48 protein-coding genes and 1 pseudogene are annotated in these 57,671 nt (G+C 72.5%); 21 read left to right on the top strand and 28 right to left on the bottom strand.

The genetic code is table 11. The annotated features are described in order from the left end of the window. Positions 1-51: 51 nt before the first annotated feature. From IEZ03_RS23760 to nagA, 4 genes are read right to left on the bottom strand one after another with little or no spacing between them, the layout of a single operon-like run. On the bottom strand, positions 52-501 hold the full coding sequence (locus IEZ03_RS23760) for a PTS sugar transporter subunit IIA (RefSeq protein WP_184880890.1): 450 nt from the start codon (positions 499-501) through the stop codon (positions 52-54). A gap of 17 nt (positions 502-518) precedes the next feature. Then, positions 519-752, bottom strand: a complete 234-nt coding sequence (locus tag IEZ03_RS23755; protein WP_184880889.1) for a PTS sugar transporter subunit IIB — start codon at positions 750-752, stop codon at positions 519-521. A gap of 50 nt (positions 753-802) precedes the next feature. Next, positions 803-1,843: an SIS domain-containing protein gene (locus tag IEZ03_RS23750; RefSeq protein ID WP_229808519.1), complete on the bottom strand. Its 1,041-nt coding sequence runs from the start codon at positions 1,841-1,843 to the stop codon at positions 803-805. Then, on the bottom strand, positions 1,840-3,000 hold the full coding sequence (gene nagA / locus IEZ03_RS23745; protein WP_184880887.1) for an N-acetylglucosamine-6-phosphate deacetylase: 1,161 nt from the start codon (positions 2,998-3,000) through the stop codon (positions 1,840-1,842). Before nagA ends, IEZ03_RS23750 begins: the two co-directional genes overlap by 4 nt. Positions 3,001-3,474: 474 nt before the next feature. On the opposite strand from nagA, the gene IEZ03_RS23740 reads away from it, so the two are divergent. The 3 genes from IEZ03_RS23740 (at position 3,475) to IEZ03_RS23730 (ending at position 6,392) form a co-directional block, all read left to right on the top strand. Then, complete coding sequence (locus tag IEZ03_RS23740) at positions 3,475-4,215, top strand: GntR family transcriptional regulator (protein WP_132046761.1); 741 nt, start codon at positions 3,475-3,477, stop codon at positions 4,213-4,215. A gap of 25 nt (positions 4,216-4,240) precedes the next feature. After that, positions 4,241-5,623: a PTS transporter subunit EIIC gene (locus tag IEZ03_RS23735; protein ID WP_184880885.1), complete on the top strand. Its 1,383-nt coding sequence runs from the start codon at positions 4,241-4,243 to the stop codon at positions 5,621-5,623. A 274-nt stretch (positions 5,624-5,897) separates the two neighbouring features. Then, a complete protein-coding gene (locus tag IEZ03_RS23730; RefSeq protein WP_184880883.1) occupies positions 5,898-6,392 on the top strand; it encodes an Rv3235 family protein in 495 nt (164 codons plus the stop codon). Positions 6,393-6,475: 83 nt separating this feature from the next. On the opposite strand, the gene secA is transcribed toward IEZ03_RS23730, so the two are convergent. Beyond that, positions 6,476-9,349: a preprotein translocase subunit SecA gene (secA, locus tag IEZ03_RS23725; RefSeq protein WP_184880881.1), complete on the bottom strand. Its 2,874-nt coding sequence runs from the start codon at positions 9,347-9,349 to the stop codon at positions 6,476-6,478. 182 nt (positions 9,350-9,531) lie between these two features. On the opposite strand from secA, the gene IEZ03_RS23720 reads away from it, so the two are divergent. Beyond that, complete coding sequence (locus tag IEZ03_RS23720) at positions 9,532-9,870, top strand: HGxxPAAW family protein (protein ID WP_184880879.1); 339 nt, start codon at positions 9,532-9,534, stop codon at positions 9,868-9,870. A 92-nt stretch (positions 9,871-9,962) separates the two neighbouring features. On the opposite strand, the gene IEZ03_RS23715 is transcribed toward IEZ03_RS23720, so the two are convergent. From IEZ03_RS23715 to mtrA, 7 genes are all read right to left on the bottom strand, one after another. Next, positions 9,963-11,174, bottom strand: coding sequence for a winged helix-turn-helix domain-containing protein (locus IEZ03_RS23715; RefSeq protein ID WP_229808518.1), 1,212 nt, complete (start codon positions 11,172-11,174; stop codon positions 9,963-9,965). 76 nt (positions 11,175-11,250) lie between these two features. Beyond that, positions 11,251-12,033, bottom strand: a complete 783-nt coding sequence (locus tag IEZ03_RS23710; RefSeq protein ID WP_132046751.1) for a response regulator — start codon at positions 12,031-12,033, stop codon at positions 11,251-11,253. A gap of 368 nt (positions 12,034-12,401) precedes the next feature. Beyond that, positions 12,402-13,046, bottom strand: a complete 645-nt coding sequence (hpf, locus tag IEZ03_RS23705; protein WP_184880877.1) for a ribosome hibernation-promoting factor, HPF/YfiA family — start codon at positions 13,044-13,046, stop codon at positions 12,402-12,404. Positions 13,047-13,823: 777 nt separating this feature from the next. After that, entirely contained in the window at positions 13,824-14,528 is a 705-nt protein-coding gene (locus IEZ03_RS23700; RefSeq protein WP_184880875.1) for a ComF family protein, read from the bottom strand. A gap of 76 nt (positions 14,529-14,604) precedes the next feature. Then, the gene (locus IEZ03_RS23695) at positions 14,605-16,386 is read right to left on the bottom strand and encodes an LpqB family beta-propeller domain-containing protein (protein WP_184880873.1); all 1,782 of its coding nucleotides are present in this window, start codon (positions 16,384-16,386) and stop codon (positions 14,605-14,607) included. Then, positions 16,383-18,008, bottom strand: a complete 1,626-nt coding sequence (gene mtrB, locus IEZ03_RS23690; RefSeq protein WP_184890360.1) for an MtrAB system histidine kinase MtrB — start codon at positions 18,006-18,008, stop codon at positions 16,383-16,385. Before mtrB ends, IEZ03_RS23695 begins: the two co-directional genes overlap by 4 nt. Positions 18,009-18,237: 229 nt before the next feature. Next, on the bottom strand, positions 18,238-18,915 hold the full coding sequence (mtrA, locus tag IEZ03_RS23685; protein ID WP_131954228.1) for an MtrAB system response regulator MtrA: 678 nt from the start codon (positions 18,913-18,915) through the stop codon (positions 18,238-18,240). A gap of 481 nt (positions 18,916-19,396) precedes the next feature. On the opposite strand from mtrA, the gene IEZ03_RS23680 reads away from it, so the two are divergent. From IEZ03_RS23680 to IEZ03_RS23660, 5 genes are read left to right on the top strand one after another with little or no spacing between them, the layout of a single operon-like run. Next, a complete protein-coding gene (locus IEZ03_RS23680; RefSeq protein ID WP_184880869.1) occupies positions 19,397-20,479 on the top strand; it encodes a glycerophosphoryl diester phosphodiesterase membrane domain-containing protein in 1,083 nt (360 codons plus the stop codon). Continuing rightward, entirely contained in the window at positions 20,476-21,183 is a 708-nt protein-coding gene (locus IEZ03_RS23675) for a DUF4129 domain-containing protein (RefSeq protein ID WP_229808516.1), read from the top strand. The genes IEZ03_RS23680 and IEZ03_RS23675 overlap by 4 nt, the downstream gene beginning before the upstream one ends. Further along, entirely contained in the window at positions 21,177-22,442 is a 1,266-nt protein-coding gene (locus IEZ03_RS23670; protein ID WP_184880867.1) for a DUF4350 domain-containing protein, read from the top strand. Before IEZ03_RS23675 ends, IEZ03_RS23670 begins: the two co-directional genes overlap by 7 nt. A 50-nt stretch (positions 22,443-22,492) precedes the next feature. Beyond that, the gene (locus tag IEZ03_RS23665) at positions 22,493-23,485 is read left to right on the top strand and encodes an AAA family ATPase (protein ID WP_246487765.1); all 993 of its coding nucleotides are present in this window, start codon (positions 22,493-22,495) and stop codon (positions 23,483-23,485) included. Beyond that, entirely contained in the window at positions 23,485-24,777 is a 1,293-nt protein-coding gene (locus IEZ03_RS23660) for a DUF58 domain-containing protein (protein WP_184880863.1), read from the top strand. Before IEZ03_RS23665 ends, IEZ03_RS23660 begins: the two co-directional genes overlap by 1 nt. Positions 24,778-24,799: 22 nt before the next feature. On the opposite strand, the gene IEZ03_RS23655 is transcribed toward IEZ03_RS23660, so the two are convergent. After that, entirely contained in the window at positions 24,800-25,795 is a 996-nt protein-coding gene (locus tag IEZ03_RS23655) for a stage II sporulation protein M (protein ID WP_184880861.1), read from the bottom strand. Between the two features lie 90 nt (positions 25,796-25,885). On the opposite strand from IEZ03_RS23655, the gene IEZ03_RS23650 reads away from it, so the two are divergent. Further along, positions 25,886-26,995 carry an RDD family protein gene (locus IEZ03_RS23650; RefSeq protein ID WP_184880859.1) on the top strand — a complete coding sequence of 370 codons (1,110 nt, stop codon included), beginning with the start codon at positions 25,886-25,888 and terminating at the stop codon, positions 26,993-26,995. Between the two features lie 19 nt (positions 26,996-27,014). Here the strand turns inward: IEZ03_RS23650 and IEZ03_RS23645 are convergent, their stop codons facing one another. The 4 genes and pseudogenes from IEZ03_RS23645 to IEZ03_RS23630 all read right to left on the bottom strand — a co-directional run bounded on the left by IEZ03_RS23645 (position 27,015) and on the right by IEZ03_RS23630 (position 31,789). Then, a complete protein-coding gene (locus IEZ03_RS23645) occupies positions 27,015-27,794 on the bottom strand; it encodes an enoyl-CoA hydratase/isomerase family protein (protein WP_221480570.1) in 780 nt (259 codons plus the stop codon). Positions 27,795-27,960: 166 nt separating this feature from the next. Continuing rightward, positions 27,961-29,106, bottom strand: coding sequence for an acetyl-CoA C-acetyltransferase (locus IEZ03_RS23640; RefSeq protein WP_132048852.1), 1,146 nt, complete (start codon positions 29,104-29,106; stop codon positions 27,961-27,963). A gap of 124 nt (positions 29,107-29,230) precedes the next feature. After that, positions 29,231-31,273 (bottom strand): annotated as a pseudogene (locus IEZ03_RS23635) (MFS transporter); the annotation flags it as partial. Positions 31,274-31,387: 114 nt separating this feature from the next. After that, entirely contained in the window at positions 31,388-31,789 is a 402-nt protein-coding gene (locus IEZ03_RS23630) for a hypothetical protein (RefSeq protein WP_229808515.1), read from the bottom strand. 94 nt (positions 31,790-31,883) lie between these two features. Here IEZ03_RS23630 and IEZ03_RS23625 point away from each other — a divergent pair, with 94 nt between their 5' ends. Both IEZ03_RS23625 and IEZ03_RS23620 read left to right on the top strand, forming a co-directional pair. Next, entirely contained in the window at positions 31,884-32,057 is a 174-nt protein-coding gene (locus IEZ03_RS23625; RefSeq protein ID WP_165966135.1) for a hypothetical protein, read from the top strand. A 229-nt stretch (positions 32,058-32,286) separates the two neighbouring features. Then, positions 32,287-33,123 (top strand): class I SAM-dependent methyltransferase, encoded by an 837-nt coding sequence (locus tag IEZ03_RS23620; RefSeq protein WP_184880854.1) that lies wholly within the window; start codon positions 32,287-32,289, stop codon positions 33,121-33,123. 49 nt (positions 33,124-33,172) lie between these two features. On the opposite strand, the gene IEZ03_RS23615 is transcribed toward IEZ03_RS23620, so the two are convergent. Both IEZ03_RS23615 and IEZ03_RS23610 read right to left on the bottom strand, forming a co-directional pair. Then, a complete protein-coding gene (locus tag IEZ03_RS23615) occupies positions 33,173-35,515 on the bottom strand; it encodes an ATP-binding SpoIIE family protein phosphatase (protein ID WP_184880846.1) in 2,343 nt (780 codons plus the stop codon). A gap of 213 nt (positions 35,516-35,728) precedes the next feature. Then, the gene (locus IEZ03_RS23610; protein ID WP_184880845.1) at positions 35,729-36,430 is read right to left on the bottom strand and encodes an iron-dependent transcriptional repressor DtxR; all 702 of its coding nucleotides are present in this window, start codon (positions 36,428-36,430) and stop codon (positions 35,729-35,731) included. A 99-nt stretch (positions 36,431-36,529) separates the two neighbouring features. Here IEZ03_RS23610 and IEZ03_RS23605 point away from each other — a divergent pair, with 99 nt between their 5' ends. Continuing rightward, positions 36,530-37,234 (top strand): UdgX family uracil-DNA binding protein, encoded by a 705-nt coding sequence (locus tag IEZ03_RS23605; RefSeq protein ID WP_184880844.1) that lies wholly within the window; start codon positions 36,530-36,532, stop codon positions 37,232-37,234. Positions 37,235-37,247: 13 nt separating this feature from the next. On the opposite strand, the gene IEZ03_RS23600 is transcribed toward IEZ03_RS23605, so the two are convergent. After that, complete coding sequence (locus tag IEZ03_RS23600) at positions 37,248-38,483, bottom strand: MFS transporter (protein ID WP_184880843.1); 1,236 nt, start codon at positions 38,481-38,483, stop codon at positions 37,248-37,250. 131 nt (positions 38,484-38,614) lie between these two features. Next, positions 38,615-39,358 (bottom strand): pyridoxamine 5'-phosphate oxidase, encoded by a 744-nt coding sequence (gene pdxH, locus IEZ03_RS23595; protein WP_184880842.1) that lies wholly within the window; start codon positions 39,356-39,358, stop codon positions 38,615-38,617. Between the two features lie 126 nt (positions 39,359-39,484). Between pdxH and IEZ03_RS23590 the strand changes: the two genes are divergently transcribed. Then, on the top strand, positions 39,485-40,591 hold the full coding sequence (locus tag IEZ03_RS23590) for a citrate synthase 2 (protein WP_184880841.1): 1,107 nt from the start codon (positions 39,485-39,487) through the stop codon (positions 40,589-40,591). A gap of 163 nt (positions 40,592-40,754) precedes the next feature. Here the strand turns inward: IEZ03_RS23590 and IEZ03_RS23585 are convergent, their stop codons facing one another. Then, entirely contained in the window at positions 40,755-43,610 is a 2,856-nt protein-coding gene (locus tag IEZ03_RS23585; protein ID WP_184880839.1) for an ABC transporter substrate-binding protein, read from the bottom strand. A gap of 165 nt (positions 43,611-43,775) precedes the next feature. Here IEZ03_RS23585 and IEZ03_RS23580 point away from each other — a divergent pair, with 165 nt between their 5' ends. Together IEZ03_RS23580 and serC are read left to right on the top strand one after the other, a co-directional pair. Next, positions 43,776-44,132 carry a hypothetical protein gene (locus IEZ03_RS23580; protein WP_184880837.1) on the top strand — a complete coding sequence of 119 codons (357 nt, stop codon included), beginning with the start codon at positions 43,776-43,778 and terminating at the stop codon, positions 44,130-44,132. A 10-nt stretch (positions 44,133-44,142) separates the two neighbouring features. Then, positions 44,143-45,279 carry a phosphoserine transaminase gene (gene serC, locus IEZ03_RS23575; protein ID WP_184880836.1) on the top strand — a complete coding sequence of 379 codons (1,137 nt, stop codon included), beginning with the start codon at positions 44,143-44,145 and terminating at the stop codon, positions 45,277-45,279. A 9-nt stretch (positions 45,280-45,288) separates the two neighbouring features. Here the strand turns inward: serC and IEZ03_RS23570 are convergent, their stop codons facing one another. Next, complete coding sequence (locus tag IEZ03_RS23570; protein ID WP_184880834.1) at positions 45,289-46,206, bottom strand: class II glutamine amidotransferase; 918 nt, start codon at positions 46,204-46,206, stop codon at positions 45,289-45,291. Positions 46,207-46,222: 16 nt separating this feature from the next. Here IEZ03_RS23570 and IEZ03_RS23565 point away from each other — a divergent pair, with 16 nt between their 5' ends. The 3 genes from IEZ03_RS23565 to IEZ03_RS23555 all read left to right on the top strand — a co-directional run bounded on the left by IEZ03_RS23565 (position 46,223) and on the right by IEZ03_RS23555 (position 49,800). Beyond that, a complete protein-coding gene (locus IEZ03_RS23565) occupies positions 46,223-46,375 on the top strand; it encodes a hypothetical protein (protein WP_165966267.1) in 153 nt (50 codons plus the stop codon). Positions 46,376-46,443: 68 nt separating this feature from the next. Continuing rightward, positions 46,444-47,496, top strand: a complete 1,053-nt coding sequence (locus IEZ03_RS23560; RefSeq protein WP_184880832.1) for a hypothetical protein — start codon at positions 46,444-46,446, stop codon at positions 47,494-47,496. A gap of 156 nt (positions 47,497-47,652) precedes the next feature. Beyond that, the gene (locus IEZ03_RS23555; RefSeq protein WP_184880830.1) at positions 47,653-49,800 is read left to right on the top strand and encodes a hypothetical protein; all 2,148 of its coding nucleotides are present in this window, start codon (positions 47,653-47,655) and stop codon (positions 49,798-49,800) included. Here the strand turns inward: IEZ03_RS23555 and thpR are convergent. The 3 genes from thpR to IEZ03_RS23540 form a co-directional block, all read right to left on the bottom strand. Continuing rightward, positions 49,737-50,360, bottom strand: a complete 624-nt coding sequence (thpR, locus tag IEZ03_RS23550) for an RNA 2',3'-cyclic phosphodiesterase (protein ID WP_184880828.1) — start codon at positions 50,358-50,360, stop codon at positions 49,737-49,739. The two genes, IEZ03_RS23555 and thpR, sit on opposite strands and share 64 nt — an antisense overlap. 105 nt (positions 50,361-50,465) lie before the next feature. Then, the gene (locus tag IEZ03_RS23545) at positions 50,466-51,704 is read right to left on the bottom strand and encodes an MFS transporter (RefSeq protein WP_184890356.1); all 1,239 of its coding nucleotides are present in this window, start codon (positions 51,702-51,704) and stop codon (positions 50,466-50,468) included. Positions 51,705-52,174: 470 nt separating this feature from the next. Then, entirely contained in the window at positions 52,175-52,645 is a 471-nt protein-coding gene (locus tag IEZ03_RS23540) for a MarR family winged helix-turn-helix transcriptional regulator (protein ID WP_184880826.1), read from the bottom strand. A gap of 90 nt (positions 52,646-52,735) precedes the next feature. Between IEZ03_RS23540 and IEZ03_RS23535 the strand changes: the two genes are divergently transcribed. Then, the gene (locus IEZ03_RS23535; protein ID WP_184880824.1) at positions 52,736-52,996 is read left to right on the top strand and encodes a DUF2530 domain-containing protein; all 261 of its coding nucleotides are present in this window, start codon (positions 52,736-52,738) and stop codon (positions 52,994-52,996) included. Here the strand turns inward: IEZ03_RS23535 and IEZ03_RS23530 are convergent. Then, a complete protein-coding gene (locus tag IEZ03_RS23530) occupies positions 52,993-56,025 on the bottom strand; it encodes a sacsin N-terminal ATP-binding-like domain-containing protein (RefSeq protein WP_184880822.1) in 3,033 nt (1,010 codons plus the stop codon). The genes IEZ03_RS23535 and IEZ03_RS23530 overlap by 4 nt on opposite strands. Before the next feature lie 16 nt (positions 56,026-56,041). After that, positions 56,042-56,884, bottom strand: coding sequence for a DUF3027 domain-containing protein (locus IEZ03_RS23525; protein ID WP_184880820.1), 843 nt, complete (start codon positions 56,882-56,884; stop codon positions 56,042-56,044). A 185-nt stretch (positions 56,885-57,069) separates the two neighbouring features. On the opposite strand from IEZ03_RS23525, the gene IEZ03_RS23520 reads away from it, so the two are divergent. Continuing rightward, the coding region (locus IEZ03_RS23520) for an MFS transporter (RefSeq protein ID WP_506269203.1) at positions 57,070-57,671 on the top strand (602 nt) is incomplete at its 3' end.

Raw genomic sequence — 57,671 nt, 5'->3', positions numbered from 1 at the left:
ATCGCGTCAGTTCCAATCGCGTCAGTTCCAATCGCGTCAGTTCCAATCGCGTCAGCTCCATGTGAACAGTTCGTCGCCCGTGGACACCTCGCCCGACTCCACGACGTCCGCCAGGGCGTCGGCGCCGGCGTCCAGCGCCACGACCGCGCAGATCGGCGAGCGTCCGCCCGCCTCGATCACGGCCGGGTTCCAGCCGACGACCGGCTGCCCGGCGGTGACCTCGTCGCCCTCGGTGACGAGGAGCTCGAAGCCCTCGCCCTTCAGCTTGACGGTGTCGATGCCGAGGTGGACGAGGACGCCGTGGCCCTCGCCGTCCACGACCACGTAGGCGTGCGGGTGCAGCTTGACGATCTTCCCGGTGACGGGGGCGATGGCGTGGCCGGGACCCCGCTCGGGGTCGACGGCCGTGCCCGGGCCGACCATGGCCTGGGCGAACACCGGGTCCGGGACGCCGGCCAGGCCGACGACCCGGCCGGCGACCGGTGACATGACTCGGGTCATGGGAGGGACCCCCTGGGTCAGTCGAGGATGTCCTCGATGTCGGTGGCGATGGTGTCGGCCTCGGGGCCCACGACGACCTGCACGACGCTGCCGCTGCGCATGACGCCGTGCGCGCCCGCCTTCTTCAGCGCGGCCTCGTCGACCTTGCCCGCGTCGTTGACCTCGGTGCGCAGCCGGGTCGCGCACGGTTCGATCTCGATGATGTTGTCGGCACCGCCCAGCGCGGCGACGATGGCCTCGGCCTTGTCCATGTTCTTCTCCTAGTCGGGGTCGGCCCCGGGGCCGCGACGGATGTCGAAGCTCAGTTTGTCTGGGTCACCTTGTTCAGGCCACGGGGGACGTCGGGATCGAGGCCGAGCCGGCGCGCCAGGTTCTCCACCATGATCTGGCCCGGGACGATGAGGCCGAGCGGCGAGGTCCACTCCGGCAGCGCCGGGCCGGGCAGCGCGGCCGAGCACGCCGCCGCCAGGAGGGGGCCGCCGCCGACGCCGTACGCGCGGGCGCCCGCGCCCTCGACCCGTTCGGCCAGCGCGATCGTGCCGGCGAGCGTGGGACCGGAGTCGGCGGCCACCAGCAGCGCGGGGGTCTGCTCGTCCACGACGGCGATCGGGCCGTGCAGCAGGTCGGCGTACGACAGGCCCATGGCGTGCAGGTAGCACGCCTCTTTGATCTTCAGCGCGAGCTCCAGCGCGGTGCCGAACGCGATGCCGCGCCCGGAGACCACCGCGCCGGGGACCGCCGCCAGCGCCTCCACGATCTCCGGCAGCGCGGGGGACGCCTCGGTGCGGGCGATCACCCGGGCCACCTCGTCCGGGACGCGGCGCAGGTCGTCGGCGGGCACGGCCGCGCCGAGCCCCAGCCCGAGCACCGACAGCGCGGCGAGCTGGGTGGTGTAGGTCTTGGTCGCCGGGACGGCGATCTCGTCGCCCGCCAGCGTGATCAGCGCGACCTCGGCGGACTCGGCGAGCGGCGAGCCGGCGCCGTTGGTGACCGCGACGGTCCGCGCGCCGCAGGCCGCGGCCCAGGCGAGCGACTCGACGATCTCCTCGGTCTTGCCGGACTGGCTGATCGCCACGGCCAGCACGCCGGCCAGGTCCAGCCTGCGCCGGTAGGCGGTCGCGATCGACGGCGCGGCGAGCGTCGCCAGCCGCCCGGTGTGCGACTCGACCAGGTAGCGCCCGTACACCGCGGCGTTGTCGGACGAGCCGCGGGCGATGAACAGCACCTGCCGCGTCTCGGCGGCCAGCGCCGCGAGCTCGGGGAGGCGGGGCAGCAGCGCGCCGATCGTCCGGGCGAGCGCGTCCGGCTGCTCGCCGATCTCGGCGCGCATCTGACTGGTCATGATCCCTCTCCGAAGACTCTCGCCCCGCCGACCCAGGTGGCGCGGGCCCGGTGGTCCGGGCCCAGCCAGACGAGGTCGGCCGCGGCGCCCGGCGCGATCCGGCCGAGGTCGGGGCGGCCGGCCAGGTCGGCCGGGACGCGGGTCGCGGCGTCGACCGCCGCCTCGATACCGGTGCCGACGGCGACCGCGTTGCCGACCGCCTCGTCCAGCCGGAGGCCGGAGCCCGCGATCGTGCCGTCGGCGCGCAGCGGCGGGCCGTGCTCGGGCATCGTGATGGGCTCGCCGGCGAGGTCGTAGGTGCCGGGCGGCATCCCGGCGGCCGCGGCGGCGTCGGTGACGAGCACGGTCCGTCCCGGCGCGGCGCGGAACACCAGCGCGGCGATCTCCGGCGCGACGTGGTGCAGGTCGAGGATCAGGCCGGGGCTCAGCCGGTCGTCGATGAGCGCCTGCACGGCCACGCCGGGGTCGCGGTGGTGGACGCCGGTCTGCGCGTTGAAGATGTGGGTGACCTTGCGGGCGCCCGCGTCGGCCGCGGCGCGGACCTGCGCGGCGGTCGCGTCGCTGTGCCCGACGCTGACGAGGACCCCCGCCTCGGTCAGGGTGCGGATCGCCGCCAGGGCGCCGTTCCGCTCGGGTGCGAGCGTGACCAGCTTGACCAGGCCCGTCTCCAGCAGCTCCGCGATCGCCTCGGGCGCCGGATCGGTCAGGTGGAGCGGGTTGTGCGCGCCTTTGCGCTTCTCCGAGAGGAACGGGCCCTCCAGGTGGACGCCGAGGACGCGCGTCCCCGCGGGCAGGCCGGGCAGGATGTCGCGGGTGCGGCGGAGCGCCGCGGCCTGGGTCTCGACCGGGGCGGTGATGAAGGTCGGCATGAACGCGGTCACGCCGGTCTCGGGCAGGCGGGAGACGACGGTGTGCCAGCCGGCCTCGTCGGCGTCCACCATGTCGTGACCGAAGTAGCCGTTCACCTGGAGGTCGACCAGGCCGGGCGCCAGCAGGCCGTCGGTCAGCTCGACGCCGGGGGCGCCGGGCGGGGGGCCTTCCCCGGCTTCGGCGATCACGCCGTCCACCACGCGGACGAATCCCGGGGAGAGCACGCGGGTAGGAGCGCCCTCGGGGGTAATGATCATGTTGGTGGCCGTGATCAGTAGTGATGTCATGGCTCCGCGCACTCTCCGCGACACGACGAATCGCTGGTCATTCCGTCCGGTCTCACTGGTCTAGTCCGGACTAGACCAGTACGTACCATACTCCACGGATCGAAGGAGGCCGCAAGATGTCGGACGCGACGATTCCGGCGTCGGGCCGGGGAGCGTTCCACGCCGCCGGGCGGCGCACGCCCGCGGGGGGCGGCCTCCGATATGACGGCGGGCCAGCGGATTCCGCCACCGTGCCGGGAAACGGACGGGACGTCCGGAAGTCGGTGCTGACCTGGGAGTTCCTGGGGCAAGGCGGTCGTCGGTGGCGTGATCCGGTCGTTACGAATTCGTGCATTGACATGTCTTTCGATCCTGTGGTCTAGTCCGGCCTAGACCAGTACAAACCCCCGAAGACCCTCCGAAGCTACAAACAACCTCATACCCGTCAGAACCTGCGAATCCCATCGATCCGGCCCGCGGCCGTCGAGGACCCTCGTGACGACCATCGATCCGCACAGTCCCGTGCCGAAGTACTTCCAGCTCCGCGCGATCCTGCTCGACCTGATCGAGACCGCGGAACTGCCCGTCGACGCCCCGATCCCGTCGGAGCGCGAGTTGTGCGCCAGGTACGAGCTGTCCCGCATGACCGTCCGGCAGGGGGTCGACCAGCTCGTCTCCGAAGGCCGCCTCTACCGCGTCCCGGGCAAGGGCACGTTCGTCGCCCGCCCCAAGATCGAGATGCCGCTCCGGCTCGTCTCCTTCACCGAGGACATGCTGGCCCGCGGCCTGCGTCCCGGCGCGATCGACCTGGACCGGCGGACGGTCCCGGCGGACGCGCGCCTCGCCAGGATCTTCGATGTCGAAGCCGGCACCGATATCCACGTCATCGAACGCCTGCGCACCGCCGACGGCGAGCCCATGGCCGTGGAGCGCTCCCACATCCTGGCCTCGCTCGCCCCCGACCTGCTCGACCGCCGCCTCGCCGACCGCTCGCTCTACGGCGTCCTGGAGGCGGTGTACGGGCTGGTCTTCGACGCGGGCGACCAGACCATCGACGCCAGCCTGGCCGACGCGGCCGAGGCCAGGCACCTGCAGATCCCCAAGGGCAGTGCCGTGCTGTTCCTGCAACGCCGCTCGTACACCGGAGGGGTGTGCGCCGAGCTGGGCGTGTCGACCTACCGGGCGGACCGCTACCAGATCCACACGGCCCTCGGAAACCCCCCGCCGCACTCCTGAAAAACCCCTGAGGAGGGATGTCGCGATGACATCGACGACAGTGGATTCCGCACCACGCCGAGGGTCCAGTGCCCTCGCGGTGCTGCAGCGGATCGGCCGCAGCCTCATGCTGCCGATCGCCGTGCTGCCCGCCGCGGCGCTCCTGCTGCGCTTCGGCCAGGCCGACATGCTCGGCGACGACGGCCTCGGCTGGACCCGCGTCGCCGAGATCGTCGGCGAGGCCGGCAACGCGCTGTTCGCCGCCCTCCCGCTGCTCTTCGCGGTCGGTGTGGCGATCGGCTTCGCCAAGAAGTCCGACGGCTCCACCGCCCTCGCCGCGGTCGTCGGGTACCTGGTCTTCGACCGCGTGTCCAAGATCATGTTCTCGCACACCGAGGAGCTCAAGGGCAACGTCACGATCACCACGGTGACGGACGGGGCCGAAGCCGAGGTCATCAACTGGGGGGCGACGAACCCCACGCAGGTGCTCGGCGGCATCCTCATGGGCCTCACCGCGGCCCTGCTCTACCAGCGCTACTACCGGATCAAGCTGCCGACCTGGCTGGCGTTCTTCGGCGGCCGCCGCTTCGTGCCCATCGTCACCGCCCTCGCCGGCCTCGTGATCGGCATCCTGATCGGCTTCATCTGGCCGATCCTCGGCAGCTGGCTCACCGACTTCGGCGAGTGGATCACCGGGGCGGGCGCGGCGGGCGCCGGCATCTACGGCGTGATCAACCGGCTGCTGCTGCCGTTCGGCCTGCACCACATCCCGAACTCGCTCATCTGGTTCGTGTTCGGCACCTACGAGGGCCCGGACGGCGCCGTCACCGGCGAGATCAACCGCTACCTGGCCGGCGACCCCGACGCGGGCGGCTTCCTCGCCGGGTTCTTCCCCGTGCTGATGTTCGGCCTGCCCGGCGCGGCCCTCGCGATCTGGCGCGCCGCTCCCCCGCACCGGCGTCCCGCGGTCGGCGGCCTCATGGTCTCCGCCGGGCTCACCGCGTTCGTCACCGGCGTCACCGAGCCGATCGAGTTCGCGTTCATGTTCGTCGCGCCCATCCTGTACGGCGTGCACGTCGTGCTCACCGGCATCTCGATGGCGATCCTGGAGGCCGCCGGCGCCCAGCTCGGCTTCGGCTTCTCCGCCGGCCTCATCGACCTGCTGCTGAACGCCCGCAAGGACAACACCGAGGGGCTGTGGCTGATCCTCGGCCTGGGCGTCGTGTACTTCTTCCTGTACTACTTCATCTTCAAGTTCATGATCGAGAAGTTCAACTTCGCGACGCCGGGCCGGGAGCCGGAGGGCGAGGAGTCGACGGCCGTCGACCCCGCCGCCGACCCGGAGATGGCCGGCGCCGCGGCCGCCAAGAAGGACCGCAAGGATCCGGGCGGCGAACCCAAGGAGGCCGAAGCCGCCTCCGACGGCTGATCCCCGGGGCGCCGCGGTCCCCTCATCCCCGCGGCGCCCCCGTCCGGGCCGGTCAGCCCACCGGCCCGCTCCCACGGGTCCCGGACTCCCCGCACGGTCCGGGACCCCGCTCCCAGGCGGGGGGGGGCCCCCCCGGCCGCCCCCCCGCTTCCCATGTCCGGGCGACTCCGGACGCGGGGCCGACCCGCGCGTTACGCCGCGGGCCGCATGCGGCCAGGACGTATTTATCGCGGGCCGCGCGACTCCTGTCTTCATACGAGCCAGGAGGTATCGCATGCGTCCACGTCCAGCCACGTCCTCCGCCGTCCGGTTCATCCGGTACCGCGGCGCGCCGACCCGCGGCGCGCTGGCGCTCCGCCCCGCGGCACCGCCCCCGTCCCGGCCGCCGGGAGCCCGCTCGCCGGGCCTGCGGCTCGTGCGCCCGGCGGACGGGGTCGACGCCGAGGTCCGCGCCGTCGCGGACGCGGCCGTGCGGCTCGTGGTGGAGATCCTCGCGGGGACGCGCCCGGCCGCCCAGCTGTCCCTGGTGGCCGTCCCGCCGGTGTGCCGGGAGATGGCCCGGCACAGCTCCGCGACCCGGCGCGGGGCTCGGATCGTCCCGCCCAAGGTGCTGTCGACCCGGCTGCAGCGCCCCGCCGCCGCCGTCGCCGAGACGACCGCCGTCGTGGTCGTCGCCGGCCGCGTCCACGCCCTGGCCCTCCGCCTCGAACACGCCCGCGGCCGCTGGCGCTGCACGGCCCTGGAAACAACGGCCCAGGGCACCCCCTAGCGGCGCCCCCGATTCATGCTGATGGACGGGTCTGGGCATGCGAAAGCGGCCTCCCGGGATCGGGAGGCCGCTTTCGCAGGGTGCTACTTGTTCTTGTTGCGGGGGTCGCCGTGGCACCGCTTGTACTTCTTGCCCGAGCCGCAGGGGCACGGGTCGTTGCGGTTCACGCCCGCGTACTCGTCCTTGGTCTCCTCGGTGTGGTGCTCGACGCCGCCGTCACCGTCGATGGTCGGGGCCGAGTAGTCCAGCTTCTTCGGACGCGACGGCTTCTCCAGCCCCTTCGCCTTGATGGCGGGGGTCTCGTCGGCCTCGTCCACGTCGTCGGAAGGGACGGCGTCCTCCTCCGCGTCGGTGGCGGGAGCGGACTTGGCGACCGACACGGGCGTCGCGCCGACGGTCGGGGTCTCCGGCTGGTCCTCGACCTCGACCTCGAGGTTGAAGAGGTAGCCGACCGACTCCTCCTTGATGCCGTCGAGCATCGCGTTGAACATGTCGTAGCCCTCGCGCTGGTACTCCACCAGCGGGTCGCGCTGCGCCATGGCCCGCAGGCCGATGCCCTCCTGGAGGTAGTCCATCTCGTAGAGGTGCTCGCGCCACTTGCGGTCCAGGACCGACAGGACGACGCGACGCTCCAGCTCGCGCACGACCTCCGCGCCGAGCTGCTCCTCGCGCTTGTCGTAGGCGGCCTGCGCGTCGTCGCGGATCTTCTCCGCGAGCGTCTCGGCGTCCAGCGCGGAGAGGTCGCCGCCCGCCTCCTTCTCCAGGTCCTCGACCGTGATGGAGATCGGGTAGAGCGCCTTGAACGCCTTCCACAGCTTGTCGAGGTCCCACTCCTCGGCGAAGCCCTCCGAGGTGGCGCCCGCGACGTAGCCCGCGACGACCTCGTCGATCATCCGGCGGACCTGCTCGTGCAGGTCCTCGCCCTCCAGCACCTTGCGGCGCTCGGCGTAGATGACCTTGCGCTGCCGGTTCAGGACCTCGTCGTACTTCAAGACGTTCTTGCGCATCTCGAAGTTCTGCTGCTCGACCTGGCTCTGCGCCGACTTGATCGCGTTGCTGACGATCTTGGACTCGATCGGCACGTCGTCCGGGATGTTCAGCCGGGTCATGATCGACTCGACGCGGGCCGAGTTGAACAGCCGCATCAGGTCGTCCTCCAGCGAGAGGTAGAACCGGGACTCGCCCGGGTCGCCCTGCCGGCCGGACCGTCCGCGCAGCTGGTTGTCGATGCGCCGCGACTCGTGCCGCTCGGTGGCGAGGACGTACAGGCCGCCGGCGTCGACGACCTCCTCGTGCTCGCCCTTCACGGCCTCCTGCGCCTTCTCCAGCGCCTCGGGCCACGCCGCCTCGTACTCGTCGGGCGTCTCCAGCGGGGACAGCCCGCGCTGGTGCAGCTCCAGGTCGGCGCGGAAGTCGGGGTTGCCGCCGAGCATGATGTCGGTGCCGCGGCCCGCCATGTTCGTCGCGACGGTGACGCTGCCCTTGCGGCCCGCCTCCGCGACGATCGTCGACTCCTGCTCGTGGTGCTTGGCGTTCAGCACCTGGTGCGGGATGCCGCGCCGCTTGAGCATCTTGCTCAGCTTCTCGGACTTCTCCACCGACGTGGTGCCGACCAGGACCGGCTGGCCCTTCTCGTGCCGCTCGGCGATGTCGTCGACGACGGCCTCGAACTTGGCCTGCTCGGTCTTGTAGACGACGTCCGCCACGTCCTCGCGGATCATCGGCTTGTTCGTCGGGATCGGCACGACGCCGATCTTGTAGGTCTTGTTGAACTCCGCCGCCTCGGTCTCGGCGGTTCCGGTCATGCCGGACAGCTTGTTGTAGAGGCGGAAGTAGTTCTGCAGGGTGATCGTGGCGAGGGTCTGGTTCTCGTCCTTGATCGCCACGCCTTCCTTGGCCTCGATGGCCTGGTGCATGCCCTCGTTGTAGCGGCGGCCATGCAGGATGCGCCCGGTGAACTCGTCCACGATCAGGACCTCGCCGTTCATGACGACGTAGTCCTTGTCGCGCTTGTACAGCTCCTTGGCCTTCAGCGCGTTGTTCAGGAAGCTGACCAGCGGCGTGTTCACCGAGTCGTAGAGGTTGTCGATGCCGAGCCAGTCCTCGACCTTCTCGACACCGGACTCGGTGATGCCGACCGTGCGCTTCTTCTCGTTGACCTCGTAGTCGCCGGGGCCGTACTCGTCGACCTGGCCGGCGGTGCTGATCAGCTCGGCGCGCTTCAGCCGCGGCGCGATCTTGGCGAACTCCGCGTACCACTTGGAGTTCTGCTCGGCCGGGCCGGAGATGATCAGCGGGGTCCGGGCCTCGTCGATGAGGATCGAGTCGACCTCGTCCACGATGGCGAAGTTGTGGCCGCGCTGGACGCACTCGTCCAGGCTCCACGCCATGTTGTCGCGCAGGTAGTCGAAGCCGAACTCGTTGTTCGTCCCGTAGGTGATGTCGGCGTTGTACGCCGCGCGGCGCTCCTCGGGCGTCATCTGCGCGAGGACGACACCGACCTCCAGGCCCAGGAACTGGTGGATGCGGCCCATCCACTCGGCGTCGCGCTTGGCCAGGTAGTCGTTCACGGTGACGATGTGGACGCCGTCCCCGGAAAGGGCGTTCAGGTAGGCCGGGAGAACGGCGGTCAGGGTCTTGCCCTCACCGGTCTTCATCTCGGCGATGTTGCCGAGATGCAGGGCTGCTCCGCCCATCACCTGGACGTCGAAGTGCCGCTGCCCGAGCACGCGCTTGGCGGCTTCGCGTGCGGTCGCGAACGCCTCCGGCAGCAGGTCGTCCAGGGTCTCGCCGTCGGCGAGGCGCTCCCGGTACTTGTCGGTCAGCTCGCGCAACTCGGCGTCGCTCATCTCGAGGAAGTCCTCCTCGATCGAGTTGACCTGATCCGCGAGCTTCTTGAGCTTGCGCAGGGTTTTTCCCTCGCCCGCACGAAGGATCTTGTCGATGACTGGCGGCACTCTCGAAGGCTCCTTGCAGATCGTGGTTCACCGCTCCAGGCGGCACGCACACCACACGTACGATGCCCATCGTAGGCGAGACCCAGAATGGTCTAGGTCACTCCGCAGCGCAATCCACTGCGCGTCTCGTTTGACGTTCCGGGTCGCGGAGAGGATGACGGCACAGCATGGAGGGAGACGCAATGTCCGGAGAGTCCCACGGGTCGCACGCCGGCCGCCCGGCTTCCTGGGTGGCGGTCACCATCATTTTCATCGGATTCGTCGTGGGTGGCGTCGCGCTCTGCCTGGGCCCGATGTGGATCATGTTCTGGGTCGGCGCCGGCATCATCGTCGCCGGTTTCGCCGTCAGCTGGATGGTCCACCTGTTCTCCGACGTGGTCGTGGACGCCCCCCGGGTCATCCCCGAGATCGTCGACTACTCCGTCTTCGGCACCCGCACCGAGAAGCGCCGCGGCGGCCCCGAGGGCGAGGCCCTGGAAGGCCCTGTGGCGACCGACCCCCAGACATCCCCCCACGGATAACCGCGTTCACGCCGGCGCGGCAACGAATTGATGAGCGCGCCACCGCCCTGTGCGGTGGCGCGCTCATCGTGTTTCGTGATGCGGCTGCGTTCTCAGGTGGACGCGCCGCGCTCGGTCGGAGTCGCGGCTTTTAGGGCGGCTGTAAGTAGGGATTGGGGTAGGTCTGTGCGGTCCACGTGGACGTCGTCGCAGCCGACCCAGGTGGCGGCGCGCCATAGGGCTGTGGCCAGTGCGGCGGCCGAGGCTTCTGCGCGTGCCGGGGTGCGGGTGGCCCACGGTTCCAAAGACGCCTGGCGCGCTATCAGGGTGCGGCCCTCCCGGGCCGGGTCGACGCGTCCGAGGAGGCGGCCGCCGGACAGGAGCGGCATCGCGAAGTAGCCGTGGACCCGCTTGGCCTTGGGGACGTACGCCTCCAAGCGGTGATCGAAGCCGAACACGCGGGACGTACGGGCTCTGTCCCACACGAGGGAGTCGAAGGGCGAGAGCAGCGTGGTGGCGTGCCTGCCGCGCGGCGGGTCGTCCAGCGCCTCGGGGTCGGCCCAGGCCCGCTGGGACCATCCGGCGACCGCGACGGGGACCAGGCCGGTCCCGTCGATCACCCGGTCGACCTGGTCCTGCTTGACGCGGTAGTAGTCGGCGAGGTCCGCGCGGGTCGCCACGCCGAGGGCCCGGCCGGCGCGCGTGACGAGCTCGGTCAGGCAGGCGTCGTCGTCGGGGTCCTGCGCCAGGAGCCCGGATGGGACCGCCCGCTCCGCGAGGTCGTAGACGCGGCGCCAGCCGACGCGCTGAACGCAGACGACCTCGCCGATGTCCAGCAGCCACTCGATGCCGATCTTGTGGTCGCTCCAGTCCCACCAGTCGGCACTGGCCTTGGCTCCGCCGAGTTCCCTGGTGGTGAGCGGGCCGTCCGCCTTCAGGCGCGCCCGGATCTCGTCGCAGACGCCCTCGGGGACCTTGTGCCAGCGCCAGCCGCGGCGCAGGTAGGCGCGGCGCCGGAACCCGAACAGCGGCCAGGTGTCCATGGGCAGGACGGACGCGGCGTGCGCCCAGTACTCGAACGCCCCGGCGGTGCCGTTCGGGCGGCCCCAGTAGGCGTCCTCGATCGCGGTTCGGCGCACCGGGCCGAGACGGGCGTAGGAGACCAGTTCGTGGGACCTCGCCAGGACCGAGATCGTGTCGAGCTGGACGGCGCCGAGCCGTTCCAGCATCGCCGGTACGCCGCCCTTCCGCCGCGCGCCCAGGAACCCCTGGGCGCGCAGTTGGAGCCGCCGTGCCTCGTCCGCGCTGAGCTCTACCTCGACCACGCCGGTGATGCTACGCCACGACACCGACAAAAGCCGATTGCTGGTCGCATCGGACCACTCGGACCACTCGGATCACTCAGGTGATCTCCAGGAGTTTCTCCCGGACGGCGTAGACGACCGCCTCCATCCGGGAGTGGAGCTGGAGCTTCTCCAGGATGTTGCGGACGTGGTTCTTCACCGTGTTCTCGGAGATGAACAGCTCCCGGGCGATCTCCCGGTTGCCGAGGCCGCGGGCGACGAGCCGCAGCACCTCCATCTCGCGCTCGGTGAGGCGGGGCGCGGGGACCTGCTGGGTGCGCTCCTCGCTGCGCTTGGCCAGCGCGGCGAACTCGGTGATGAGCTTGGACGCCATCGACGGGCTGATCAGCGACTGCCCGCCGTGCACGGCGCGGACCGCCTGCGGGACCTCGTCGATGGAGATCTCCTTCAGCAGGTAGCCGCTGGCCCCGGCCTTGATCGCCTCGAAGAGGTCCTCCTCCTCGTCGCTGATGGTCAGCATGACGATCTTCGCGCTGGGCGCGGCGTCCTTGATGGCGGTGCACGCCTCGATGCCGCTGCGGCGCGGCATCCTGATGTCCATCAGCACGACGTCCGGCAGCAGGTCGCCGGCCATCTCGACGGCCTCGTGCCCGTCGCCGCCCTCGCCGATGACCTCGATGTCCTCCTCGCCTTGGAGGACCATCTCCAGACCTCTGCGGAACAGCGCATGGTCGTCGACGATGAGCACGCGGATCGGGTCGGCCGCTCCGGGCCGCGGTGCCGCCTCCCGGGCGGCGGGGGTGGAGCCGGCGCCGCGTTGCCGGCCCCCGGCCTGACGGGGTACCGCCGCGGCGTCGCGAGCCTCGGGATTCTCGCTCACCAGAGTCGCGGCGTGGAGGAGACGCCGCTTCCCCCCTTCACTGTTCAGCGATCTGGATGTACCGGAGGGTTGCTCTCCGACGGGCCGTCCCCGGGAACCTGGGGGTTCCGGGTACGAGCCCAGGGGTTTCAGGTCGGGTGTTCCCGGATGGAACTGCTGTGCGCCCCGGGAGGTTCCCGGGCGGTCCCAGCGGGGTCCGGGCCCCCGCGGGACGTGCCGCCGCGGGGCGGTGGCCCGCGGGCCCCGGACCGGCCGAGCGGCGCTCGCGCCGTACCGGAACCCCCCGCGGCCACCGCGTCCGCGGATCGGCTGGTACGCCTTCGCAGATCATTACATGGTTCGGACGGTGACGTGACGCGAGTGCCGCATCACTCTTCGACGAGCCTGATCACTCCGTAGTCCCAGCCCCTCCTCCGGTATACGACCGAGGGCAGCCCGTTGGCCTTGTCGCGGTACAGGAAAAAGTCGTGGCCGACGAGCTCCATCTCGAAGAGGGCCTGCTCGATGCCCATCGGCTCGGCCTTGTGGAACTTCTCTCGGACGATGAGGGGCCCGTCGCCGTCCATGGGGATGGGGATGAGGTTCTCGTCCTGCGCGGCCCGCGCCGGTTCCGGCTCTTCCTCGGCGGGCTCCGGCGCGGTCTTCACCGGTTCGGGGAGCGATTCGGGGAGCGTCTCCATCGTCGCGAGCTTGGCGCGGCCCTTGCCGCCGTGGCCCTTGCGCCGCTCGGCGTCGCGGCGCAGCCTGGACTCCAGCTTGTCCAAGGCCAGGTCGAGGGCTCCGTAGCGGTCGTCCGCGGCGGCCTCCGCCCGGATCACCGGGCCGCGGGAACGGATGGTGAGCTCGACTCTCTCGCGCTGGTCGGCGAGCCGCGGGTTATGTTCCTCGGACACCTCCACGTCCACGCGGATCACCTTCTGGTTGAGCCGCTCGATCTTCGCCAGTTTGTTGTCGACATGCCGGCGGAACCTGTCATTGACCTCGGTGTGCCGGCCCCTCACGGTGATGTCCACGCGGGCCCCCCTTCTCCCGGTTACGAGTCGACCTGCCCGGGATCCCTGGCGGAACACGCCCCACCCTCGTGATATGCACCATGCGCCGGCCTTTCGGCGCATACGGGAGGGAAGTGCCCTTCGCCCCGGGCCGGCCCCACAGGACGGTGGGTCGCACCCGCCCGGCCGACCTGGTCTTCGTCCCCACATCCGCCTGCTGAGGGGCTCGCGGCGCTCTCGCCACTACTGCCCTTCTCCCTGCTCGGGGGATGTCGGATCCCCCGACGGGGCAGGACTTACCTCTAAGGCGCACCGTGATCGGTCGACGAGAAGTCGCCTTACGTGGGCCGTTTCGCCTGCGCCTGGCATCGGCTTGCCGGACCACCGGTCGTGCTCCTGACGAGCACTGCGGTCCGACGCAACCACGGACCCGGGCGGGTGCCATGTCAGGAACGCTAACCCCTTACGCCACGAATGTCAGGGGGGTGGCCGGAGGAAAAACTCACGGACCGTCATCGGAACCCGCCCGAGCGGGTACCCGCGCCCTTACCCGGCCGCCCCATCACATGCCGTGAACCCCCGTGTGCGCGGCCGTTACGCCCCTCACGCTCGCGCAGGTCAGGTCGGACTGACCCTCCGGTGAGTTTCCCGACTCACTCCTCCCCCAGTGCTGATGTGCCGCAAATAACCCCACACGTCTCCACAAAGCCCCCACCCGACCAACTACCAACCGTAACTACCTGCCCCCTTTTCTCCCCAACGTGAAGAAAGTCACCCCCCTTGCAAGAGCGGGTGGGGTTAGGCGGGGTGGTGGCGGGGGGTGGCTGCGATGGTGGCGGTGCCCAGGAGGTCGGCTCCTGCCTTGCGTAGGGATCGGGCCGCTTCGGCTAGGGAGGCGCCGGTTGTCACGACGTCGTCCACCAGAACTACCGGGCGGCCGGCGATCTGGGTGGGTGAGGTGACGTCTAGTGCCCCTGCCAGGTTGGTGGTGCGTTCCCTTGCCGTCAGCGCGGCCTGGTCGGCCACGCGGCCGCGTTGCCTTAGGGCGTCCACGCAGATCACCGGTACGCCGGTCGTGCGCAGGCGTTGCGCGGCGACGTCCACCAGTCCTCGCAGGGCGTCGTGGCCGCGGCGGCGGGTGGCCAGGCGCCTCGACGGGACCCACACCAGCGACGGCGGATCGTGCCCTCGATGCGCCTCCCGGGTGGTCGGGAGATGGTGGGGAGTCAGGGCGGCCTTGACGGCCGTGGCCAGGGCCTCGCCCAGCGGGGCGGCCAGGGCCGTGCGGCCATGCTCCTTGTAGGCGGCCAGGATCGCTCGTAGCGGGCCCTCGTAGGTGGTGACCGTCCACGGGGGCGGGAGGCCCTCAGGGGCCGTCCTGGCGGGTCTCGCGGGGCCCTGGAGGGGGAGGGCGCACGCGTCGCAGAGGAGGACGGGAGCCAAGCCGCATCCGGCGCAGTGCTCCGGGAGGATCAGGTCGAGCAAGTCCGCAAGGAAGTTCATGCCTCGACGATGCGGCCGCCGGCCGGCGCGCGTCCCGAATTCGGCGACCTGTGGATAACTTCCCGGGCGTGTCGCGTCAGCGGGGGTAGCTGGGGTCCTTGGCCGGTGTGGGGCAGATCCACGGGCTGTAGGAGTTGCTGGGGGACCGCTGGCGGCACACCTGGTCCTTGCCGGACGAGCGGGTGCCGATGAGGATCGGGGCGCCGGGGGCGGCGGCGATCGTCTGGGGCTCGCCCAGGGAACCGACGCCGAGGGACGTGATCGCGCTCCCGCTGATCGGCATCAGGAACGGGAGGGTCTGCGAGTCGCGGTTGGCGCGGCCGAGGACGGCGAGCGTGTTGTAGTCGCGCCAGGCGATGTCGACGGCGTCCTGCAACTCCGAGCTCACGGGCAGGAACGAGCCGACGTCCAGCGAGCCGTCAGGGGCGTGGGCGATGCGGCCGATCTGCACCTGGGGACGGCCGTCGACATGGGCGATGACCGCCGCGCGGACCCCATCGCGGGCGACGCGGAACTCCAGAACCTGACGTCCGCCCAGACCCCAGTGGGCCGCGCGCACAGGCTCCTCCCCACGTCGGCGCACCCAGAGCCAGGATTCGTCCTCCTTGCTCTCCACGACCCACAGGGTGCCGTCACGGCTCCATGAAGGTGCGGTGAATCGGGCTCCCTCCTTGGCGGTCAGCACTACGCGGGTGGCGGGCGTCCCGGTGACGGGGGCGGCGACGAGGAGCTGGGCTTCATCGGCGCTCAGTCCGGCGACCTCCTGGTAGTCGGGGGCGACGGCGGGCCGGGAGAGGCTTCCGGCGGGACCGGTCACGACGGGCTGGGCGCGGTCCTCCTCCAGGGTGCCGATGAAGCCGGACGGGCCGACGACATAGGCGTTCTGGTGGGCCTCGTCGTGCGGGGTGCGCCCGTCGGGCGAGTTGACCTCCCAGGCGTGCACGGGCTGGGTGGAGTCCATGCCGCTGGGGGTGACCGGTTCGCCGTCGATCCGCAACTGCCAGCGCTTGATCTCCGAGAGCTGGCGCATCGTCCAGCTGAGCTGTGCCGACATCCGGTCGAGGTTGCCCGTGCGCGCCTCCTTGGTGAGGTCGACCGTGGCGACCTCGTTGCTGACCTGGACGCGGCGCTTCAGCCGGGTCCCCTCCGGGAAGGCGGTCTGGACGGCGCCCTTGAGCCAGGAGGTCGGGCCGGTCAGCAGCGCGTGGACGAGCTGGGTCGGCAGGGTCTGGCGGTTCACGACCGGCAGGAAGATGCCGTTGGGGACGAGCGTGTGCCGGTCGGGCGCGTAGAAGAACAGGTTGACGGTGCGCATGGCGCGCTCGACGTCGTCCTGAGTGAGCAGGAGGCCCGCCTTCTCACCGCCGGGGAGGCTGGTGATGCGCCAGACGCCCTGCTGGTTCTTGGCGAGCTGGAACGTGGCGTCGAGCGCCTTCGGGGACGCGGTGTACTGGCCGTCGGAACTGATGGTCCCGACTTCCTCCCCGGTGATCCTGACCGTGGCCTGGTCGTCGGTCGCCTTGACGATCTGCGGGTCGGTGATGCGGCTCGCCAGGACGGTCACAGAGGGCCGAAGGCCCGGGTCCCAGGAGTTCTGCTTGCCGAGGTAGAGCCTGGCGACCTTGTGGTTGTCGTCGAAGCTCGCGGACGCGGCGAGGAACCCGGAGACGATCTGTGCCGGGCCCCACTCGGGGCGCGGTTTGACCGGGATCAGCCGGACGTAGGGGTCGTCGACCCGCTCGGCGCGCTCGGCCGACTCACCCGTCACGACCTGCCCGCCGCTCGGGACGTTCGCGCATCCGGCGCCGCCCAGGAGGAGGGCGGCGGCCGCGAGGAGGCGCGCGATCCGGCCGGTCATTCCTGCACCTCCAGTTCCGCGAACAGCGGACGGGCGTCACCGGCCCCAGGAGGGACGAGCGGGAGCGGCGAGCCCCTCAGCTCGGCCCCGGCCACGCGAGGCAGCGAGAGGCGGAACTGGGAGCCCACACCGGGCTCTCCCCACGCCTGCAGCCAGCCGCCGTGGAGCTGCGCGTCCTCGCGGGAGATCGACAGGCCGAGGCCGGTGCCTCCGGTGGTGCGGGCGCGGGCGGGGTCGGCGCGCCAGAAGCGGTCGAAGACCATCTGGCCCTCCCCCGGCTTGAGCCCGACCCCGTGGTCGCGCACGGCGACGGCCACGGCGTCGCGGTCGGCGGCCACGGACACGATGATGTCCTCCCCGTCCCCGTGCTCGACGGCGTTGACGAGGAGGTTGCGCAGGATGCGCTCGACACGGCGGCGGTCGACTTCGGCCATGCACGGCTCGCCGGGCAGTTGCAGCACGACCTTGCTGCCCTTGCGTTCGGCCAGTCCCTGGATGTCCCCCACGACGCGCAGGACGAGGTCGCGCATGTCGAGGGACTCCGCGTCCAGTGTCGCCGCGCCCGCGTCGTGGCGGCTGATCTCCAGAAGGTCTGCCAGGAGCGCCTCGAAACGCTCCAGCTGGCTCTGCAGCAGCTCCGCGGACCTCCCCACGGACGGGTCGCCGAAGCTGTCGCGGTTCTCGTAGAGCATGTCGGCGGCGATCCTGATGGTGGTCAGGGGCGTGCGCAGCTCGTGGGACACGTCGGAGACGAACTGGCGCTGCACCTGGGACAGGTCTTCCAGCTCGCCGATCTTCTCCTGAAGGTTCGCGGCCATCTCGTTGAAGGAGCGGGCGAGGCGCGCCAGGTCGTCCTCACCGCGGACCCTCATGCGCTCTTCCAGCCGTCCCGCGGCGAGCCGTTGCGCCCCCTGCGCGGCCAATCGCACAGGTATGACGACCTGGCGTGTCACCAGTGAGGCGATCGCGGCCAGGAGCAGCACCAGGACGATGCCAACGCCGGCCAGGGATCGCCCCACGTTGGTCAGGGTGCGCTGCTCCTCTTCAAGGGAGAACAGGTAGTACAGCTCGAACTGGCCCGTCCTGCCCCCGACGATGAGGCCACTTTCGGACGGGCGGTCACCCACGTAGGACAGTTCGCCGTAGGTGTAGGCACGAGTTCCCTGGGGAGCGGTCTGCAGCTTCTCCCGAAGCCGCGGCGGGACACTCTCCTGGCGCAGTTCGTTGGTCGTGTACCCGTCGAAGTACTGCTCCGTGGTGTCGCGGATGTAGACCTCGTACAGCCCGGTCGGGCCACTGCGGGACTTCAGCCGGTCGATCGTCGTGTTGAGCCTGCTGTCGTCCCCGGGCGAGTTGCCCAGGTCGCGCTGGACCTGCGCCAGGCCGTCGTCCAACTGGAGGCGCGCCGCCTTGACCTTCGCGTCCATGAGCGCCGACGAGATCTGCTGCATCAGGAACGCGCCCAGGATGGCGACCACGATCGCCGAAATGAACAGCGTGGACGTGACGACACGTACCTGGATCGACCGGCGCCAGCGCGTGTAGCCGCTGCGGACGGCTCCCCGCAGGACGCGCTGGGCGGCGATCAGCCCACGCCGGACGAACCGCTTGGCCCGCTTCATGTCGGCCCTCATGGGAGGTCCGGGAAGCGGCGCGGCCCTGGGAAGCGCGGGTTTCCGCGGGAGTGCTCAACGGTCATCGGCGTGCCACGGGGATACGGCGGGTCGGTGTCGGCGGGTGCTGCGCTAGGGCGTCACGGCAAGTGAGCTACCGGGCCACGCTCTGTCACGATATGTGAGGACATCGTACGCGATGTCAAGGGAAGGAGGAGGTCATCCGGCATCCGGCCGATCAGGCGGGACCGGCCTTGTAGCCGACGCCGCGGACGGTGACGACTATCTCGGGCCGCTCCGGGTCACGTTCGATCTTGGCGCGGAGCCGCTGCACGTGGACGTTCACCAGGCGGGTGTCGGCGGCGTGCCGGTAGCCCCACACCTGCTCCAGCAGGACCTCGCGGGTGAACACCTGCCGGGGCTTGCGGGCCAGCGCCACGAGGAGGTCGAACTCCAGCGGCGTCAGCGGGATGTGCCGGTCGCCGCGCTTGACCGAGTGGCCGGCCACGTCGATGGTGATGTCGCCGATCTGCAGGGTCTCGGGCGCGGGCTCGTCGGTGCGGCGCAGGCGGGCGCGCACGCGCGCCACCAGTTCCTTGGGCTTGAAGGGCTTGACGATGTAGTCGTCGGCGCCCGACTCCAGGCCGAGGACGACGTCCACGGTGTCGCTCTTGGCGGTCAGCATGACGATCGGCACGCCGGACTCGGCGCGGATCTGGCGGCAGACGTCGATGCCGTCCGCGCCCGGAAGCATCAGGTCGAGCAGCACGAGGTCCGGCCGGGTCTCCCGGAACGCCTCGAGCGCCTTGTCGCCGTCGTGGACGAACGAGGGTTCGAAGCCCTCGCCCCTCAGCACGATGCCGAGCATCTCGGCGAGCGCGAGGTCGTCGTCGACGACCAGTACACGTCCTCTCATGGCCCTCATCGTCACAAAGTCGGGGTTCGGTGGAGTGAGTGCTCCGCATCGTCGCCGGGTACGGCGGGTGCCGGACCTCGCCGGACACCGGATGGAAGGTACTCGCAGGCGCGGTGCTCCCGCCCCACCTCGCCAGGGAGAGTTATGCCTTGGCGTGCCAGGTTACCCGCGTTTGTGTCGTCCATGGCTCTCCCGGGTTTCGAGGGGGCGGCAGGGGATTGTAGGGGCGACCGCCGAAACGCGCGCAAGGGGCCGAGGTACAGGCGAGATACGGCGCCCGGCCCTCCAGGTAATACCGCAGACCGACACGCATCGGGCCGGGGACGGCAAACGCGGCACCCCGCCCGTGACAGGATGACGTGACCGGCGGTCGCGGCGGGGCCCGGAACGGGGGTCGCGGGGCGGACGCGCCGGGCAGACCTCCGCCGGGGCGCGGCCCCGCGGGACATCGCAGGACTCGCCAGAGACCGCAGGAGCCGAGATGCCGGGACCGGACGGCCGGGACGACGACGCCGACGCGCTGGACGCGCAGGCCGTCCCGTTCCGCCCGCTGTCCATCTCGGAGATGCTGGACGGGGCGATCGCCGGGATCCGGCGGCGCCCGCGAACGTCACTCGGGCTCGCGGTAGTGATCAGCACGGTCATCCAGGTCACGAGCTCGATCGCCGCGTACTTCTTCATCGGCGACGAGGCCCGGGACGAGCTCACTCCGGAAGTCCTGCTCGAGTCGCTGGGAGCGCAGCTCACCCTCACGGTTCTGGGGCTCATCCTGTCGGCCTACGGGATCCTCCTGCTGTCGGGGCTGCTGGCGCCGATCCTGGGTCGCGAGCTAGTGGGCATGTACATCGCGCCCAGGCAGGCGTGGCGGGACGCCCGTCCGAGACTCGGCAGGCTGGTCGTCACAGCGGCGGCCGTCATGGGGATCTCCCTGGGCGCACTGATCCTGCCGATCGTGCCGTTCCTCCTGCTCCTCTCCGTTGACGCGAACCCCGGGCTCAGCGCGGCGGCGGCCGTGGTGGGCTTCCCCGTCGGCATCGGCCTCATGGTCTGGCTCTACCTCCTGTTCGTCCTTGCCGTCCCAGCGGTCGTTCTGGAGAGGCAGACCGTCGGTGGCGCGCTTCGCCGCGCGGTGACGTTGTCCAAGGGCCGATGGTGGCGGACGTGCGGCACACTTCTGCTGGCCTTGCTCATCACCGTGTTCATGGGCTTCTTCGCACTGCGGATCCCGTTCCTGTTCGTGCAGCTGGTCTTCTTCGGTGACTCCTCTGGCGCCGACTCGACGGTGGCCGCGCTCGCCGTGGACACCCTCGGGCGGATCGTGAGCTGGTCGGTGGTGCTGCCCTTCGACGCCGGCGTGATCGCGTTGCTCTACATGGACCGGCGGATGCGCCGCGAGGGCTTCGACCTGGAACTGCGCAGCAAGGGGTACGCGGCCGCCAGGTCGGCGACACCCCGGGCCCACTCCGCGGCCGCCGAGGACGAGGCCGACCCGGAGGAAGGGTTCATCGAACTGTGGCGGACGGGCCCCGAGCCGGCGCGTCCGGAAACGGGGGCGCATCCGTGACCACCGCATCAACGGCGTCCGCTTTCCTGCCGCTCGACCCGGTCGGCCGCGAAGAGGCCCGCGAGATGGCCCGTCGCGAGCTGGACAAGCAGATCTACCAGCGCGACAGGCCCTCCTGGCTGGAGCGCGTCTGGCAGTCCTTCTCCGAGTGGCTGCAGGATCTGCTCAGCCGGTCACCCGGCCCCGAGACGCAGGGCAGCGGCGGCGGCTGGGTGTCGATCATCGTGATCGTCCTCGTCGTGGCCCTCGCCATCGCGCTGGTGTTCTGGCTGATGCGGGGCCGCCGCAACCCCCGCTCCCGGCGGGACGCCCTGCTGGACGACGAGCCGTCCACCGCGCTCGACCACAGGGACGCGGCGGAACGGCACGCGGCGGCCGGGCAGTGGGCCGAGGCGATCCGGGAGCGGCTCCGCGCGATGGCCCGCGACCTGGAGGAGCGGGCCGTGCTGGCGGCGCGTCCCGGGCGCACCGCCGACGAGCTGGCGGCCGAGGCGGGCGAGGCGCTGCCGGAACTGGCCGGCGACCTGCGCGCCGCGGTGCTGATCTTCGACGACGTCTGGTACGGCGACCGTCCCGGCACCGCCGAGGGGTACGCGCGGGTGAAGGACGTGGACGAGCGGCTGCGGGCCGCGCGGCCGAAGCCGCTGGAGGACGACGACCTCACGCTCGCGGCGGCCGGCGAGGACGGGGGCCCGCGATGGTGACGCAGACGCCGCCGCAGAGCGCGCAGGCCGGGCCGGGCGCCGAGCCGCCGTCGGCGCGGCAGGTCGCGGGGCGCCGCTGGCGGTCGGCCCGCGGCGTGGTCGCGGTGCTCCTCGCGATGGTCGTGATCGCGGTGATCCTGGCGGCGCTGCGGCCGGCGACCTCGGCGGAGGCGCTCGACCCGACGTCGCCGAAGCAGGACGGGAGCCGGGCGCTCGCGGAGATCCTCCGCCAGAACGGCACGCCGGTGCACGTGGCCCGGGACGCGGACGACGCCGTCCGCCAGTCCGCCCCGGGGTCGGTCATGCTCGTCACCCGCACCGAGCGCCTCACCCGGGAGGACCTGACCCGGCTGGCGAGCGCGCAGGTCGATCTGGTGCTCGTGCGGCCCACGTCGTTCGCCCTGGCCGACCTGGCCCCGTGGGTGCGCAAGGACGGCCCGACCTTCGAGGACGCCGACGAGCCCGGCTGCACCATGCAGGCCGCCGCGCTCGCGGGAGCGGTCTCCCTCCACGAGTCGGAGACCTACGAGGTGACGGCCTCCGTCACGGGTGCCGTCACGACGTGCTACAAGACCGAGTTCGGCGGCCCGAGGGTCGTCCAGGTGCGGCACGGAGCCAAGACCGTCACCGTGCTGGGCTCCGCCTCCCCGCTGACGAACCGGCGGCTGACCGAAGAGGGCAACGCGGCCCTCGCCATGAACCTGCTGGGCACGAACACCACCGGCGCGGACACCCCGGGATCGGACGCGCCGGGGTCGGCCACGTCGGTGGTCTGGCTGGTTCCGGACATCCCGACCGAGGGCACGGCGGCCGGGCAGCAGTCGCTCGGCGACCTGCTGCCGTTCGGGGTCAAGCTGTTCATCCTCCAGCTGCTGGTCGCGGTGCTGCTGGTGGCGCTGTGGCGAGGCCGCCGCCTGGGCCCGGTCGTGGCGGAGGCGCTGCCGGTCGTCGTCCGCTCGGCCGAGACGGTCGAGGGGCGCTCCCGCCTCTACCGCGCCGGGCACGCCCGCGACCGGGCCTCCGACGCGCTGCGTTCGGGCGCGCGCGAACGTCTCGTCCCGCTGCTCGGGCTCCCCCGCAGCAGCGCGCAGGATCCGTCCGCCGCGCAGGAGATCGTCACCGCGGTCGCCCACCGCACTCCTTACGACGAGACGTACGTCGGCGCGGCCCTGTACGGTCCTGAACCCTTGGACGACGCGGGCCTCATCGCCCTCAGCGACGTCCTAGACGACCTGGAAAGGCAGGTACGCCAGTCTTGAACCACCCAGTAGAGCTCGGGAAGGACGACGTGCCCGGCGGCGCGGGCGCCTTGAGCGATACTCCGCCGAGCGGGATCTCCGAGGAGACGCGCCGCCAGGGCGAGACGGCCCGCGCGGCGCTCACGGCGCTGCGCGGTGAGGTCGCCAAGACGGTCGTCGGCCAGGACTCCGTGGTGACCGGTCTGGTCATCGCGCTGCTCTGCCGCGGCCACGTCCTGCTGGAGGGCGTCCCAGGTACGGCGAAGACGCTGCTCATCAAGACGCTGTCACGCGCACTCGACCTGGACTTCAAGCGCGTCCAGTTCACCCCTGACCTGATGCCGGGCGACGTGACCGGTTCGCTGGTGTACGACAACAGGACCGCGGAGTTCGAGTTCCGCGAGGGGCCGGTCTTCACCAACCTCCTGCTCGCCGACGAGATCAACCGCACGCCTCCGAAGACGCAGGCCTCCCTCCTGGAGGCCATGGAGGAGCGGCAGGTCTCCGTGGAGGGCACCGCGCGTCCTCTGCCCGACCCGTTCATGGTGTGCGCGACGCAGAACCCGATCGAGTACGAGGGCACCTACCCCCTGCCCGAGGCCCAGCTCGACAGGTTCCTGGTCAAGCTGACCGTGCCCGTTCCCACCCGGGACGAAGAGATCTCCATGCTCCAGCGGCACGCGGCCGGTTTCGACCCGCGCGACCTGTCGGAGGTGCGGCCCGTCGCAGGCGCGAGCGAACTGGCCGCCGGCCGGGCCGCGGTCAGGGCCATCCACCTGGACCCCAAGGTCGCCGCCTACGTCGTCGACCTGTGCCGCGCCACCCGGCAGTCCCCGTCGCTCCAGCTGGGCGTGTCCCCGCGGGGTGCCACGGCGCTGCTCGCGACGTCCCGCGCGTGGGCGTGGCTGTCGGGCCGCGACTACGTGACGCCGGACGACGTGAAGGCGCTGGCCAGGCCCACGCTGCGGCACCGCGTCCAGCTCCGTCCCGAGGCGGAACTGGAGGGCGCGACGGCCGACGGCGTGCTGGAGGGCATCCTCGCCCACGTCCCCGCCCCGCGCTGATGGCGCTGACCGGGCGTCTGGGCCTGCTGGCGCTCCTCGGCGCGCTCGTCCCGCTGTTCGTGCCGAGCTGGTGGACGCTGTTCGCGGTGTGGGGCGCGCTGTTCCTGGGCGTCGTCCTGGACGTCGCCCTGGCCGGGAACGTGCGCGCACTGCGCTTCCACCGCGCGGGCGACAAGAACGTCCGTCTCGGTGAGACGGCCACGGTCTCGCTCATCGTGGAGAACCTCGGCCGGCGGCGTCTCAAGGCGCGCCTGCGGGACGTGTGGCCGCCCAGCGCCGGCGCCACGCCCCGCATGGTCAAAGTGAACGTTCCGGCCGGGGAGCGGCGCCGCGTCGATATGACGTTGACGCCGACACGCCGGGGCGACCGGAAGGCCGTCACCGTCGTGGTCCGCTCTGTCGGACCGCTCGGGCTGGCCGCGCGGCAGCTTTCGCGGCCCGCGCCCTGGACGGTACGCGTCCTGCCGGCGTTTCCGTCGCGCCGCCACCTTCCCGCCAAGCTCGCGCGGTTGCGCGAACTGACCGGCGCCCACGTGGCGCTGATCCGAGGGCAGGGAACCGAGTTCGACTCCCTGCGCGAGTACGTGGACGGCGACGACGTCCGCTCCATCGACTGGCGCGCCACCGCGCGACGCAACGACGTGGTCGTCCGGACGTGGCGTCCCGAACGCGACCGGCGCATCTACCTGGTCCTCGACACCGGCCGCACGTCCGCGGGCCGCGTGGGGGACATCCCCCGCCTCGACTGCTCCATGGACGCCGCGATGCTGCTGGGCGCCCTCGCGTCCCGCGCCGGCGACCGCGTCGACATGCTGGCCTACGACCGGCGGGTCCGCGCCCGCGTCGAGGGCGCCTCCCGCACGGACCTGCTGCCCGCGATGGTGCACGCCTTCGCGCCGCTGGAGCCGGAGCTCATCGAGTGCGACGCGGCCGGGATGGTGTCGACGCTGATGGCGCGGGTCAGGCAGCGGTGCCTGGTCGTCCTGCTCACCGAGCTGAACACCGCCGCGATGGAGGAGGGCCTGCTGCCGCTGCTGCCGCAGCTCACCGCCCGGCACCTGGTCATGATCGCCGCGGTGTCGGATCCGCGGGTCGGGGAGATGGCGGCGGGACGCGGCGACCTCGCGTCCGTGTACGACGCGGCCGCCGCCGAACGCGCCCGCGCCGACCGCCGCCGCCTCACCGCGGAACTGCGCGGCCACGGCGTCGAGGTGGTCGACGCGCCGCCCGACGAGATAGCCCCGGCCCTGGCCGACGCCTACCTCGCCCTCAAGGCCGCAGGGCGCCTGTAAGGCCCGGCGGCTGCGAGGGCGCCTATCCCGCTACCGGGGCCATGTCGGGGCGCAGGTCGGCGTCGCCGGTCTCGCCCTCGCGGACGGCGCGACGGCCGAAGACGATCACGTAGGCGAGGAACGCCACCTCGGCGACCACGCCGATCGCGATGCGCAGCCATGTGACGTGCACCCAGCCGGTGACGAACCCCTCGATGAGGCCGGACACCAGCAGCACCGCGACGAGGCCGATGGCGATGCTCACGGCGGCGCGCCCCTCCTCGGCGAGGGCCTGCCCGCGGCGGCGCGGCCCCGGATCGATGATGGTCCAGCCGAGTTTCAGTCCCCCGGCGCACGCCAGGTAGACGGCGGTGAGTTCGAGCAGGCCGTGCGGGAGGATCAGCCCGAAGAAGACGTCGCCCTTGCCGTAGGCGAACATCAGGCCGCCGATCAGGCCGAGGTTGATCTGGTTCAGCAGCAGCACGTACACGGTGGGGATGCCGAGCAGGATGCCGAATATCAGCGCGACCGCCGACACCCAGGCGTTGTTGACCCACACCTGGAACGCGAACGAGGACGCGGAGTGCTCGGTGTAGTAGTTGGCGAAGTCGTGCTCCACCAGTTCGCGGATCTCGTCCGGCGTCCCCAGGCTCGCCTGCACCTCGGGGCTGTGCACGATCCAGATCGCCAGGGCGAGCGACACCAGGTTGCCGAGGACGGCGCAGCCGAGCCACCACCACCGCGCCCGGTAGGCGACCACCGGGAACGACACCTTCGCGAACCGGGTGACGTCCCGCCAGAGCGGCGCCTGCGCTCCGGCCACCGCGGCCCTGCCGCGCGCCACGAGGGACGACAGCCGGCCCACGAGCTGGGGGTCGGGCGAACTCGACCTGACGACCGACAGGTGCGTCGCCGCCCGCTGGTAGAGCTCGACCAGCTCGTCGGCTTCCGCGCCGGTCAGCCTGCGGCCGCGGTTGATGAGCCATTCAAGGCGCTGCCACTCGGCGTTGTGCGCGGCCACGTAGGCGTCAACGTCCACCCGGGGAGACTAACGTCTTCATCTGTCGAACCGGCAAAATGGACCTGCCTCGGCAATCGCCCGGGCGGTCGGCAACCGGAGGAGCAGGACATGGCCGAACTCGTCACCGGCGAGGCCGTCGCGCTCGACATCCGGGTCGCGCGCCTGGCCAGCCGGGGCTGCGCCATCCTGCTCGACGTGATCTTCCAGCTCGTGATCCTCAACATCGTCGTCTACTTCACGGCGATGACGGCGCTCGTCGCCGACGAGGCGTGGGCGATCGGGCTGACGCTGCTCGCCGTCGTCGCCGTCCTGGTCGGGTACCCGTGCGCGTTCGAGACGCTGACGCGGGGCCGCACGCTGGGCAAGATGGCCGTCGGGCTCCGCGTCGTCTCCGACGACGGGGGGCCGATCCGGTTCCGGCAGGCCCTGGTGCGGGCGCTGGCCGGCTTCATCGAGTTCTGGACGTTCTACGGCTCCCCCGCGCTGATCACCTCGTTCTGCAACCGGCGCGGGAAGCGGCTCGGCGACCTGTTCGCCGGGACGATCGTGATCCAGGAGCGCGGCCAGGCGGTGCATTCGGGGCCCGTGGCGATGATGCCGCCGCAGCTCGCCGGGTGGGCCCGCTCGCTGGAGCTGTCGATGCTGCCGGACGAGCTGGCGATGACGGCCCGGCAGTACCTGTCGCGCTTCTGGGAGCTGCTGCCCGAGGTCCGCGACTCGCTGGGAGAGCGGATCGCCGCGCAGGTCGCCGAGGTGGTGAGCCCGCCCCCGCCGCCGGGTGCGCGCCCCGAGATCGTGCTGTCGGCCGTCCTCGCGGAGCGGCGGCACCGCGAGGAGTGGCGGCTGGCGCAGCGCCGCGCCCGCCGGATGCAGCGCCTCGGCCTGACCGCGTGGGTTCCCGCGCCCGCCCCGGCGATGGCGATGGCGGGGGCCGCGCCATCCGGTCCGGTGCCGCCCGGTCCAGTGCCGCCCGGTCCGGTGCGGCAGGGCCCGCCGGCCCCGCCGCCGTTCAGCACTCCCGGTCCGGGGCAGCCGCGGTTCCTGCCGCCGTCCGACTACGGCGCCGGGCCGTACCAGGAAGCCCTGCACGGCCCTCTGCCGCCCTCCAGCGGCCCGTACCCCACCGGGCCCTACCCGGCAGGCGGCCGGCCCCCGAACGGCCCTTACGCGCCGACTGGGGGCGGGCCGTACGGCCCGATGCACCCGCCCGGCCGCTGAACCGCGACCGGCGGGCGCGTCAGCGGCCCTTGAAGTCCGGCGGACGGTTCTCCAGGAAGGCGGTGATGCCCTCCTTGGCGTCCTCGGTGGCGGCCAGCTCGACCAGCTCGCCCAGCAGGTGCGCCACCTGGTCCTCCAGGGGGCGTCCCTCGATGGCGAAGAAGGCGTCGCGGCCGCGCCGCAGGCCGAGCGGGCTCTTGGACGCGATGACCCCCGCCAGCTCGTCCACCCGTGCGTCGAGTTCCGCGCGGGGCACGACCTCGCTGACCAGGCCGATGTCGCGCCCTTCGGCGGCGGTGATGCGGGAGCCGGTGTAGTACAGCTTGAAGGCGTGCTTCGGCGCGACGTTCCGGTTGATGATCGCCATGATCATCATGGGCCAGAGCCCGACGTTGACCTCAGGGGTCGCGAGCTTGACGTCGTCCGCGGCGATCACCAGGTCGCACGCCGCGGCCAGCCCCAGGCCGCCCGCGACCGCGTGCCCGGCGAGCCTGGCGATGACGGGCTTGCCGAGCTTCGGGAACGCCGTGAAGAGGCGGAACGGCGGGCTCGCGCGGATCGCCTCCGGGGCGGCCAGGCCGTGCTCACCGAGCCCGCCGAGGTCGGCGCCCGCGCAGAACGCCCGGTCGCCCGCACCCGTCAGCACGATGACCCGCACGTCCGGGTCGGCCTTGGCGCGCTCGAACGCGTCCAGCAGCTCGTCGACCATCGGGTCACTGAGGGCGTTGCGCGCTTCAGGCCGGTTCAAGGTGATCCGGGCGACGCGGTCCGCGACCTCGAACAAGATCGTTACGTACACGCCCCAGCCCCTTCCTTAGCCACCCGACCGCATCAACCACCCGAGCGCGTTAACTGCCCCTTGGAGCGAGCCGGAGGCGATGCTCCAAGGGGCAGAGCGCGAAGCGGTGCAGCGCTCGCCGCTTTGGCGATTCGGGTCCGAGCCGCCAGGCGAGGACCCGAGGTCGCTAAAGCCTTTCAATAATGGTGGCGTTGGCCTGGCCGCCGCCCTCGCACATGGTCTGGAGGCCGTAGCGGCCGCCGGTGCGCTCAAGCTCGTGCAGCAGCTTGGTCATCAGCACGCCGCCGGTGGCGCCCAGCGGGTGGCCGAGGGCGATCGCGCCGCCGTTGGGGTTCGTCTTCTCCAGCGACGCGCCGGTGTCCTTGGCCCACGCCATCGGCACCGGGGCGAACGCCTCGTTGACCTCGAAGACGTCGATGTCGTCGATCTTCAGGCCGCTGCGCTCCAGTGCCCGCTCGGTCGCCGGGATCGGGCCGGTCAGCATGTAGACCGGGTCCGAGCCGCAGACCGAGAGGGTGTGGATGCGGGCGCGGGGCGTCAGGTTGTGCCGCTTCACGGCCTCCTCGGACGCGATGAGCAGCGCGGACGCGCCGACGGAGATCTGCGAGGCGACGGCGGCGGTGATGTCCCAGCCCTCGCGGAGGGGCTGCAGGCCGGCCATCTTCTCCAGCGTGGTGTCGGGGCGGGCGCCCTCGTCCTTGGACAGGCCGGCGAGGGGGGCGATCTCCCGGTCGAAGATGCCCGCCTCGATCGCCTTGCTGGCGCGCTGGTGGCTCTCGAGGGCGAACTCCTCCAGGTCCTGGCGCTTGAAGCCCCACTTCTCGCACATCAGCTGCGCGCCGCGGAACTGGGAGATCTCCTGCTGGCCGTACCGCTCGGCCCAGCCGTCGCCGTAGGGGAAGGGCATGCCCTTCTCCAGGGCCATCGCGACCGAGGAGCCCATCGGCACGACGGCCATCTGCTCGACGCCGGACGCGACGACGAGGTCCTGGGTGCCGGACAGGACGCCCTGGGCGGCGAAGTGGATCGCCTGCTGGGACGACCCGCACTGCCGGTCGATGGTCACGCCGGGCACGTTCTCCGGCAGGCCCGCCGACAGCCACGCGGTGCGGGCGATGTCGAGGGACTGCGGGCCGACCTGCATGACGCAGCCCATGATGTTGTCTTCGACCGCGGAGGGGTCGACCCCGGTGCGGTTGACGAGCTCCTTGAGCACGTGGGCCCCGAGGTCGGCCGGGTGGACGTCCTTCAGAGCGCCCTTCTTGGTACCGACAGGGGTACGGACCGCGCCGACGATGTACGCCTCGGCCACTACGCCTCCAAAATGTGGGTTCCGTCCCGAAACCGAGTGAGATTCGGTTAGTCAGTATGAGATTACAACGCCCGCGGCGCAACGCCATGTGAGCTGAGTCTCGGCCCTGCGCCCGCGGGTGAGCCTACGCGCGCGGATTCCCGGGCTCGGATTCAGGGCGGAGGATCACGCCGTCCGCCTCGTCCCCGACAGACGCCTCCGCCAGCCTGGTCAGCACGTCCGCAAGCTCCGGATGCTGCTCCGGTTCCCATCCGTCCACGAGCCGGCACAGGCCCTCCCTGCGCGCGGCGAAGAGCCGTTCGGCGACGGCCTGGCCGGAACCGGTGATGGCGAGCGTTCCCTCCCGGCGCAGCACGTAACCGGCGTCGACGAGCCGGTCGACGTACGGACGGCCGTGTTCGATCGGGACACCGGCGCGTTCCGCGAGATCCGGGCCCGGGACCGTCCCGTCCTTGGCGATGCGGCACAGCGCCCAGACGCTGCCCGCCGGAAGCGCGACTCCCGCGTGCGCGCCGAGCCGCTCGTAGAGGCGGCGGGCCTCCACGTCCTTGCGCATGAGTTCGCTCAGTGCGCGCTCCATCTCGTGGCGGGACGAACGGACGGTCGGCGCCGCGCCGAAGCCCTCGCCGTAGTCGTGCGCCTGCAACGTCGCCCGGAGCGGAACTTCACGCAGGAACCACGTCAGGACGAACGCCACGCCCGCCACTGGGACGGCCCAGAAGAACACCGCGTCGATCGAAAGCGAGTAAGCGTGCAGGACCCCGCGCTGCACCTCGGCGGGGAACCGGTCGAGCAGCTGAGGGTTGCTCTGGACGGCTGCGGGATCGAACCCGGGAGGCAGGACCCGCGCCAGTTCCTCGATGTGGGCGGCGAGCCGGTTACTGAAGATGGAGCCGAACACCGCGACCCCGAAGGACCCGCCGATCTGCCGGAAGAACGTGACTCCGGACGTGGCCGCGCCGAGGTCCCGGTAGGACACGGCGTTCTGGACGGCGATGACCAGCACCTGCATGACCATGCCGAGTCCGAAGCCGAGCAGCGCGAACCGCAGGCTCATCGACAGGGTGGAGGCGTTCTCGTCCAGCCGCGAGCACAGGTAGAGCGCCAGCGCGATGATCGGGGTGCCGACCACCGGGAAGATCTTGTAGCGGCCGAACCGGGTGATCAGCTGCCCGGAGCCGATCGAGCTGGCCAGCATGCCGAGCATCATCGGCAGCAGGTACAGGCCGGACACCGTGGGCGACACGCCGTGCACGACCTGCAGGAGGATCGGCAGGAACGTCAGCGCGCCGAACATCGCGAAGCCGACCGCGAAGCTGATGGCCGACCCCAGCGAGAACACCCGGTCGGCGAACAGCCGCGGCGGCATGATCGGCTCGGCGGCGCGGCGCTCCACCAGCACCCAGACCCCGATCAGGACGACGGAGCCCACCGCGAGCCCGATGATCGGCGCGGAGAGCCAGTCGTACTGCGTCCCGCCCCAGGTCGCCACCAGGACCAGGCCGACGGCCCAGCCGACGATCAGCAGCGCCCCCAGGTAGTCGATGCGGTGCCGCTCGCGCTCGCCGGTCGCGGGCAGCACGGCCGCGGTGACGAGGAGCGCGAGGATGCCGATGGGCAGGTTGATGTAGAACACCCAGCGCCACGACAGGTTGTCGACGAACCAGCCGCCGAGCAGGGGGCCGCACACACTGGACACGCCGAAGACGGCACCGAACAGACCCTGGTAGCGGCCGCGCTCGCGCGGCGGCACCACGTCCCCCACGATCGCGACGACGAGCACCATCAGCCCGCCCCCGCCGAGGCCCTGCAAGGCGCGGAACACGATCAGCTCCGCCATGTCCCGGGAGAGACCGCACAGCGCGGACCCGACCAGGAACACGACGATCGACGTCTGGAAGAGCCGCTTGCGCCCGTACTGGTCGCCGAGCTTGCCCCACAGCGGCGTCGAGGCGGTCGCGGCGAGCAGGTACGCCGTCACGACCCACGCCAGGTGGTTGAGCCCGCCGAGCTCGCTGACGATCGTCGGCAGCGCCGTCGACACGATCGTCTGGTCCAGCGCGGCGAGCAGCATGGCGAGCATGAGCGCGCCGAGCACGACGTACAGGTCCCTGCCCTTCGGCATGGCCTGCGCGTCGCCGGCCGCCGTGCCCGCCGTCATGCGGTCCCCCGCCCCCGATGAAGCCGTCCGCTCGTGGACGGGGAAGGTCTACCCACGACGTGAACGGGATCACCCGGGCCCCGGCATCAGGCCGGGGCCCGCCTCGTGCGGGGGTACGCGTCAGCCGGTGAGGTCGCTCGCGACCTTCGCCGCGCCGAGGGCCGCGGCGCTGCCGGCGACCCCGACCGCCCCCGCCGTGACCCACAGCGGCAGGCCCGGACGGGTCTTCAGGCCGGCCACGAGGTCGAGGGAGTCGACCGCGAGGCCGAGCCTCCCCCACAGCCGGCGCCCCGACTCGTCCCTGCTGAGCAGGTAGCCGGCGCCGAGCGCGATCTCCCGCGCGCCGAACGCGCGGACGATGTAGTCGCGGCCCGGGTCGGTGCCGCCGCCGATGCCCATGGCCTTCACCGTCAGCTTGGGCGCGACGAGCGCCGCGACGCCGAGGGCGACCCGCCCGCGCGCCAAGCCGGTCATCATGTCGTCGAGCCGGTCCCGGCCGTTTGTTCGCTTCGCATCTGCCACAAAAGGAGATTATCGGGGCCCGTCCGGCACCGAACCGGCGGGTAACCCACTCCTTACACGTCTATCGTTTCCTCAGGCGGCACACCCCCGACTGATGAAGGTGACCATGGAAGGCATCCTCGGCCTCGTCGTCGTGTCCCTGCTCGCCGCGTTCTGCGTGCGCTGGGCCGCGGTGCGCCTCCGGCTGCCCATGCCGACCCGGATCGCGGTGATCACCGTGTTCGTGCTGGTCGTGCTGGCGATGTACGGGCAGCACCTCAACGGCTGACGGGCCGCCCCGGCCCCGGCGGCGGAAAACGGGACGCGATCGTGTCCGGCGGGTTCCGAACTTACCGCCTCGACGGAGAGTCATAACTGGCGAAACCGGCTTCACGCCCGTTCGACGCCCCCGCCGAGGCGGCCCCGCGGTACCCGGACCCGTCCGGCTGCCGCCGCCCCGCGCGGCGGACGCGAGCGGTACCCCGTCCGGCGAAGCCGGCCCGATCGAGGGAGTCCCCGTGAACACGCATCCGGCGCCCGCGACCCGCGAGACCGGCGGCGCGATCGCCCCGCATCTGAGGCGGCTCCTGGAGTTCGTCGAACCCGACCGCGACGACGTCTGCCTGGACGTGGCGCGCGGCCGCGGCCCCATGCCCGCCGCGCTCGGCCCGCAGGTGCGCCACCTGACCGCCGTGGACGCCATGCCCGCGCACGCGCCCGGCGGGCACGGCGCGTCCGGCACGAACGGGCGGATGTCCACCGTGGAGTTCGGGACGGGACCGGTCCGCATCGCCGACGGGGACACGCCCCCCGCGGCCGCGACGCGCGAGGAGCGCAGGCCGCACCCGCTGGGACCGGACCGCACCCTGGTCAAGGCCGACGCCAGCGCCCTGCCGTACCGGGACAACGCGTTCTCCCTGGTGACGGCCAGGTTCTCCCTCTACAACCTCGGCGACCCCGAGCACGTGCTGCGCGAGCTGCTGCGGGTCTGCCGCCCCGGCGGCCGGGTCGTCATCGCCGACCTGGTGCGCGGCAACCTCACCGGTCCCGACCGCGACCGCATCGAGCGGCTGCGCGACCCCGACCACCCGGGCACCCCCTCCATCGCCCGGCTCACCGAGATGATCACCTCGGCGGGCGGCAGCATCCGCCGCCTGGACGTGTTCACCGTGGAGCGCCCCGTGGAGCCCTGGCTCGCCGGGTCGTGCGACGACGCGACCGCCGACCGCGTCCGCCGGGCCCTGATCGACGAGGTGGACGGCGGCCCGCGCACCGGCGCCAAGCCCCGCATCATCGGCGGCGAGCTCTGGTTCACCCAGTCGTGGGCGCACGTCGCCGCCGAACCCATCCCCTGAGCAAGCGCACGTCAGCGCACTGGCCCGGCAGGGAACGCGGCGCGCCCCGTCAGGGCGTCAGCGGCAGCTCGAACCAGACGGCCTTGCCGTCCGCCGTCGGGCGGGCGCCCCACCGGCTGGCGAGCTGGTCGACCAGGTACAGGCCGCGCCCGCCCTCGTCGGTCTCGCCCGCGCTGCGAATGCGCGGCAGCCGCATGTCGGAGTCGAACACCTCGACCCAGATGGCGTCCGCGCCGCGCCGCAGGCGGAGCCGGAACTCCTTGGTCGGCGACTCGCGGCGGCCGAGTTCGGCGCCGAGGTTCCAGTCGTCCTCGGCGAACGCGCCGGCGTCGAACGCGTCCCCGCCGAGGGAGCCCGCCTCGTACTCGGTGGTGAACTCGGTGTTGAACTGGACGGGCGGCGGGGCGCCGAGCGGCTCGCCGCCGCGGCCGGGAGGCCCGGCCGTCACCGGGACGGCGGGCTCGCGGCGCGGCGCGGGCGTGGCGGTCGCGTGCAGGACGACGTTCGTGACGACCTCGGACACCAGCAGGCACGCGAGGTCGGCCTGCTCCTCCGCCATCCCCCAGGACGCGAACGCGTCGGCGGCCGTCCGGCGTGCCTCCGACACCATGATCGGCTCGGCGGTGAAGGTGCGCTCCGCGACGGCCAGTTCCTCGGCGGCGGTGCGGATCACGACGATCGCCACGTCGTCGTCGGTGTCGCCGGGCACCGCCTCGTAGGCGGCCTTGGCGATCGCCTCGACGCCGCCGCGGGCGACCTCGGCGACGGCGGCGCGGACCATCTCCCGCGACTCCTCGCGGGTGTAGTACTCGCCGTCCTCCTTCGGCCGCCGGTCGATGAGGCCGTCGGTGTACAGGACGAGGGTGGAGCCGGGCTTCAGCTCGCTCCGCTCCTCGTTGAAGAGGATCTCGCCGCCCATGCCGGGGGCGCGCAGGCCGAGCATGCCGCCCTCGCTCTCGAACGCCAGCTCGCCGACCTCCCCGTCGACGATCAGCAGCGGCGGGTCGTGGCCGGCGTTGGCGAACTCCAGCAGCCGCGACCACGCGTCGTACACGAAGTAGGTGCAGGACACCAGGGGCGGCCGGACGAGGTCGTCGCTGTTCCAGCCGGAGCGCATCCGCTCCGGGCGGGTCATCGTGCGGACCCACTCGTCGAGCTTGCGCAGTATGTCGGCGGGCGGCTTGTCGTCCTGGGCGAACGCGCGCAGCGCGGCGCGGAGCTGCCCCATCACCGCGGCGGCACGGGCGCCGCGGCCCTCGACGTCGCCGATGACGAGGCCGACGCGGCCCGCCGACAGCGGGATCACGTCGTACCAGTCGCCGCCGACCTGCGTCTGGATGCCGTGCCCGTGCGACTCCAGCGGCCGGGCCGGCTCGTACCGCCAGGCGATCTGCAGGCCGTCCAGCCGGGGCGGCCGGTCACCGGGCAGCAGGTGCTTCTGGAACGCCAGCGCGGTGTCGCGCTCCTCCTCGAACAGCAGCGCGTTGTCGACGGCGAGCGCGACGCGGCTGGCGATCGCGCCGATCAGGTCGCGGTCGAAGCCGTCGTAGTGCGGGTCGGGCCGCTTGGACAGGTTCGACAGCGCCAGGCTCATCACGCCGAGCAGCTCGCCGCGGACCAGCAGCGGCGCCGAGATGACGGACGTGATGCCCATCTCGGAGCCGAGCCGCTGCGACGACTCGCCCGGCGCCGCGAACCGGTGCTGGAGCGTGTCCTCGACGAGGACGGCGTCGCGGCGGCTCATCGCCTTCTCGCTGACGTGGCCGCGCGGGTAGGAGACGGGCTCGCCGACCTCGGCCCAGGTGCCGGGCGGCGGCTCCCAGCCGCCCGCGTGCCGCGACACCCGCCGGTACAGCCGGTCGCCGCTGTACAGGTCGATGAAGCAGTGGTCGGCGAACTGCGGGACGAGCGTGTCGGCGACCTTCCGCAGCGTGCTCTCCAGCTCCAGGGAACCGGCGAGCCGCTCGCCGATGCGTTCCATCAGGCCGTAGCGGTCCTGCTCGCGCTGGTTGGAGCGCAGCGCCTCCCGCGCGAAGATCACGACGCCGTCGACGGCGCCGGACGGGTGGCGCAGCGGCACGGCGTGCGCGCGGGTGTAGACGGTGGTGCCGTCCGCGCGCTGGTTGCAGAACGTGCCCTCCCACACGCCGCCCTTGAGGACGTGCTTGGCCAGCTCGGTGGCCTGCTCGTGGTCCTCCTCGGCGATGCCCAGCGACAGCACGGAGTGGCCGATGATCTCGTCGCCGCCGAACCCGAACAGCTGGCGGGCGAAGTTGTTGCCGTAGATGACGTTGCTGAAGCGGTCGCAGACGATGACCGCCATCTCCATCTGGTTCAGGACGGTCTCGGGCGGCAGACGCGCCTCGTCAGGCGCTTCCCCCCAGTGGCTCATCTCCCCATCCCGATACCAGTCGCCGACCCCGTCCGGACCGCCACCCCGATGATCACCGGGCGTCGCGCCGCGGACGGAGTCCGTAGTCCCTCCGTCGTATTGAACGACGAACCGGCCACCGGGATACGCCCGGAAAGCCCCATGTCACGGAGATCTTCGGTATAGACCGCCGGAACGGAGCCCGGCACGCCGCCGACCCGCACGCCGGCCGCTTCAGCGCCTGCTGACGAAGACGTGCTCGGCGATGTCGCGCGGCAGTTCCGTCGCGGGACCGTCGGACTCGTCGTCACTGATCACCCGCACCCCGTCATCGGTAGCCCGAAGAGTCACCTCTCGTCCCGGTTGTATCCCTATCTGCTTGAGTTTAAGCATCAGGTCGCTGTCACTCTGCACCTGCTCGCTGATCCGCCGGATGACGGCGTCCGCGCCGGCCGGGCTGGCCACCGCGGTCATCACCGAGAGCGGCGGGGTGTCGGCGGCACCGCCGGGGGCGCCCAGCTCCGCGAGGCCGGGGATGGGGTTGCCGTGCGGGCAGGTGGTCGGGTTGTCCAGCAGCGCGACGAGGCGGCGTTCGACGTCCTCCGACATGACGTGCTCCCAGCGGCACGCCTCGATGTGGACGTCCTCCCAGGGCAGGCCGATCACGTTGACCAGCAGGCACTCGGCGAGCCGGTGCTTGCGCATGACGCGCGTGGCCAGGCCGCGGCCGCTCTCGGTCAGCTCGAGGTGCCGATCGCCCTGGACCTGCAGCAGCCCGTCGCGCTCCATCCGCGCGACCGTCTGGCTCACCGTCGGGCCGCTCTGGGAGAGCCGCTCGGCGATGCGAGCCCGAAGAGGGATGATCCCCTCCTCTTCAAGCTCGAAAACCGTCCGGAGGTACATCTCCGTGGTATCGATCAGGCCGTGTGAGGTCACAGCTCCCTCCAGTCTTATGGGCCCGAGTCTACTTGCTCTGCGGCAACGCCGCCGGGCCCCGCGAATATCCTCGTCGAGCCGGGTAGAAGGCAACGCAAGATGAACGCGAAACCTTCCCCGGACGCGGAACCGTTCCTGCCCGAGACCCCCGAGGCGCGGTCGGATCTGGACGCGCTGCGCGAGGCCGCGGCGGGCTGCCGCGGCTGCCATCTGTACGAGGACGCCACGCAGACCGTCTTCGGCGACGGCTCCCCCGGCGGACGGGTCGTGTTCGTGGGCGAGCAGCCCGGTGACCAGGAGGACCGCAAGGGCCTCCCGTTCGTCGGCCCCGCTGGACGCGTCCTCGACCGGGCGCTGGAGGAGGCCGGGATCGAGCGCGGCGACGTCTACGTCACCAACGCCGTCAAGCACTTCAAGTTCAAACGGCAGGAGGGCGGCAAGCGCCGCATCCACGAGCCGCCGAACGCGGCCGAGATGCGCGCGTGCCGCCCCTGGCTGCTGGCGGAGCTGCGGCTGCTCGACCCGGACGTCGTGGTGGTGCTCGGCGCGACGGCGGGCAAGGCGCTGTTCGGCTCGTCGTTCCGCGTGACCAAGCAGCGCGGGCGGCTCCTCCCCCTCCCCGACCTGGAGCGCATCGGCACCCCGGCGGCCGGGCGGGAGATCGCGGACGCATCGCCCGAGGGGGCCGGTGCCCGGATCGTCGCGACGATCCACCCGTCGGCCGTCCTGCGCGCCGAGGACCGCGACGCGATGTACGAGGGCCTGGTCGACGACCTGAAAGTGGCCGCCTCGGCCCTCGCCTAGCCCACCACCGAGGTCACGGCTTCAGCGGGGCGGGTTGCGCGGTTCGGGTGTCGTAGCGGAGCAGCGCAGGGACTGCCAGGGCCGCGATGACGACCAGGACCGCGCAGGCGATGCCGCCGCCGACCCAGGACGCCGTCGCGCCGGCGACGCTCGCGGTCGCACCGGCGCGGACGTCCCCGAGCCGCGGCCCGCCCGCGACCACGACCGTGAACACGCCCTGCAGCCGCCCGCGCATCTCGTCCGGCGCGTACATCTGCAGCATCGACTGGCGGAAGACGGCCGACACCAGGTCCGCCGCCCCGCCGACCGCCAGCAGCACCACGACCAGCCACAGCCGCCCGGACAGCCCGGCGGCGGCGACCGCGAGCCCCCAGATCACGATCGACGCGACGAGCGCGACGCCCTGGCGGTGCACCCGCCCGATCCAGCCGGACATCAGCCCGCCGAGGAACGCGCCGATCGCGATGGACGCGAACAGCCACCCGACCGCGCCCTCGCCGCCGAACCGGGTGTCGGCCACCTCGGGGAACAGCGCGCGCGGCATCGCGATCGCCATCGCGATGATGTCCACGACGAACGACATCAGCAGCACCGGCTGCGCGGCCAGGTAGCGGAGCCCGTCGATCACCGACCGCAGGCCCGGCGAGCCGGTGATGTCGCCGAGCGGGGGGATCGAGGGCAGCCGCAGCGCCGCGTAGAGGGCGAGGCTGAACAGCACGGCGTCCAGCGCGTACGCGGCCGCGTAGTTCCAGCGGGCCAGCATCAGCCCGGCGAACAGCGGACCGGCGAGCATCCCGAACGTGCTGGCGGTGAACGCGAGGGTGTTGGCCGCCGGGACGAGGGGCCGGTCGACCAGCCGGGGGATGATCGCGCTGCGGGTGGGCGACGCCACCGCGAACCCGACGGCCTGGACCGCGACCACCGCCATGATCAGCGTGAGGCTGCCGATGCCGAGCAGCGCCTGGGCGAGCAGCAGCAGCGTCGCCACCCACATGACGCAGGACGAGATGAACAGCAGCTTGCGCCGGTCCATGTGGTCGGCGACCGCCCCGCCCCACAGCCCGAACACGATCAGCGGGACGAGGTTGACGAAGCCGAGCACGCCAACCCACAACGACGACCTGGTCATGTCGTACACCTGGACCGGGACGGCCACCGCCGTGACCTGGAAGCCGACGAACGAGACGCCCTGGCCCAGCCACAGCCGGCGGAACGCGGGCGTGGCCAGCGGCCGGGTGTCGATCGCCATCCGGCGCAGGCGCCGCCGCCCCCGCGGCTTTACGGGCGACTCGCCGGGCTTCAGGGGTTCCTCCGCCTCCGTCTCGGAATCCGCCCCTGGACCGTCAGGACCATCGGTGGGGGTTGACTGCTGTTCCGATGTCACGGAGACAGTCTCTCCACCGCCCAATCACCGGCTTCGCCTGGGGCTATCGCTTCCGCCCCCGAGACCGCAGGACCACCCGAGGGGGGACGACCCTCCGCGCCCCCCGGAACCGCTCTCTGGTATCGGATCCGATCGTGCAGCCGATCCCGTCGCCCCTGCCAGAACTCGATCGACTCCGGGACGACCCGGTAGCCGCCCCAGAAGTCCGGCAGCGGGACGTCGTCGGCCCCCTCCTCGTCCGGCCAGCGTCCGGCCAGCTCGGCGTAGCGGCGCTCCAGCTCGTCCCGCCCGGAGATGACGCCGGACTGGTGCTCGCTGGCCCACGCCCCGATCCGCGACCCGTACGGGCGCGTCCGGAAGTAGGCGGTGACCTCGTCCCGCGTCAGCTCGGCCACCGGGCCGGCGACACGGACCTGCCGGTGCATCGCGTGCCAGGGGAAGACCAGCGCCGCGCGCGGGTTCTCCGCCAGGTCGCGCCCCTTGTCGGACGTCAGGTTCGTGAAGAAGCGGAAGCCCTGGGGCCCGTACCCCTTGAGCAGGACCATCCGGGCGCTCGGCACGCCGTCGCCGGACGCCGTGGCGAGCACCATCGCGTTCGGTTCGGGGAGCCCGAAGGTGTGGACGTCGGCGAACCACGCCGCGAACAGCGCGAGCGGATCGGCGGGGAGCGAGGGCTCCGCCAATTCGCCCCCTTCATAGGATCTTCGGAGCCGTGCGGGATCGGGCGTTGGGAAATCCACAGCGTCAGAGCCTCTCACCTGGGACTTGTGCAACTCACCTGACCCCTGGGTACTGGCAAGTAAGGCGGACAGGGTTCAATGGCACGGCACCGCCTTATCACTCTTGGGGACGAAAGGCAGGACGACATGTCCGACTTCAAACCTGGTCTCGAGGGGGTCGTGGCCTTCGAGACCGAGATCGCCGAACCGGACAAGGAGGGCGGCGCCCTCCGCTACCGGGGCGTCGACATCGAGGAACTCGTCGGCCGCGTCTCCTTCGGTGACGCCTGGGGCCTCCTCGTGGACGACTCGTTCGACCCGGGTCTCGCCCCGGCGGACCCGCACGTCCTCCCGGTCACCTCCGGCGACGTGCGGGTGGACGTGCAGAGCGCCCTCCCCACCCTCGCTCCCGCGTACGGCATGCGCCCGCTGCTCGACATCTCCGACGAGGAGGCCCGCGCCGACCTCGCCCGGGTGTCGGTGACGGCGCTGTCGTTCGTCGCCCAGTCCGCGCGCGGCATCGGCGTACCGATGGTGCCGCAGGACAAGATCGACGCCGCGGCGACGATCACCGAGCGGTTCATGGTCCGCTGGCGCGGTGAGCCCGACCCCAAGCACGTCCGGGCCATCGACGCGTACTGGGTCTCGGCCGCCGAGCACGGCATGAACGCCTCCACCTTCACCGCGCGGGTGATCGCCTCCACCGGGGCGGACGTCGCGGCCGCGGTGTCGGGCGCGATCGGCGCCATGTCGGGTCCGCTGCACGGCGGAGCCCCCGCCCGCGTCCTGCCGATGATCGAGAAGGTCGAGCAGCTCGGCGACGCACGGAAGGTCGTCACGGACATCCTCGACTCCGGCGACCGGCTGATGGGCTTCGGCCACCGCGTCTACCGCGCCGAGGACCCGCGGGCCCGCGTGCTGCGCCGCACCGCCAAGGAGCTCGACGCCCCCCGCTTCGAGGCCGCCAAGGCCCTGGAGGACGCCGCCCTCGCCGAACTCCGCGAGCGCCGCCCGGACCGCCCGATCGAGACGAACGTGGAGTTCTGGGCCGCGGTCATCCTCGACTTCGCCGAGGTCCCGACCGCGATGATGCCCGCGATGTTCACCTGCGGCCGCACCGCCGGATGGGCCGCGCACATCCTGGAGCAGAAGCGCACCGGGCGCCTGGTCCGCCCGAGCGCCAAGTACACCGGCCCGGGCAGCCGCTCCATCGACGACGTGGCCGGAGCGGCGACCCTCAAGCCCGCGGGCTGACCCCGGCTCCCTCACCCTCCGCCCCCCTCACAACTGACTCCCACGTCGTCCCGGGTAGCCGGAGCCATCCGGCTACCCGGCCGACAGGGCCCCCGCCCCCGCGACAACATGAACCGTCGCGGCCGCTTCCGAAAGCAGTGCCTGACCGCCGAGGGCGATGCGATCAAGCAGGACAATCGGCTTTGCCCTGTTCGCCGGCGACCAGGCGGCCGCAGACCTGCTTGACCTCCGTGGTGCCGTCCGGCTGGATCGTCGCGAGCAGCACCGGCTTGTCGGCGACCTGGTGGCCGGTGCCGCGGCTGGTGAAGCGGATCACGCCGCTGGCCCCGTTCCGCAGGACGTCGTGGTCGGGGTCGTTGAGCGCGGCGAACACCGATCCCGCCGAGGGCAGCGCCTTCTCCTGCCAGAACACCTTGCTCGCCACGGTCGCGACGAGGGTGGCCGCGTCGTAGGCGACGGCGGCGCGGGTGATCGAGGGCTGCTGGCCCTTGTTGTTCTCGTCCGTCATCTCCCGGACGGCCGGGTCGTAGTCCGAGTAGAACGTCTGCGGCGCCTGGTCGCCGATCCAGCGCCACGTCCACGCCTCCCTGGCCGCGAGCGGCGTGAAGTACAGGTCGAACGTGTTCTTGCGGCCGATCTCCGTGGCGTTGTCGCTCACGTACTTGGCGATCTCGTCGTCCGCCATGACCAGCGGCCTCCTGGGGCAGGACAGCTCCAGGACGTTGATGAACGAGCGGAACTCGTCCGACCGCCCGGCGTAGTAGAACAGGTCGGGCTGGTCTTGGCACGCCTCGCGGACGGCCTTGTCGAGCTCGCCGGAGTTGTTGTACGGCCGCATGCGCACCCTGCGGCGCCCGAACGCCTCCGCGAACCCGGTGGCCAGGTTCTCGCTGTACAGGTCGTCGGGCTGGTCGTTGTAGATGACGACCGCGTTCTCCGCCTTCCCGCCGCCGAGGTGCCCGTTGCGCGCCCAGTAGGCGGCGTGCCGGGCGGTCCGCGAGTTCGGGGAGGCCAGCCGGAAGTAGTAGGGCGAGAAGCCCGCGTCCCCGTCGAGCAGGGCGGTCCCGTCGTAGCTGTTGGCCGTGCCGACCAGCGGCAGCGCCGATTTGGCCAGCAGCCTGATCGCCTCCTGGGTCTGCCGGCGGCTCTGCTCGAAGCCGATCACCGCGACGATGGAGCGGTCCTCCAGCGCCCGCTCGCGGATCTGCTCGGCGACCCGCACCGCGTAGCGGAACCGCGCGCCCGCGTTGGCGACCAGCACCCGCAGCCGCAGGTCGTCGCCCTCGGCGGAGTCGTTGAACCGCCGCTGCGCGATGGCCAGCCCGATCAGCTCGCCCTGGACGCCGGCGAGCAGGTCGATCCGGTGGTTCTTGATGGACGGGTCGGCGGTCACGGGGCCGAGGTACACGACGGTCGCGTACGGCTTGCCGGACTCCATGACGTGGTCGTTCAGCTCCTCGATCTCGTCGAGGACCTTGTTCAGCCGGTTGTCGTTGTTCCGGCCGCCGGAGTCCACGCCGAAGCGGAACGACCCGTCGGTGATCCCGACGCACTCCCCGTTGCCCGTCCGCGCGATCTCGAACGCCGAGCAGTACCGCACCACCTGGACGGAGATCACCGTGATGGACGCCGCCGCGACCGCGAACATCGCGATCCACGGCAGCGCGGGGTGCGCGAGCCGGGGGCGGCGCCGCACGGGCCGGACGGGCGGCAGGTCGCCGCCCGGGTCGCGGCTGATGTCGACGCGCAGCTCGCGGCGGGAGCCGAGGGCGCCGACGCGGCGCTGCTCGCGGGCGTACCGGTCCCAGAGGCCGCGCGCGGCGACGACGCTCTGCGGCTCGCCGGACGCCATGTCCACGCGCACCGCCTGCGCGATCCGGTCGAGGAGCCTCCCGCCGGACGGGGCGGCCGGGCCGTCCTCGGCGGGCGTCGCCGGGTCGACGCCGGCGACGACGACCAGCGGGTCGAAGCCGGGGAGCCCCTCGCCGGCCTGGCTGTCGGCGCGGACCCGCTCGATCAGCTCGATGAGCTGCACGCCCGGATGCCCCGCGGGCAGGTGCTCCAGGATCAGCACCGGGTAGCGGACCCGCGCCCACGCCGCCCGCCGGTAGTCCCGCCGGTAGTTGCGGCGGAGGTCCTCCAGGAACGCGGCGACGAGGAGCAGGTCGAGCTGCTCCCCGTGGTCGTCGGGCTCGACCGGGCGCGGGTCGAACACGCCCAGGGCGAAGCCGAGGAAGCCGGTGGAGTCGCGGTCGACGTACGGCTGGCGGAGGAACCACCCGTACCGGTACACCCCGTACCAGCCGCGCGTCCTGGCGACGATCTGCACGGCGACGAACGCCAGCCCGACCACGGCGGCGAACACGGCCGTGGCCAGGTCGATGGCCGCGGCCGTCCCGGCGCTGACCAGCGCGACGACCGCGACGCCGAGCGGGGCGATCTGCTCCAGGAACGACAGGAACGCCGCGGACCGGCTGGGCGGCTCCTCCAGGTCGCGCAGGACGTCCCGCCCGCGCCTGCGGATCACCCGGTTGAGCTCGCGGCGGCGCGCGTTCTCGTTGTCGCCGACGGGCGGGTGGGTGAGCCGCCGGACGAGCCGGTGGTTCTCCCGCTCGGCGGACGACGCGCCGCGCGGCGGCGGGCGGTCCCCGGCGCGCCGGATGTCCCGCAGGTCGCGCAGCCACAGCGCCATCTCCAGCATCGGGAAGCGCAGCGGCGGCTCTCCCCGGCCGCGGCTGCTGGGCTGCGACAGCTCCCGCTTGGCCTCCCGGAGGACGCCCGCGACGTCGGTGGCCGGGGTGTCGGCCGCTATGTGCGAGACCGGGGCCCGCTCGTCCTCGCACCGGGACTTGAGCAGCTCGGCGGCCTGCGAGGTGGCGCGGGCGGGGCCGAGCAGTAAGAGCAGCGGCCGCAGCCGCTCGCGCCAGCGCCACGGCGGCCGCTCCCGCAGCCGCTCGAACAGGTCGAGCACTCCGCGCAGCCGGTCCTCGCTCAAGGTCCGCTCGCCGTCGCCCGCCATCGTCGACCCTCGCTTCCCGTTCGCCGCCCGCCCGCGACCGCCCGCCGATCGCGGCTCCTCCGCCCTTGGACGCCGCGGCTCCCGGAAAGGATCGAAGTTTTCCACTGAACCTGCCACCGAGCATGAAAATCGGCCACCTTGCTCGCTTTTGCCATGATTGGCGCCATGAGTGTTGCTGCGGACGACGAACCGCTCGAAGGCGACATCGGTCCCGCGGCGGGCGCGGGCGTGTCGCGGACGCCGGGCGCGCCCGGCGCGCGGAAGGCCGACGCGGCCGAGGAGCTGGGGCGCTACGAGGCGGAGCGGGAGGAGCGCCGCCGCCGGACCAACGCCCTGTCGGGACGGATCGCCACCGCGCTCGCCGCCCTGCTCCTGGCGTTCCTGGCGTACGACTCCGCCCGCACCGCCCTGACGGCGCGCTCCAGGGGCGACGATTGGATCTACCCGCCGCTGGTCATCGCGGGCATTTGCTCAATCGCGCTTGTGACCCTGCTTGCGTGGGCCGTACGGCGGGTGAAGTAGCCTTTTGCGAGTGACCGACAGCGCTGATCCCACTATCGACATTCCCGCCGATCTCAAGCCCGCCGACGGCCGCTTCGGATGCGGCCCGTCGAAGGTCCGTCCCGAGCAGCTGGCCGCGCTCGCCGAGTCCGGCACCGCCTACATGGGGACCTCGCACCGGCAGAAGCCGGTCAAGTCCTTGGTCGGACGGGTCCGCAAGGGGCTGGCGGAGCTGTTCTCGCTGCCCGAGGGGTACGAGGTCCTGCTCGGCAACGGCGGCACCACCGCGTTCTGGGACGCCGCCGCGTTCGGGCTCGTCCGGCAGCGGTCGCAGCACCTGACGTTCGGCGAGTTCTCCAGCAAGTTCGCCAAGGTCACCACGAGCGCGCCGTGGCTGGGAGAGCCGACCGTCATCTCGAGCCCGCCCGGGTCGCACCCGGAGGCGTCGGCCGAGGAGGACGTGGACGCCTACGCCCTCACGCACAACGAGACCTCGACCGGTGTCGCGATGCCGATCCGGCGTCCCGCGGGCACGACCGCCCGCGACGGGCTCGTGCTGGTGGACGCCACCTCCGGCGCGGGCGGCCTGCCCGTCGACGTGGCCGAGACCGACGTCTACTACTTCGCGCCGCAGAAGTGCTTCGCCGCGGACGGCGGCCTCTGGGTGGCGCTCGCGTCCCCGGCGGCGCTGGAGCGCATCGAAGAGATCGCCATGTCCGACCGGTACGTCCCCGAGTCGCTCAACCTGAAGACCGCCCGGGACAACTCCGCCAAGGACCAGACCTACAACACGCCCGCCGTGGCGACGCTGCTGCTCTTCGCCGAGCAGGTGGAGTGGATGAACGGCCAGGGCGGCCTGGACTGGACCACGTCCCGCACGGCCGACTCGTCCCAGCGGCTCTACACATGGGCGGACAAGACCGCCTACACCACGCCGTTCGTCGTGGACCCCGCGCAGCGTTCGCAGGTGGTCGGCACGGTCGACTTCAACGACGACGTGGACGCCGCGGCCGTCGCCAAGATCCTGCGGGCCAACGGCATCGTGGACACCGAGCCCTACCGGAAGCTGGGCCGCAACCAGCTCCGCATCGGCATGTTCCCCGCCATCGACCCCGGCGACGTGGAAGCCCTGACCGCCTGCATCGACTACGTCGTCGAGCGGCTCTAGTCCGGGGCGTCAGGCGGCGGTCGGGACCGGGGCTTCGCTGGGGCGCTGCACGACGCGGTGGCGCAGGCCGGCTCGGTCGCACTGCTCGTCGTCGGGGGTGAAGCCCGTCCAGACGCGGTCGTCCATGTCGGTGTCGCGGGCAGTGGGCCGGAAGTTCGCCGTGGCCAGCACCTCGGGCCGGTCACGGCGTCCGGGGCGCCGCTCCATGCCGACCTTGAGGTAGGTGCCCTCGCGGAGCATGACGACGGTCGCGAACCGCGCCCGCGTGTGCTCCTCCGCCTCCCGGAACCAGCGCGGATTGGAGGCCCAGTAGATGTTCTGCTCGGTGTCGACGGCGATGGTCAGGGGGCTGAGCGCGGCGCGGGCCAGGTGCACCTCGGTCGGGCGGTCCCGGTGGACCCAGGCCAGCGCGGCGCGCCCGACCAGCGTTTCGAGCACGCCGGTCACGGCGGTCGCGTCGGCGCAGCCGGCGAGGAGCTGGAAGACGGGCTCGCTGTCGGTCGTCCCGGACGCGGGCGGCAGCGCGTGCCGCGACCGCAGGTCACCGGCGTCGATGTCGCCGTTGTGCGCGGCCACGATCGCGGCGCCCCCGTCCCCCGCCGGGACGGCCATCGGGCTGGCGTTCGCCGGGTCGGCCGGGGAGCCCTGCGTGGCCCAGCGGGTGTGGCCGAGGACGACCGGCGCGCGGTCGAGTTCGGGGAGGAGTTCCGTCCGCCACAGCGCCGAGAACCGGCCGCGGGCCGTCAGCACGCGGCAGCCGTCCCCGCACCCGGTCCCGCTGCCGAAGGCCGCACCGCCGAGGCCTGGCCATCCCCCGAGGAAGGCCAGGCCGGCCGAGTCCGTGCCGCGTTCCTCCGCGAGCATGCCCAGCGTGACGAACACGTCCGACGCCGCTCCGGCGTCGGCGGCGAACGGTGAGCGCACCATCCCGAACAATCCGCACATGCCAGATGAGATGCAGATCATGGGCGGCCGGTTCGCGCCGGGCACGGAGCCGAATAAGCTCGGCAGCGTGAACCGCGCGCCCCGATGGCTGCTTCCCACCGTGCTGACCGCGCTCGTGCTGACCGTGGTCGTCGGTGCGCTGCTGTCCTGATGGCGCGGGCTGAGCCCGAGAGCGCGGGGCGGACGAGCGGCGGGACGCGGAACGGGGATGATCAGGCCATGTCATGGTGCCGTGCGCGTCCCTTTCGTTCCGCCCGTTCCCGCCGTTTCGCGTCCCGCGCGGCCCGTGCCGGTGCGGCGCTGGCCCTGGCCGGGGCGTTCGTCTGGCTGCCGTCCCCCGCGTCCGCGGAGGAGCAGGTGGCCTTCACGATCCGGGACGAGCGGATCACCGAGTCGAGCGGCCTGGCGGTCAGCCGGCGGCACAAGGGCGTCGTCTACACGCACAACGACTCGGGCGACGTCCCGTCGGTCTTCGCGCTCGGCCCGGACGGGGGCGTGCGGGCCGTGCTGACCCTCGGCGGCGCGAACGCCCGCGACTGGGAGGACATCGCGGTCGGGCAGGACGAGCGCGGCCGCCCGGCGATCTTCGTCGGGGACATCGGCGACAACCTCGGCGGCGCGTGGCCGTACGTGACCGTGTACCGGATCCCCGAGCCCGCCCGGCTGCGGAGCCAGACCATCCGCGCCACCGCCTTCAAGATCAAGTACGCGGACGGGCCGCGCAACGCCGAGACCCTGATGATCAACCCGAAGACCAACCGGCTCTACCTCGCCAGCAAGCTGTTCGGCGGCAAGGTGTACGAGGCCCCGGCGCGGCTGCGGACCGGCGGGTTCAACGTCGTGCGGGAGGTCTCCGGCGCGCCGCCCATCGCGACCGGCGGCGCGTTCTCCCCCGACGGGCGCACCTGCGTCATCCGGACCTACCTCGGCGCCCGCCTCTACTCGGTGAACCCGGACGGCTCCCCCGGCAAGTCGCTGACGTCGATCGGCCTGCCTGCGCAGAAGCAGGGCGAGTCGGTGACCTACACCGCCGACGGCACGGCCCTCCTGGTGGGGTCGGAGGGGACGAACCAGCCGGTGTACCGGATCCCGCTCCCGGAGGAGGCGCTGCCTTCCAAGGCGCCGTCCCAGGCGCCGTCGCCGGAGAACGCGGGGACGTCCGGCGGCGCCGGTGAGGAGGGCAAGGACGCCTCCAGCACCAGGACGGGCCTGTTCCTGGCGCTGGCCATCGCCGCCGCCGTCGGGTACGGGCTGCTGCGCAAGCGGGGATAGGGGTCGTAGGGGAGAGTCGTACGGGAAGCCGCAGGGAAGAGGGTTGACGGGAGTGATGGGGCGACCTGACCGGCACGATGGAAGTCGGTGGCGGTGGGCGGCCAGTTGCCGGAAGGAGGCGACGGTCCCGCGGGGACCCGTGTGAGGATGCGGACTGTGGAGCATGAGCTGGTGGGCCTCGCGGGTCCCGGTGGCCGTTGGCGTCCCGTCGCCGCCGGTCCGTTCGCTCTTCTGGCGGTGGTGCTGGCGCTGATGCCGATCCGCCCGGTGTGGCTGTGGGCGACGCTGCTCGGTGTCGTCGCCGCCGTTCCGTGGCTGCTGGGCGCGGCCCCGGAGGCGCGCCGCCGGCGTCCCCGGCCGTACTGGCGGCTGTCCGCGGCGGGCCTGGAGCGGATCGCGCCGGACGGGCAGACGATGGTCTCCTACGAGCGGTCCCGTATCGAGGCGCTGGCCATCACCACCGGCGACGGCGTGCTCACCGTGTTCCACCGGTTCGGGCGTACCGCGGTGGGCGGGATGACCGCGATGGGCATGGAGCCCCTCACCGTGTTCGTGACGGCGCGCCGGCTGGGCGTTCCCGTGCACGTCCTGGACGGCGAGGCGACCGACCTGCTGGACCCCGCGCTGGACGAGGCCCTGCGCGTCCCAGGGCTGGACGACGACACCCCAGAGGGAAGCGCCCTGCCGCGCGACCACGCCGCCGAGAAGCGCCTGCTCGACCAGGAGGCGGCCCTGCTGGCCGCGGCCCACGAGCCGTCCACCCCGCGGACCGACGGCCGTGGCCGGACCGTCGGCAAGGGGCGGGGCCGGACCGGCGCGGAGCACCGGCTGGACACGCCCGAGCCACTGCCGAGCCGCCGCCGGATCGTGCTCCTCGGCGCGCTGGTCGCCCTGCTCGCCGCCGTGATGATCGTCCGGATCGCGGTGGACGGGACCGGCGAGTTCGGCGCCAGGCTCGCGGCCGGCTGCTGGGTGCTCGCGGCGATCGCGGGCGTCCTGCTGGCCCGCCGCCGGCTGCTGCGCGCCGCCCAGATCCGCTGGACGATCACGGCGGAGCGGTTGCGGGTGCGGAGCCGCCCCGGCCGCCGCCGCGAGGCGCAGGACCTGCGGGCCGGGGACGTCGCCGCCGTCGTCGTCGGGCCGGGCCTGCGCCTGGACCCGGTGAGCGGCGATCCGCGCCGCGCCGACCTCGCCGCGCTCGCGTTCGGGCACCGGCTGGAGCTCGTCGCCCGGCTGCCCGCGCACGGACTCGACGGCTTCCAGCTCGCGCACGCCCTCGACGACCACGGCTACCGGGTGATCACGCCGGGGGCGCGGACGCCGCGCCGCCCCGAGTACGGCCTGGAGGGGCTGCCCGAGATCTTCGCGCAGGTGCCGGGCGGCCGGCTGGTCGTCGCCGACGGCGGGCTCGGCTGGGCCGACGCCGCCGGGGACGTCGTGCTGAAGATGCCCGAGGACCGCATCGGCGGCATCGAGCTGCTGACCATCGCCGGGCACGCGTGGGTCCGGCTGTACGACACCGACGGCGACGAGTTCTTCGCCGCGCCCCTGTCGGCGCTGCGGATCTCCCGTACCGACCTGCGCGACTCGGCCCGCCGCGCCGGGCTGCCGGTCAACGACGCCGAGTACGACGCCTACATGAGCGCCGCGTTCCACACGGCCGTGTCCACGCTCACCGCCCCGGAGCCGGTGGCCGAGCCCGAACCGGCGACCGCCGTGCTGCCCTCGCAGAGCGCCGGGCAGGAGGGCACGGCGCCCCGGCCGGAGCCTCCCGGCGAGCAGGACTTCACGTTCTCCGCCCCGCCGCCGCCCGGCCCGGCGACCGCGCCGGGCGCGCTCCTGGACGCGACCCGCCGGTCCCGGGCGGGCACGTACGCGATGAGCGTGCTCCTATGCGAGGCCGTCGCGCTGCTGGGCGCGGTGTGGCTCGGCCCAGAGCTGGGCGGGTTCAACGCCACGGCGAGCTGGTCGGTGCCCGCGGGGCTCGTCATCGGCCTTGTCGGCTACCGGCTCTACGACCGCAACCGTTCACAGCTGCGGGTGTCGTCCGCGGGGCTCGCGGTCGTGACCAAGCGCGGCAGGGTCGAGTGGGACCTGCCCCGCGACCGCATCGGCGGCGTCGGCATCGACGAGGCGCATGAGCGGATGCCGCGCCTCGTGGTGTGGGGGCCGTCGGGGCGGGTGCTGCGCCAGGTCACGTTCCCGCCCGACCTGGACGAGCTGCGCCGGGCCTGCGAGCGCTACGGCGTCCCCTGGGGGCCGCCGGACGCGGACCTGCCCGCGCCCCCGCCGCCCGAACTCTGACGCAGCGACCACGTCTTCAGCGACTCGTACGTCACCTGGCTGTAGTCCTTGCCGGGGAGGTGGCTGCGCATCAGCTGGACGGAGTCGGCCGTCCACGCGGCGCCCGCGAACGCCGACAGCGACTCCACGAGTGGCCGCACGTCCACGGGCTTTCTGGAGCGGGCCAGGGTCAGGTGGGGGCGGAAGCCGCGGTGCTTGTCGGGCAGCGTCCCGACGCGGCGCCCGGCGGCGGTGGTGGACGCCGCGAGCCGCGCGATGCGGCGGCGGTCGCCGAACAGGCCCGTCCACAGGACGCGGGCGTGCGCGCCGCTGCCGGGGAACGCGCCCGCGCCCGCCAGCGACAGCGACATCCGCTCGTGCCGGCCGACGGCGCGTTCCAGCCTGGGCAGGAGCCGGTCCAGGGTGCGGTCGTCCACCTCGCCGAGGAACGTCAGCGTGACGTGCAGCAGCTCGCGGCGGACCCATCTCAGCTCGGGGATCGCGTCGTGGTGCGGGAGGACGGCCTCCTCCAGCTCATCCAGGATGTCCGGTGGCGGCACGAGCGCCACGAAAAGCCTCATGGGAACGTCCGGAGGGCCACCCCGCAAGCATTTCAGCAGATGGCACCCGTTGTCACGCCGATCGGTCGCCTTTGCGCCCGCTCTGTGGCCATATGTCGGTTCCGGTCAAGCTCCGGCGGAGCGCCGTCGGAGAACGCGGGCGAGCGTGGGGCGGATCGACCCGCGGGCGGCCAGCGCGCCCACGGCGAGCGCGGCGAGGGCGGAGATCAGGCCGCCGAGGATGAGCGCCATCCGGGCGCCGAAGTGCTCGGCGAGCCAGCCGACGGTGGGCGCGCCCACGGGGTTCGTCCCGAGGAACACGAGCATGTAGAGGCCCATCACCCGGCCGCGCATCTCCGGCGCGACCCCGAGCTGGACGGTGGCGTTGGCCGCCGTCGTGATCGTCATCATCACGATGCCGGTGGGGATCAGCAGCAGCAGGAACGACCAGTACGTCGGCATCAGGCCGGTGATGATCTCCAGCACGCCGAACAGCACGCCCATCCCGACCAGCAGCCGCAGCCGCGGCCGGGTGACCCGCCGCGCGGCCAGGAGGGCGCCGCTGAGCGCGCCGAGCGCCAGCATGCTGGACGCGAGCCCGAACGCCGAGGCGCCGGTGTTGAAGACCTCCTTGGCGATCAGCGCCACCGTCGTGGAGAAGTTCATCCCGAACATGGCGATGAACCCGATGAACACCAGGACCAGCGTCAGGTCGCGGCGTCCGCGCACGTAGCGCAGGCCCTCGCGGAGCTGGCCCTTGGCGCGCTTCACCGGCTCCGCCGGGTACAGCTCGCCCGTCCGCATCGCGTAGAGGCCGAACAGCACGGCGCCGAACGACGCCGCGTTCACCAGGAACACCGGCCCGGTGCCGATGACCGCGATCAGCACGCCGGCGACGGCGGGGCCGAGCAGGCGGGCGCCGTTGAAGGTGGCGCTGTTCAGCGCGATCGCGTTCGGCAGGTCGCGCCGGCCGACCATCTCGATGACGAACGACTGGCGGGTCGGGTTGTCGACGACGGTCGCGAGCCCGAGCCCGAAGGCCAGCACGTACACGTGCCACACCTGCGCCATGCCGGTCACCGCGAGCAGTCCGAGGATGAGCGCGAGCACGCCCATCGACACCTGCGTCAGCACCAGGATGCGGCGCTTGGGGTAGCGGTCGGCGATGACGCCGCCCCACAGGCCGAACAGGAGCATGGGCAGGAACTGGAGGCCGGTGGTGATGCCGAGCGCGGTGCCGCTGCCGTGCGCGAGTTCGAGGACGAGCCAGTCCTGCGCGACCCGCTGCATCCACGTCCCGGTGTTGGAGACGACCTGCCCGGCCGCGAACAGCCGGTAGTTGCGGTTGCGCAGGGACCGGAACATGCCTCCGGACCGAGGGTCCTCGGGCTCCTCGGTCTCGTCGGCCTTGGCGGGTTGCTCGGGTTCTTCGGGGTCGTTCGGCGCGGGTGCGGCGTCGGCGTCGCCCACAGGCTCGGGCGCCCCGCTCTCATCCGTGATGGGGGCGGCGGGGGCGGGCTCGTCCACCCGCGGCGCCGGGCCGGCGGCGTCGGGGCGGCCGGACGGACCGGCGGCGCGGGGCTGCGGCGCGGCAGGCGTCCCGCGGCGGGGACGCACGGCGGCCGGGGACGCGGAGCGGGCGGCCGCACGGACCATGCGTGCCGACCGCCGCCCGGGGCCGCCGCGCCGCGCGGTCCCGTCGGGCTCACCGTGTCCACCATTAGCAGAAGTCATTAACGGTGCTAACGATAATGGCCCGGCCCGCATTCCGCCAAACACGGCGGTTGAACGGGGGCGGTCGAACACCGGGTTGCGGACGCCGGGCGGCCGCGGGGTCAGGAGCGGCTGAGGCGGTCGATGATCGGCGCGGCCTGGCGGAGGACCTCCCGCTCGGCCTCCGTCAGCTCACCGAGCCGCATGGCCAGCCACGCCTCCTTGCGGCGCCGCTCGTCCGCCAGGATCGCGACGCCCTCGTCGGTCGCGGTCAGCACGACCTGGCGTCCGTCCGTGGGGTGCGGGCGGCGCGCGACGAGCCCCCGTTCCTCCAGGTGGGCGATGACGCGCGTCATCGAGGGCGGCTGCACCTTCTCGTGGTCGGCCAGCTCCCGCGGCGTCATCGACCCGTGCCGCTCGAGCGCGGCGAGGGCGGCGAGCTGGGTGACCGACAGCGGGCTGAGGGCGCCGTCGCCCGCGCCCGGCGGCCGCAGCGTGCGCAGCCTGCGCGAGAGCCGCGCGATCGAGATGCGCAGCTCTTCGGCGAGGCCCGGCACGGACGGCGCGCGTTCCCGGGGCGGTTGCGTTGTCATCGTCATTCGTCTCCCGTGCCGCCCATGCTGCCACGCCGCACGTGGCGGCCGCACTCCGAGCGCCGCAAGCCCGCAACGTAACCTGGCCGCATGACCCCACCGCGCCGCCCCGACCCGCCGCCGATGAAGACCAACGACGTCCGGATCGCGGCGGCGGGCACGGCCGCCTGGGCGGTGGCGCTCGTCGTGCTGCTCATCGTCGGGCTGCCGTCCGACGACCGCTGGTGGATCTGGGTGTGCGTCGCCGGGATCGGGATCGGGCTCTTCGCCATGTGGTACGTCCCCAGGCTCCAGGCCGCCCGCGCCCGGCAGGAGGCCGCCCGCCACAAGAACCAGGACACGGCGGCCTAGGGCTCAAGGTCGGTTTCGGCCAGGAGGCGCGGCAGGACCTCCGGGTCGTGCAGGACGGCCTCGACCATGAGCCGGTCGGCCCAGTTCTCCGTGGACCACGCCAGTGCCCGTGCGAGCCCACCGGGCCCGCTCGCGTGGATCTCGCCGTCCCGCGTCCACCAGGGCACGTGCTGTCCGTCCACGACGAGACGCTCGTGCGCGATGTAGTGGGTGGGGGTCTCCGGCAGGACGGCTGTGACCACGTCCGGCACGGAACGCTTCTCACCCTGCGATTGGACGACGCCGGGCACCTCGTCGCCCGCCAAGGGCAGGTCGAGCAGTTCCGCTAGACGTTCATGCCTGCCCTGCGCGGCGATGACGAGCGGCTGGCCTTGCAGGAGGGGCAGGACGTCCGGGCCGTCCAGGACGAGCGCGTCGGCCGCGTCAACGACCTCGACCTTGCCGTCCACGACCGCTCGCACGTGATCGGGGGGTTCGACCTCGGCCTCGGTGGCGTCGGCCAGGGCCGTCCACAGTTCGCCCAGATGCGCACGGGGAACGGACCGTCCCGGGTCACCGAGGCGGTCGAGCAGCTCTTGGGCGCCCCCGGGTTCGTTGAGCAGGTCGTCCAGCGACGTGCGGACGCCCAGTGCGAGCAGGAGGCGCTCGTCCAGGCCCTCCGGCGCGATGTCGTAGAGCCCTGTCAGGGCCTCGTCCCCGCCCAGCCGGAACTCGCCGGGCCGGCGGCCGTCCAGGACGGGATGACGGCTCAGCCACCACGCCGTGTAGGACGGGACGGCGACGCGCCGACCGTTGTGCAGGGTCGCGTGGGCGGGATCCACGACCGCCGCTCGCCACGGGGGTCTCGACAGGAGGCGAAGCGCCGCAGCCCAGTCGTCGACGAGTTCGAGGTCCCGGACGGCGACGAACTCCGGTACGAGGGGCGGAAGGTCCTGCGGGCCGATCCGCCTCAGGACGTCGTCCGCCCAGAGGTCCTCGTCGTCCAGTTCGAGGGTCTCGGCCGCGTCGGCGAGCCCGGTGAGGTTCACGTCCTCGCCTCGCGCGAGGGCGAATCCGTCCAGGACTCCGGCCGCCGCGAGGACCTCCGCGCCCCATCGCTCCAGAACCTCGCCGTCGACCACCCCGAACGGCGCGTCGTCGGCCATGAGGTCGCGCAGCGGGCTTTCCGGCAGGAGCAGCTCACCCGCGGCGTAGAGATCCCCGTCGTCGCCGGGGAGGGCGAGATCGGCCAGCCAGCTCTCCTCGCCCGGATCGATGTGCGCCGCCGCGACCAGCCCCAGCACCGCCTCCGCGACCGCATCGGGGTCGTCCGCCTCGAACGACTCCTCGACGGCGGCCCGCACGGCGGCGTCGCCGAGCACGGCCCGCGGCCCGGCCTCGACCGCTCCGAGCCGGGCCAGCAGCGGATGCACCGCCTCGGGGTGGACGAACCGCAGGCCCAGCGCGCCCAGCCCGCCGGGATCGACGCCGTCGGCTATCAGGAGCCCGCGCGGGCCGCGGACGATCCGTCCCGCGTCACCCGCCAGTGGCACCGGGAGGGCGCCCAGAGCGTCTGTGGCGGCCTCGGCGAGCGTCCCGTACAGCCGGTGCCACCACGCCGGTTCCCGGTCCACAGCGGCCAGCTCATCGATCACGTCGGCCAGCTCGACCCGCCGCACCCCGAGCGCGGCGAGCGCCGGGTCCCGGGCGGGCCACTCCGGAGGAAGCAGCCCGGCGACGACCACGCTCTCCTCGCCCGGCTCGGACTCCTCACCGTCGGGAAGTGCACCGAGGGCGAGGAACTCGATGAACGGGGCCGGTGCGTCCATCGCGACGGCGTCCCGTCCGCGCGTGCGGTGGGGAAGCAGCGGCGCTTCGGGAAGGCGCTCCCGGATGCCCCGGCGGATCTTCGCGTCCAGCTCCCCCGCCCCAACGGGACCCGGCACGAGCCTCAGCACCCGTGGAGACACCGGGAACTCGCCCAAGAGGCGGATGTAGGTCTCCGCGGCCCGCTCCACAAGGAAGTCGGTCAATGGTCCCGGCGCGACGTGGCGCCGGTCAGGTGCCAGCGGGAACGACGCAATGAGCAACGCGGGCAGATCGAGCCGTTCGTCACTGGGGGTGGGCGCGTGCACGACACCGGGCACGCCCTCCGGCAGGCCGTCCTCTGGCAAGGCCCAGCGAACCTGCCAGAACGGCCGCGCCCGTTCCTCCACTGGACGGTCTTCCAGAAGCGCCGCAGGGATCTCCCCATGCGCCTCGGCCGTCCGCCACACTCCCCCGTCGATGACCACTTCGCCGGGGTCACGTCGCTCGGCAGTCAGCTCGCGGACGTCCCCATCGACATCGAGCGCCACGCTCTCCAGCGCGGGCAGAGCCAGCATCAGCGCCGCACCGACCTGCTCCATCTGCCGCTGGACGGACTCAACCGCGTCGCCACGCAGCGGCAGCCGCACGACAGTGTCGAGCCCTGCCGGGATGTCCGGCAGTTCCGCATCGCCGAGCGCGAAAGGCAACCGCAGCAGCGGGACGTGACCGCCACGCCGCGCCAGCTCGTCCGCGAGGACGGGGACGCCTTCGACCAGCTCACGGGCCCGCTCCCGCGACCAGACCACACCCCCGGTCCGGGACGCGATGGCGGGCCGGTCGCTGACGGCCACGACGGCGGCGAACCCGACCCCGAACCGTCCCACTGAACCGGCGTCGTCGCGCTTGGACGACGCCCGCAGCGTGGACAGCGCCTCCACACCGGCCTCGTCCAGCGGCGCCCCGGCGTTGGCCGCGGTCAGCACGGCCCCGCCCTCCGGGCCGCCGCCCGTGCGGAGGGTCAGTCTGAGACGCCCCGGAACGGCGGCGCGCAGCGCGGCGTCGGCGGCGTTCTGCGCCAGCTCGACCACGACGCGGTCGCGGTAGCCGCCGAGGGCGAAGTCCTCCTCGGTGTTGGCGTCCTCGCGGAACCTGGCGGGCGACTCGCTCCAGGCGCGCAGCACCCGCTCGCGAAGCGCCCGCGTCCCGAACGGATCCCCGTCCCGCGCAGCGTCGTCCCTCATCGGGCCGGGCCCCAGGTCAGCTATGGCCGAGGGCCTCTTCGTCAAGGATCGCCGCGTCCTCACCGGACGGGACGACCTCGTAGCCCAGCTCGTCCACGACCGGCGGGCCGTGCTCGGACGCGGCCGGGATCGAGACCGCCTCGGAGTGCGCGCCGCAGCCGTGGTCGGCCGACACGACGCGCCCGTCGTCGGGCGAGTACTCGTTCGCGCACACGCCGAAGAGCTGCCGCAGCTCGCCGGCCAGCGCGACGTAGAAACCGCAGGTGGAGCACTGCGCCGGCGCGGACATCGCGATCGGGGCGCGGGGTCCGCCGACGCCGTCGTACCAGCGTTCGGCGGCCTCGTCGCGCCCCAGCCGGGACAGCACCCGGACGCGGCCGAGGCCGGGCTCCCACTGGGCCTGCCGGTCGCCGCGCTCGTCCACCTGCGTGTAGCCGGGGGCGAGCCGGACGTCGTCGGGCGCGGTCGGCAGCAGGTCGCCGGGGCCGAGGTCGCCGGGGCGCAGCCGGTCCAGCCACGGCACCCACGGCGGGGCGAGCAGCGCGTCGTCCCCGGGCAGCAGGACGCACTCGCTGACGGTGACGTTCTTGGCGCGGGCCGCCCTCGTCACGGTGACCGACCAGCGCCACCCCGCGTAGGCGGGGTCGAGGCACTCGAAATAGTGCGTGACCAAGCGGTCGCCCTCGGCGCGCAGGCCGAGATGGTCACCGACCGGCTGGGGCCACGCGGTCTCCTCCGCGGCGTCGCGGGCGAGGTCGACCGCCTCGGCGCAGGCGGCGTCGACGGCGGGCGTCCGGGCCCGGCGGGCGGGCCCCGGGGCGGTGGAACGCGCGGGACTGGTCTGACGCGATGGGCTCACATGTCAATTCTCGCCCATGGAACGACGTGTCCGGACCCCCGGGGCCCCTTGGCATGTCCCACGACGGGGTGCGGCGCCGGTCACAGGGTGAGCCGGGCGCCATAAGGGGAACGTACCCTCGGTTGGAGGCGCTGCAGGCCCTGGCGCGACCGTCGGCCTGGGAACGCAGGGGGAGATCAGGGCGCATGGGTGACCGGACACGGTTCGGGCGGGCCGCACGCGCCGGTGCCGGGCGGACGGCGCGGGTGCTCCGGCGCACGCGCTCGATGCTGCTGGGAACAGGCCGGCTGACCCGCCGCGTCACCCACGCCCAGGGCGCGGGGCGCAGCGGCCTCGGCAGCCTGATCGAGTCGTCGGCGTTCAACTCCGCGGGCGACGCGATGCTCACCGTCGCGCTCGCCGGGACGCTGTTCTTCGGCCTGGACGTCAACCAGGCGCGCGGCCAGGTGGCCCTCTACCTCATCGTCACGATGGCGCCGTTCGCGCTGGTCGCGCCGCTGATCGGGCCGGTGCTCGACCGGGCGCGGCACGTCCGCCGGTACGCGATCGCGAGCACGTTCGTCATGCGCGCGCTGCTGTGCTGGGGGATGGCGAGCGCGCTCCCGCACGGCGACCAGGTCACGTTCCTGCCCGCCGCGTTCGGCGTCCTCGTGCTGTCCAAGGCGTTCGGGGTGCTGCGGGCCGCGGTGACGCCCCGCGTCCTGCCCGGCGAGATCTCGCTGGTGACGGCGAACGCGCGCTGCGCGTTCGCGGGCCTGATCGCCGCGTCGGTCACCGCCCCGGTCGC

This window comes from Actinomadura livida (assembly GCF_014648675.1).
Lineage (GTDB): Bacteria > Actinomycetota > Actinomycetes > Streptosporangiales > Streptosporangiaceae > Spirillospora > Spirillospora livida.
Note: the sequence above shows the minus strand (reverse complement) of the source record. Positions and strands in the feature narration are given on the sequence as shown.

Bases quoted from the DNA above. Each gene is read 5' to 3' on its own strand.
- IEZ03_RS23760 (WP_184880890.1), bottom strand. From the start codon at position 501: ATGACCCGAGTCATGTCACCGGTCGCCGGCCGGGTCGTCGGCCTGGCC.
- IEZ03_RS23755 (WP_184880889.1), bottom strand. From the start codon at position 752: ATGGACAAGGCCGAGGCCATCGTCGCCGCGCTGGGCGGTGCCGACAAC.
- IEZ03_RS23750 (WP_229808519.1), bottom strand. From the start codon at position 1,843: ATGACCAGTCAGATGCGCGCCGAGATCGGCGAGCAGCCGGACGCGCTC.
- nagA (WP_184880887.1), bottom strand. From the start codon at position 3,000: ATGACATCACTACTGATCACGGCCACCAACATGATCATTACCCCCGAG.
- IEZ03_RS23735 (WP_184880885.1), top strand. From the start codon at position 4,241: ATGACATCGACGACAGTGGATTCCGCACCACGCCGAGGGTCCAGTGCC.
- IEZ03_RS23730 (WP_184880883.1), top strand. From the start codon at position 5,898: ATGCGTCCACGTCCAGCCACGTCCTCCGCCGTCCGGTTCATCCGGTAC.
- IEZ03_RS23720 (WP_184880879.1), top strand. From the start codon at position 9,532: ATGTCCGGAGAGTCCCACGGGTCGCACGCCGGCCGCCCGGCTTCCTGG.
- IEZ03_RS23700 (WP_184880875.1), bottom strand. From the start codon at position 14,528: ATGAACTTCCTTGCGGACTTGCTCGACCTGATCCTCCCGGAGCACTGC.
- IEZ03_RS23695 (WP_184880873.1), bottom strand. From the start codon at position 16,386: ATGACCGGCCGGATCGCGCGCCTCCTCGCGGCCGCCGCCCTCCTCCTG.
- mtrB (WP_184890360.1), bottom strand. From the start codon at position 18,008: ATGAAGCGGGCCAAGCGGTTCGTCCGGCGTGGGCTGATCGCCGCCCAG.
- mtrA (WP_131954228.1), bottom strand. From the start codon at position 18,915: ATGAGAGGACGTGTACTGGTCGTCGACGACGACCTCGCGCTCGCCGAG.
- IEZ03_RS23680 (WP_184880869.1), top strand. From the start codon at position 19,397: ATGCCGGGACCGGACGGCCGGGACGACGACGCCGACGCGCTGGACGCG.
- IEZ03_RS23670 (WP_184880867.1), top strand. From the start codon at position 21,177: ATGGTGACGCAGACGCCGCCGCAGAGCGCGCAGGCCGGGCCGGGCGCC.
- IEZ03_RS23660 (WP_184880863.1), top strand. From the start codon at position 23,485: ATGGCGCTGACCGGGCGTCTGGGCCTGCTGGCGCTCCTCGGCGCGCTC.
- IEZ03_RS23650 (WP_184880859.1), top strand. From the start codon at position 25,886: ATGGCCGAACTCGTCACCGGCGAGGCCGTCGCGCTCGACATCCGGGTC.
- IEZ03_RS23625 (WP_165966135.1), top strand. From the start codon at position 31,884: ATGAAGGTGACCATGGAAGGCATCCTCGGCCTCGTCGTCGTGTCCCTG.
- IEZ03_RS23615 (WP_184880846.1), bottom strand. From the start codon at position 35,515: ATGAGCCACTGGGGGGAAGCGCCTGACGAGGCGCGTCTGCCGCCCGAG.
- IEZ03_RS23605 (WP_184880844.1), top strand. From the start codon at position 36,530: ATGAACGCGAAACCTTCCCCGGACGCGGAACCGTTCCTGCCCGAGACC.
- IEZ03_RS23600 (WP_184880843.1), bottom strand. From the start codon at position 38,483: ATGGCGATCGACACCCGGCCGCTGGCCACGCCCGCGTTCCGCCGGCTG.
- IEZ03_RS23590 (WP_184880841.1), top strand. From the start codon at position 39,485: ATGTCCGACTTCAAACCTGGTCTCGAGGGGGTCGTGGCCTTCGAGACC.
- IEZ03_RS23585 (WP_184880839.1), bottom strand. From the start codon at position 43,610: ATGGCGGGCGACGGCGAGCGGACCTTGAGCGAGGACCGGCTGCGCGGA.
- IEZ03_RS23580 (WP_184880837.1), top strand. From the start codon at position 43,776: ATGAGTGTTGCTGCGGACGACGAACCGCTCGAAGGCGACATCGGTCCC.
- IEZ03_RS23570 (WP_184880834.1), bottom strand. From the start codon at position 46,206: ATGGTGCGCTCACCGTTCGCCGCCGACGCCGGAGCGGCGTCGGACGTG.
- IEZ03_RS23565 (WP_165966267.1), top strand. From the start codon at position 46,223: ATGCCAGATGAGATGCAGATCATGGGCGGCCGGTTCGCGCCGGGCACG.
- IEZ03_RS23560 (WP_184880832.1), top strand. From the start codon at position 46,444: ATGTCATGGTGCCGTGCGCGTCCCTTTCGTTCCGCCCGTTCCCGCCGT.
- thpR (WP_184880828.1), bottom strand. From the start codon at position 50,360: ATGAGGCTTTTCGTGGCGCTCGTGCCGCCACCGGACATCCTGGATGAG.
- IEZ03_RS23545 (WP_184890356.1), bottom strand. From the start codon at position 51,704: ATGTTCCGGTCCCTGCGCAACCGCAACTACCGGCTGTTCGCGGCCGGG.
- IEZ03_RS23540 (WP_184880826.1), bottom strand. From the start codon at position 52,645: ATGACAACGCAACCGCCCCGGGAACGCGCGCCGTCCGTGCCGGGCCTC.
- IEZ03_RS23535 (WP_184880824.1), top strand. From the start codon at position 52,736: ATGACCCCACCGCGCCGCCCCGACCCGCCGCCGATGAAGACCAACGAC.
- IEZ03_RS23530 (WP_184880822.1), bottom strand. From the start codon at position 56,025: ATGAGGGACGACGCTGCGCGGGACGGGGATCCGTTCGGGACGCGGGCG.